Below are 57,671 nucleotides of genomic sequence, written 5' to 3'. Positions count from 1 at the left end.
GTCGACTGGCTCTGGCTCGCCGCCATCTGGATAGCGCGGTCGTCAAAGGTCGCCCCGCTGGACGCCACCGAGCGCTGCGCCGTGGCGAGACATTTCGCCAGGATTTCCTGCTCCTTGCGCAGCGCCTCCGTCAAATGCCCCAGAATCGCCGAAAACCGCCTCGCCGACGGCGTGAGACTGTCGACATCGTGATCATTCAACTGCTCGCCGACCTGGCAGTACGGCCCCGATCGGCTCGCGTTGCCGACATACCGATAGACCCCGTCCCACAGTCCGCCGCCCCAGTAACCCGACGTCGCCTTCTTGTAAGTCGAAAAGAAGGCACTTTCCAGGCGAGACAGCGCGCCACAGTCCAATCCCAACTGCGCCTTCGCGTTGGCGATCTGCCGAAACTGTCCGACGATTTCCGCGTGCTTTTCGGCAATCGACTTTCCGTAAGTGGCGGCCTCCCGGCCATGCGCGCACTTTGGCTGCGGCCAACTCCCCGCCCCCGGCGCAAATCCGTACCTGTACATTCCCCGAACCTCCTTGAGCGTGCCGATCTCGTCTTTCGATCCAGCCGAACACCGAATGAAATGACAAGGCCATGGTAGTCGTCTGGACGAGAGACCACTTTCGGTTTCAGTCAGCCGAGACTGCGGCAACGACGCTCTCCTGTGGCACGCCCACTTTTCGCAGAAGTCCTCTACAGGAAGGGTGCGAATTTTTCACAATATGATATAGAATCACCCCTATACGAAACTCGGCCCTCCCCCATGAAAGACGAAGGTAGTCAAAGTACGGAGTCGCGCACGTCCATCCAGGTCATCGAGCGCATGATGCGTCTGCTCGATGCCCTTGCCGCCCATGCCGATCCCGTCAGCCTGAAGGAATTGGCGCAGTCCACGGAACTGCATCCGTCCACGGCGCACCGTATCCTGAACGACATGGTCGCCTGCCGCTTTGTCGACCGCTGTGATCCGGGCACGTACCGTCTGGGCATGCGCCTGCTCGAACTCGGCAACCTGGTCAAGGCACGGTTGTCGGTGCGCGATGCCGCCCTCGCGCCGATGCGCGGCCTGCACCGGATGACCGGCCAGACTGTCAACCTGTCGGTGCGCCAGGGCGATGAAATCGTCTATATCGAGCGGGCCTACAGCGAGCGTTCGGGGATGCAGGTGGTGCGCGCCATCGGTGGCCATGCGCCCTTGCACCTGACATCGGTCGGCAAGCTCTTCCTCGCGGCAGACGAAGCCGCGCGCGTGCGCGCGTATGCCACGCGCACCGGCCTGTCGGGACACACCCGCAACAGCATCACAGATCTGCAAAAACTCGAGCGCGAGTTGAGCCACGTGCGCAAGTCCGGCTATGCCCGCGACAACGAGGAACTCGAACTGGGGGTTCGCTGCATTGCGGCGGGCATCTACGACGACAGCGGCAAGCTCGTGGCGGGACTCTCGCTGTCGGCACCCGCCGACCGTTTGCAGGACGCGTGGCTCGCAAATCTGAACGAGACAGCGCTGCAGATTTCCGCGTCGCTCGGCTTTCACGCGCCGAACCCTGCCGTCGGCAGCAACGTGTCGCATGTAGCGACAGCCGAATAGCCCGAGCCGAGATCGCGCTTCGCGAATCCGGTTGCAGAATGCAAAAGGCGCTCCCGAGGGAGCGCCTTTTGTTTGGCAACGGTTTGGGCGACTTACAGCGCGTGTTCGCTATTGGTCGCGACTTGTGCCGTCGGTGCCGTACCCGCCGTGCGTTGCGGCGTGGCGCCGCCCCCTTCGAGCAGCCACTTGCGAACGCGCGTGGCGTCGGCGAAGCGCGAGTACTTGCCGGTCGAATCGAGCAGAATCATGATCACCGGACGGCCATCGACGTTGGCTTGCATCACGAGGCATTGTCCCGCTTCGTTGATGTAGCCCGTCTTCTGCAGACCGATTTCCCAGCCCGGGTGTCCGATCAGGTGATTCGTGCTGACATAGTGCAATTCGCGACGGCCGGTATTGACGTCGTAATTGCTGTCCGTCGAGAAACGGCGAATCATCGGGTATTGATAAGCGGCCTTGACCATCTTCACCAGATCACGTGCGCTCGACACATTCTGGCTCGACAGGCCCGTTGGATCGTTGAAGTGCGTGTCGTTCATACCGAGCTGCTTCGCCTTGCGGTTCATCGCCGCGAGGAACGCCGGACGACCGCCCGGGAAGTAACGCGACAGCGCAGCGGCCGCGCGATTCTCCGACGACATCAGCGCAATGTGCAGCATGTCTTCACGCGACAGACGCGACCCCACCGACAGACGCGACCCCGTACCCTTCTCGTAATCGCGATCTTCGTCCGTCACTTCCATCATGTCCGTCATCGGCACGCCCGCGTCGAGCGACACCATCGCGGTCATCAGCTTCGAGATCGACGCGATCGGCAACACGGCTTGCGAGTTCTTGTCGAACAGCGATTCGCCGGTGCGCTCATCGACGACATAGGCCACCGAGGAACGCAGCGCCAGCGCGTCAGGGGATTCATGCAGACCGAATGCGCGCCCGGCGGACAGCCGATCCTGCGCCTGCGGCGTAAAGTTGACGGTGCGATACGACGTCACGACACGACGTTTGCCGTGTTTGTAGACGACGTGTTTGATGGCGACGCGCTTGGTGGCCGCGTCTTCTTCGACGGCAGCCAGTTTGCGCGCCTTGGCGCCGGTCTTCTCGCGCGAGGCGGTCTTGGCAACGGCACGTTTGGCACCAGAATGGGACGCAGCGACGGATTTCGTCGCCTTGGTGTTGGCACACGCACGCTTCTGGGCGGCCGTCTTGGCCGCCTTGGACGAGCATACGCTCGTCTTACCGGCAGCTTGAACGACGGCGGGGGCACCGGCGGCGAGCGAGATCGCCACGACGGCAGCACCCCAGAGGCGGGAGCGGCACAGACGCGCAAGGGTGGTGATCGCGTACATAGATTGGGGGTAGCGTAAGGTTGACAGGCAACGAGTTTGGAAGAAGTTTAGTAACTTCCCAAAAAATAAGCAATATGAATGACTTAGCTGAAATACTTAATCCGGCATCTGGCAGTTTTGTGCGGCGCAATCCGCCAAACTGCACATTCGCAACAAATTGCCAAATAACGCCAAAATCCGGAGGTAATTCAGCTTAGGAAATGCGCCCACTCATCCAGCGGCGCGCGGTCGGTGACAAGCTGGTTTTCGATGGCCTCCGGATCCGCATACCCCAATGCCATGCCGCACACCACCATTCGGGTCTCGGGCAGGCGCAGTTCCGCCGCAATCACCTGGTGAAACGTGGCGAACGCGGCCTGCGGGCAAGTGTCGAGACCTCGCGCCCGCGCCGCGACCATCACGCTCTGCAGGAACATGCCGTAGTCCAGCCAACTCCCCTGCTCCAGGTGTCGATCGATCGTGAAGATCAGTCCGACCGGTGCGTCGAAGAAACAGAAGTTGCGCGCGTGCTGCCCCTGCATGCGGTCTTTGTCGGCGCGGCCAATACCCAGCAGTCCATACAAATCCCAACCGACCTTGCGCCGCCGCGCCTGGTAAGGTTCCGTCCACTCGCGCGGGTAGTAGGCGTATTCCTCCTGATGCATCAAGCGCTGCGCCGGATCGTTGAACGCCTCCAGCAGGCGCGACGTCAAGGATGTCAGCGCCTGGCCGGTCAATACATACGTTTGCCAAGGCTGAATGTTGCTGCCCGACGGTGCACGCGAGGCCACGCCAAGAATGTCCGCCACCGTTGCCTGCGGCACCGGCGTGGGCAAGTACGCCCGAATCGATCGCCGGCTGCGAATGGCCTCGTCGACATGGGTCACACGCTGCTCGGCGTCATTGCCGATCGTCGGGCGCGGCGCCCCCTCCCCCGTCCCCGGCTGCGCATGCAAGTCGGCTGCCTCGGCGTTCTGCGCCGAGGGCTGTGCGGCGTCCTGGTGCGGGTGTTGGTGTAGGTGTTTCATTAGACTGGCTCACGGCAAACGAAGGGGGAAATGCGTCGCCCGGCTCATGGCGACGACGCGGCCGGCATCGCCCGCCGCTCGATGACAAGCGCAACGCCAAGGGCCGCGACGACCATCCCGGCGGCACTCAGCGGGGACAACGTCTCGCCGAACAGCAACCAGGCCATGACCGCCGTCGTCGGAGGCGTCAGATACATCAGGCTGGATACCTTGGTCGCGGCGCCCTGTCGAATCAGCAGAAACAGCAAGGAGATGGCACCGATCGACAACGCCAGCACCGACCATACCAGCGCGCCGATCATTTGCGCGTTCCAGCGCACTTGCATCGTCTCGAGCATCCACGCGGCGGGCAGCGTTACCGCAAACGCCGCACCGAACTGCACGAGCGTGCCGACACGCAAATCGAAATGGGCGCAAAACCGTTTTTGATAGAGCGTGCCCGCCGTGATCGCGAGCAGGCTCAACACGCACAAGGCCACCGGAACCGCGCCGATGCCGCGAACGCCAACCTTGTTGGCCACCACCAGCCCGACGCCGGCGAATCCGCACAGCAGCCCCAACCATTGCCGGCGCGAGACCGGCTCACCGACCACACGTGCGAAGAGTGCCGTCAACAACGGCTGGATGCCGACGACCAGCGCTGCCAGCCCGGCAGGCGCGCCGTGCTTGATCGCCGCCCAGACGCCGCCGAGGTACACCGCCTGAATCAGCGTGCCGGACACGGCAAGATGCGCAATGAGCGGCCAGTCGATGCGCCCGATCGTGCCGGCCGTTACCGCCCGGCCCTCCACCGCGCGCCGCCTCGGCCATGACATGCCCGTCAACCAGGCGATGGGAAGCATGACCAGCAGCGTGCCGCCGAAGCGCAGCGCAAGAAAGGTTAGCGGCTCGGCATTCGGCATGCCGTATTTGGCGACAATGAAACCGGTGCTCCAGATCAACACGAACCACCACGGCATGGCCGCGCGCCAGATCGCCGCACGTTCGGTGCCGGCCATCTCGCGACCCTGTGGCGCATTCGCGGGCGAAGGTGACACCGTGCGATGCTCGCTCATACGAGCGCACCTTCTGCCGGCGCAGGGTGCCCACGGCGGACCGCCTGCTGGAACTGATCGGCGAGGCGGATCGTCGCAAAATGCGCGGCGACCGTCTGTTCGATGTCGCGGCCGTAGCCGCCTGCCATTGCGATAGCCACCGGCAACCCGCGCTCGGCGCAGGCCGTCAGCACCCGACGGTCGCGCGCGAGCAAGCCGTCATGCGTCAATGCCAGCCGGCCAAGCCGATCATTCGCCAGCGGATCGGCGCCCGCGAGATAAATCGCAAGGGTCGGGGTGAATTGCGCGAAGAGATCGGTCAGTGCGTGGCCGAGCGCGACCAGGTAATCGTCGTCGCCGCAGCCGTCGGGCAATGCCACGTCGAGATCACCGCGCGCCTTGTGAAATGGGTAGTTGTGCTCGCCGTGCAGCGACAGCGTGAACACGCTCGGGTCGTGCTCGAAAATGGCCGCCGTGCCGTTGCCCTGATGCACGTCGAGATCGATGATCGCCACACGCGTGCCCGGGCCGAGGTCGGCCTGCATCGTGCGCGCCGCGACCGCTGCGTCGTTGAACACGCAGAAGCCTTCGCCACGGTCGGCATACGCGTGATGGGTTCCCCCAGCGAGATTCGCAGCCACGCCATCGGTCAGCGCGGCCCGGCAGGCCGCCACCGTCGCCCCCGCCGACCGGCGCGAGCGCTCGACCATTTGCGGTGACCATGGGAATCCGATCGTACGCTGCTCTTTGGGATCCAACTGACCGGCGCTCACTCGCGCCACGTACGCCGGCGAGTGGACGCGACCGAGCATCACGTCGTCCGCGGACAATGCCTCGGCAAGCGCGACGTGCGGCAATTCCCCCGCCACACGCTCGCGCAGACGGGCATACTTTTCCATCGGGAACCGATGCCCCGGTGGCAACGGCAGCACGAAATGATCGCTGTAGAACGCTTGCATCGACGCGAATGGCCGGCAGTGGCGGCACGCAAAAGGGCGTTGAATGACATCGGCACAGGCGCATGGACCACGCGAGCCACGCTCGGTAAGGCAGCGAGCCGTTGACCGCGACGATGTCTCGCCAGTGCCGGAACTCGACGATAGTAACATCGGCGCACGGGGTGCGCCGGGTGCCAAAACGGTGCGGAGCCGCACCAATGAAGCGTTTCCGGACGGTGCCCGCCATTCGCCGCAACGCGGTGTCACACGTCGGCCATGGGATCCCAACCGGTTGATTTTGTAAGCTTTTATTGAATTGTTGCAGCGCACAAAAAAGACTTGACAGCGACAAAAATATCTCTACACTTGCAATTGTGCGATGCACAAAAGAAATCGCACCCCATTTAGAGGCCCCAACCGTGTTTTCACCAAGATAAGGTGAGAACTCATTAGCGAACACGGAGTGGGTCGATACGTTGTGTATGACACCATCATAGGAGAACGCCATGTCGTTTCTGACCCCGAGCAATTCGCCGCCGCCCACAAAGCCAATCTCGAAACCCTTTTTGGCCTGACCAACAAAGCGTTCGAAGGCATGGAAAAGCTCGTTGAGCTGAACCTGCAAGCTGTCAAGGCATCGCTGGCCGAGTCCGCCTCGACCGCACAGAAGGCCTTCGCAGTGAAAGACGCGCAAGAGTTGCTCGCCCTGCAAGCCAACCTCGTCCAGCCCGCCGCCGAAAAGGCGATCGCGTATGGCCGTCACCTGTACGAAATCGCTTCGTCGACGCAAGCCGAAGTAACGAAGGTGGCCGAAGCCCAACTGGCGGAAAGCTCGCAGAACGTGCAAGCCCTGTTCGACAATCTGGCCAAGAACGCCCCGGCCGGTTCGGAGTCTGCCGTTGCACTGGCCAAGTCGGCCATGTCGGCAGCCAGCAGCGCGTTCGACAGCGTGCAGAAGGCCACCAAGCAAGCCGTTGAAATCGCCGAGACGAACTTTGCTGCCGCGAGCAGCGTCGCGACGAAGGCTGCTGCTCAGGCTTCGCGTGCTGCCTCCAGCGCCAAGAAGTAATCGATAGCGTCTCGCGACGCTAGCGTTCGAACCCGGCCTCGTGCCGGGTTTTTCGTTTTGGGGGCGAACGGCGACGTCGCCGCCATAGAAAAAACCGCCATCTCGGAGCGAAATGGCGGTTTTTTGGCGCCCGACCGCGCCCCGAATGCGGCGCGGCGGACGTCGGTCACGTCATGCATGCCCGGCGCGCGCCCCCCGGAATCGTCCGAGGCGCACGCCAGACACCGACGCGCCTTTTTACTTCTTGCGAGCCGGCGGAACGTCGGTGCAAACACCTTCGTAAATCTCCGCTGCCATACCGACCGATTCGGCCAGCGTCGGGTGCGGGTGAATCGTCTTCCCGATATCGACGGCATCCGCGCCCATCTCGACGGCCAGGCAAAGTTCGCCGATCAGATCGCCGGCGTGCGTGCCGACAATGGCACCGCCAACGATGCGATGCGTTTCTTCATCGAACAGCACCTTGGTGAAGCCTTCGTCACGGCCGTTCGCGATCGCGCGACCCGATGCCGCCCACGGGAACACGGCCTTGCCGTACTTCACACCTTCGGCCTTCAACTGGTCTTCCGTCTTGCCGGCCCAAGCCACTTCCGGATCGGTGTAGGCCACCGACGGAATCTGGATGGCGTCGAAATAAGCCTTCTCGCCTGCCGCCGCTTCCGCCGCGACGTGGGCTTCATGCACGGCCTTGTGGGCCAGCATCGGCTGACCGACGATATCGCCGATCGCGAAGATGTGTGGCACGTTGGTCCGCATCTGCTTGTCGACATCGATGAACCCGCGATCGCCCACGGCGACGCCCGCATTCTCGGCGCCGATCTTCTTGCCGTTCGGGCTGCGGCCCACGGCGACCAGCACGAGGTCGTAACGCTGGGGCTCCGCCGGTGCCGCCTCGCCCTCGAACTTCACGTAGATGCCATCGGCCTTGGCCTCGGCACCCACGGTCTTGGTCTTGAGCATGACGCGGCCGAAGCGCTTCGTGTTCATCTTCTCCCAGACCTTGACCAGATCGCGGTCGGCGCCTTGCATCAGGCCGTCGAGCATTTCCACGACATCGATCTCGGTGCCCAGGGCGCTATATACCGTCGCCATTTCCAGACCGATGATGCCGCCGCCGATCACGAGCATCTTCTTCGGCAGTTGACGCAACTCGAGGGCGCCGGTCGAATCGACAATGCGCGGGTCTTCCGGCAGGAACGGCAACTTCACCGCCTGCGAACCCGCGGCGATGATGGCCTGCGCGAACTTTACGGTGCGTTTGCTGCCGTCTTCAGCGACGACTTCGATGTGATTCGGATCGAGGAACGTGCCGACGCCGCGCACGACTTCCACCTTGCGCATCTTGGCCATGCCGGCCAAACCGCCCGTGAGCTTGCCGACCACGCTTTCCTTGTAGGCGCGCAGCTTGTCGAGATCGATCTCGGGCTTCGCGAACGAAATGCCGTGATGACCGAGCGTCTGGGCCTCTTCGAGAACGGCCGCCGTATGGAGCAGCGCCTTCGACGGGATGCAACCGACGTTCAGGCACACGCCGCCGAGGGTCGCATAGCGCTCGATGAGCACGGTCTTGCGGCCCAGGTCGGCACTGCGGAAAGCCGCCGAGTATCCGCCCGGACCGGCGCCCAACACGAGCACGTCGCACTCGGTGTCGGCACCGCCGCTGTGCTTGGCCGCAGCCGGGGCCGGGGTCGGGGCGCTCGGATTTGCCGCAGGCGCGGCGGCGGCAGGCGCTGCCGGCGCGGAGGCGGCCACCGGGGCTTCGGCCTTGGCGGCACCGGCACCGTCCACTTCGACAAGCGCGATCAGCGTGCCTTGACTGGCCTTGTCGCCCACCTTGATCTTCACTTCCTTGACCGTGCCCGACACTTCCGACGGCACTTCCATGGACGCCTTGTCAGACTCAAGCGTAATGAGCGATGCATCCCTGGCGATCTTGTCGCCCGGCTTGATCATCACTTCGATGACATCCACGCCCTCTGCGCCGATGTCCGGTACTTTGACTTCGATGAGACTCATGCGGGGTCTCCCTGTCGCATTTATGACTTGATGGTGGTATCGATCGGAAACGTGTGCACCTGAAACGGGGCGGCGGAACTCTTGTCGAACTCCGCCCCCGCCTTCACGCCCGCTTCGGCGATGGCGCTGGCACTCAGATCCTGGTCATAGAGGGCGTACATGGCGCCGAGCGCGAAATTGCGCCCTGAGCCAATCCCCCAGAACCGATCGAAAACAAACACTTCCCGGTAGGAATAAATCCCGTAGATGCCCGTCGGATTCGCGATCACGCAGGTGATCTGCGACGACTCGTACGGATCGTCTTCCTCTTCCTTGGTGTTGAGGAAATACTCTTCCTTGAGCTTCTGATGGACGCGGCAGAACGTGCGGAACACCTCGTCACGCGAGTGCAGACGGCATTCGTCCGCCATGCCGGAGAGAATGGCGCGCATGACCGGAAAGTGTGCGGTCGTGCCCGCCAGGCCGACATAGGAATCGCCCACGAGAAAAACCTTGCGATTTTCCTCGTACGATTGCGAGAGCCGCGTATCGCCGAACGTCACAAGCGAATCGGCGGCAATCGCGATCTCACCGGCCTTCTTGACGACTACCACGGTGGTCATGATGCCCTCCCCGTCCAGATCCTGAAGCGTTCGCGCGAGCGCCGCCGGGCTTGCGCTTGCGCGCAACCGGCGGCGCCTGCCATTACAGCATCGCGCGACGGAAATCCTGCAACAGTTGCCCCAGGTAGGCGTTAAAGCGTGCCGCCTCGGCGCCGTCGATGACACGGTGATCGTAAGACAGCGACAGCGGCAGCGTCAGTTGCGGCAGAAATTGCTGCTTGCGCTCATCCCACACCGGCTTCTGATACGAACGCGACAGGCCCAGAATGGCCACTTCCGGTGCGTTGATGATCGGCGTGAAGGTCGTGCCGCCGATACCGCCGAGCGACGAGATCGAGAAACACCCGCCTTGCATCTGGTCAGGCTTGAGCTTGCCTTCGCGGGCGAGCTTCGCCAGTTCCGAGGTCTCGCGAGCGATCTCGAACACGCCCTTCTTGTCGGCATCGCGAACGACCGGCACAACCAGACCGTTCGGCGTGTCGGCTGCGAAACCGATGTGGAAGTACTGCTTGAAGACGAGGTTGTCGCCGTCCAGACTTGCGTTGAACGTAGGGAACTTCTTCAGGGCCAGAACGCAGGCCTTGACGACGAAAGCGAGCATCGTGACCTTGACGCCGGCCTTCTCGTTTTCCTTGTTCAATTGCACGCGGAACGCTTCGAGTTCGCCGATATCCGCTTCGTCGTTGTTCGTGACGTGCGGGATCATGACCCAGTTGCGGTGCAGGTTCGCGCCCGAAATCTTCTTGATGCGCGAGAGCGCCTTGGGCTCGATCGGACCGAACTTCGAGAAGTCGATCTTCGGCCACGGCAACAGGTTCAGCTCACCACCACCGGCAGGCGCGGCGCCCGACACGGCAGGGCGATTGCCCGCAAGCACGCTCTTGATGAAGTTACGCACATCGTCAACGACCACGCGGCCCTTCGGGCCGGTCCCCTTCACTTGCGTCACATCCACCCCCAGTTCGCGGGCGAACTTGCGCACCGACGGACTGGCGTGGCTGATCGGCGGATGGTCCGACGCGGCGGCGGGGGTCGCAGGCGCGGCGGTCGGGGCCGGAGCAGGAGCCGGGGCTGCGGGGGCAGCGCTCGGTGCCGCCGGGGCCGGTGCGCTCGCTACGGCAGCGGCAGCGGCCTTCGCCGGTGCGGCGGCAACAGCGCCTTCGAGCACAACGATCAGCGTGCCTTCCGACACCTTGTCGCCGACCTTGACCTTCAATTCCTTGACCACACCAGCCGCGGGGCTAGGCACATCCATCGATGCCTTGTCGGACTCCAGCGTGACGAGCGACTGCTCGGCCGTCACGGTATCGCCCACCTTGACCAGCACATCGATCACGGGCACGTCGTCGTAACCGCCAATATCCGGCACCTTGACGTCGATCTTGCTCGTACCGCCGCTGGCGGCCGGGGTCGCCGGTGCAGCAGCCGCAGCAGGTGCCGCGGCCGGCGCGGCCGCTTGCGGGGCAGCCGCAGGGGCCGGCGCGGGCGCCGCCGCATTCGCTGATGCGCCCGAACCGTTTGCGGTCTCGAGCGTCAGGATGAGGGAACCCTCGGATACTTCATCGCCGACTTTCAGGCTCAGCGCCTTGATGATGCCAGCGGCCGGGCTCGGCACATCCATCGTCGCCTTGTCCGATTCCAGCGTGATCAGGGCCTGCTCGGCATCGATCTTGTCGCCCGCCTTGACCAGCACGTCGATGACGGGCAAGTCCTTGAAGTCACCGATATCGGGGACTTTCACTTCGATCACTTGACTCATTTTCCACAGTCTCCTCGAGGCTGCGCTTGACGTGCGGCGCGCCCCGCCTGCCGCTTGAGGCGGCTGGCGGTCACACGCGCCGCGCGAAGCGGCCTTTAGACGGTCATCGGGTTGGGTTTGTTCGGATCCAGGTTGTACTTGGCAATCGCTTCGGCAACCTTGGTCGCCGGCAGCGTGCCTTCGTCGGCCAATGCCTTGAGGGCAGCGACCGTGACCCAGTTACGATCCACCTCGAAGAAGTGACGCAGCTTCTCGCGCGTATCCGAACGGCCGTAGCCGTCGGTACCGAGCGCCACATAACGACCCCGCACGAAGGGGCGAATCTGATCGGCGTACGTGCGGATGTAGTCGGTCGATGCGATGACCGGACCACGGGTGTCGTTCAGGCACGACTCGACATGCGACAAGCGCGCCGGCTCGGTCGGGTGCAGCAGATTGTGGCGCGCCGCGTCGTTACCTTCGCGAGCCAGTTCCGTGAAGCTCGGGCAGCTCCACAGGTCCGATTCGACGCCCCAATCGTTCTTGAGCATTTCGGCGGCGGCGATCACTTCGTTGAAGATCGTGCCCGAACCCAGCAGTTGCACGCGCGGTGCCTTGCTGTCGTCCGCCCCGCGACGGAACGCGTACATCCCCTTCAGGATGTCGCGCTCCACGCCCTCCGGCATGGCCGGATGCGCGTAGTTTTCGTTCATCACGGTCAGGTAGTAATAGACATCTTCCTGATCCTGCACCATGCGACGCAGGCCGTCCTGAACGATCACGGCGAGTTCGTAAGCGAACGTCGGATCGTACGGCAAGCAGTTCGGAATCGACGACGCCCACAGCAGCGAGTGACCGTCTTCGTGCTGGAGACCTTCGCCGTTCAGGGTCGTACGTCCGGCCGTGCCGCCCACGAGGAAACCGCGAGCGCGCATGTCGCCGGCCGCCCAGGCCAGGTCGCCCACGCGCTGGAAGCCGAACATCGAGTAGAAGATGTAGAAGGGGATCATCGTCTCGCCGTGCGTCGAGTACGACGTTGCGGCCGCGATCCAGTCGCACATGCCACCGGCTTCATTGATGCCTTCCTGCAGAATCTGACCGCTCTCCGATTCCTTGTAGAACATCAATTGATCCTGATCCTGCGGGATGTAGCGCTGGCCGACCTGGCTCCAGATACCAATCTGGCGGAACAGACCTTCCATACCGAAGGTGCGGGATTCGTCCGGCACGATCGGCACGATGCGCTGGCCCAGCGCCTTGTCCTTGAGCAGCACGTTGAGAATCCGCACGAACGCCATCGTCGTCGAAATCTCGCGGCCTTCGGCGGTCGCCTTGAGCAGCGCATCGAATGCAGACAGCGCAGGCACCGGCAACGATGCGGCCTTGGTGCGACGCTGCGGCAGATAGCCGCCCAGCTCCATGCGACGCGCGCGCATGTATTCAAGTTCCTTCGAACCTTCCTCGAACTTCAGGTACGGCACGTCGGCGATCTGGTCATCCGCGATCGGCAGCTTGAACTGGTCGCGGAATTTCTTGAGCGACTCCACCGGCATCTTCTTCTGCTGGTGGGTGATGTTCATGGCCTGACCGGCTTCACCCATGCCGTAGCCCTTGATGGTCTTGGCCAGAATGACCGTCGGCTGACCCTTGTGCTGGGTGGCCGCCTGGTATGCGGCGAAAATCTTGTGCGGATCGTGGCCGCCGCGGTTCAGCGCCCAAATGTCTTCGTCGGACCAGTCGGCGACCATCGCCTTGAGTTCCGGCGTATTGAAGAAGTTCTCGCGCACGTAGGCGCCGTCTTTCGACTTGTAGGTCTGATACTCGCCGTCAACGCACTCCATCATGCGCGTCATCAGCAAACCCTTCTTGTCGCGGGCGAGCAAGGTGTCCCAGCGGCTGCCCCAGATCACCTTGATGACGTTCCAACCGGCACCGCGGAACTCCGATTCGAGTTCCTGGATGATCTTGCCGTTACCGCGCACCGGGCCGTCCAGGCGCTGCAGGTTGCAGTTGATCACGAACACGAGGTTGTCCAGATGCTCGCGACCGGCCATGCCGATGGCGCCGAGCGATTCCGGCTCGTCCGTCTCGCCGTCGCCGAGGAAGGCCCAGACCTTGCGGCCCTCGGTCTTCACGATGTTGCGCGACTCGATGTACTTCATGAAGCGCGCCTGGTAGATCGCCATGATCGGGCCCAGGCCCATCGACACCGTCGGGAACTGCCAGAAGTCAGGCATCAGCCACGGGTGCGGATACGACGACAGACCGCCGCCGTCCACTTCCTGGCGGAAGTTCTCGAGCTGGGGCATTTCCAGACGGCCCAACAGGAAGGCGCGGCTGTACACGCCCGGCGACGAGTGGCCCTGCACGAAGATCAGGTCGCCACCGTGCTTGTCGGACGGCGCATGCCAGAAGTGGTTGAAACCAACGTCATAGAGCGTTGCGGCCGAGGCGAACGACGCGATGTGACCGCCGACGTTCGTGTCCTTGCCGGCGCGCAGCACCATCGCGATCGCATTCCAGCGCGTGTACGAGCGAATCTTGTGCTCGACATCCTGATCGCCGGGGATACGGGCCTGCTGGTCGAGCGGGATGGTGTTGATGTACGGGGTATTCGCCGAGAACGGGTGATGTTCGCCGTTGATGCGGGCGAACTCAATCAGCTTCTCGAGCAGGTAGTGGGCACGCTCTGGGCCCTCGGCCGCCAGCACGCCTTCGAGCGAGGCCAGCCATTCTTGCGTTTCTTGGGGATCGGCGTCCGCGGGGGACACGATCTTGAGGGCTTCTTCAGGTACGGCGGACATGGTGTCTCCTTGTCTGTCGTTAGCGGGTTGGCGTGACGGTCGAATCCCGCTTTATGGACGGGCCCACCGGCTTTTTTACCGGGGCATTGTACGAAGGTTATTCCCGCCTTCGCAAGCGAAATTTCAGATTACGATAGTAAATTTTATAATGCGGAATTCTGCTGCAGTGCACATAAAATCAATAGGTTGCTGGTGCCATCACACCACGATTTTCCAGCGTACCGCTCGGTCTCAAGAGCAAATTGCGCGGCCGTCTTACGCAAAAGCTCGGAGGCTTCCGAAAAGCAAGCAGTCACCGTTGATGGCAGCGGGAAACCGCCCGGCCTGCGCTACAATCTCGCCATGCTTTCGCCCCGCCTTGCCAATTCCGCTCCGCCGTCCCGGTCCGCTGCTACGTCTGCCCGCTCCAACCGCTGGTTGCAGGGGTTCGCGGAGTCGCATTACTACTTGCTGGTCCCGCTCGTCTCCATTGTGATCTTTCTCGTGGTGATGAGTCTGATCCTGTGGAGCCTGAACCGCCGGGAGACGGAGCAGCAGCAGGACACGCTGTATCGGAATGTGGCATGGGCGCAGCAACAGATTCGCCTCAACATGCTGGCCATTCAGGATCAGATCAGCTCGCTTGCGCGCGACACGGCAGCCAAGCCGCAGGACGTTGCGCACTTCCAGAATACGGCGAACGAACTGATGCAAAATCATGCGGACATCGTCTTCATGAATTGGCTCGACGCGTCGCAGCGCCCCAAGTGGGCGGCGCCGGCGGATTCCCCGTTCGCGTCGCGATTGCAGGGCTCGGCGCAGCATCCGATGGAAGACGAATTATTGGTCGCGTTCCGCGCCGCCCGCGATTCACGCCGCTCGGCCTATTCCACCCTGATTTATGACGCCTCGGGCGCAAGCTACATCGTCGTGCAGGTGCCCGTGCTGCGCGAGCGCGAATTTCTAGGCACGATCAGTGCGGTGTATTCGGTGGAGGGCTTGCTGATCCACGAGTTGCCGCAGGAGCTTGGCGACAAGTTCAAGGTGTCGTTCATCGACACTCACAACAACGAGCTGGCAACGACATCGACACGCCCGCCGTTACCGCGCGATGTCTCCTACGAGCTGCTCCTCGATCCCCCGGGCACAGTCTCGCAGTGCGCATCTACTCGTATCCTGCCGTCGGTAATTTCGTCAACAACACGCTGGTGTGGCTGATCGCCGGCTTGTCATGCTTCGTGCTCTGGAGCCTCTGGAGCCTGTGGCGGCATACGCGCCAGCGCTTCGAGGCACAGCAGGCGCTGTTCAACGAGACGTCGTTCCGGCGGGCCATGGAGAACTCCATCGTCATCGGCATGCGTGTGCTCGACCTGCAGGGCCACATTACTTACGTGAACCCCGCGTTCTGCCGGATGACAGGCTGGGACGAGCAGGACCTCATGTACCGGGCGCCGCCCTACCCTTACTGGCCCAAAGACGACATCCACGAAATGCAGCGTCGCATCGACATGACGCTGCGCGGCAAGGCGCCCTCGCACGGCTTCGAAATTCGCGTGCAGCGCAAGGACGGCACGATTTTCTACGCGCGCATGTTCGTCTCGCCGCTCGTGGACGCGCATGGCCGTCAGACCGGCTGGATGTCGTCGCTGACCGATATCAGCGAACCCAAGCGGGCGCGCGAGGAACTCGCCGCCGCCCATGAGCGGTTCACGACGGTGCTGGAGAGCCTCGACGCGTCGGTATCGGTACTCGCCGTCGACAAGGCGGAATTGCTGTTCGCGAATCGCTATTACCGTCAGTTGTTCGGTACGCGCCCGGAAGGCCACCTGGAGTTGTCCGGTGGCGGCGAACTCTCCCCTGCGTCGCTCGATCACATCGATCTGGTCGATGCCTTTGCCGGCCTGCCTGCCGCGTCGCTCACCGACACGGCTGCGCAGACACAGGAAATTTATCTGCCGGCGCACCAGAAATGGTTCGAAGTCCGGCGTCAATATATCCAGTGGGTGGACGGCCACTTGGCACAGTTGCAGGTGGCAACGGACATTACGGCCCGCCGTCATGCGGAGGAGCTGGCCCGTCAGGAAGAAGAACGCCTGCAGTTCACGGGGCGTCTGACGACCATGGGCGAGATGGCTTCGTCGCTTGCCCACGAACTGAACCAGCCGCTCGCGGCCATCAACAACTACTGCATGGGCACGGCGGCCCTGGTGCGCGCCGGGCGCACCTCGCCGGAAACGTTGCTGCCCGCGCTGGAAAAAACGTCACAGCAGGCGGTGCGTGCTGGCATGATCATCAAGCGGATTCGCGCGTTCGTGAAACGTAGCGAACCGAAGCGTCAACCCTCGTCGATCTACGAGATCGTCGCGGATGCCGTGGGCCTCGCCGAGATTGAAGCGCGCAAGCGCCGCATTCGCATTGTGACCGAGCTGCCTGCAGGACTGCCACAGATCAACGTCGACCCGGTGCTGATCGAACAGGTGCTCGTGAATCTGCTCAAGAACGCCGCCGAGGCCATGCACGGCTACACGCCGCCGCCCGGCCAGCGACGCGACCTGAGCGTGCGTCTGCACGTGGAACGGCGAGATAAATCTGTCGAATTCCAGGTGTCGGATCATGGACCTGGGGTGGACGAGGCCACCATCGAACGATTGTTTGAACCTTTCTTTAGTACTAAATCGGACGGCATGGGCATGGGCCTGAATATCTGCCGTTCGATCATCGAATCGCACCACGGCCGTCTGTGGGTAGAAAACAATGACGTCGACGGCGTGCGGAATGGTTGTACTTTTTGTATTCTGTTACCGTTAGAAGGCGATACGACATCCGGATCCGGGGGAGGACTATGACGACACCCAACACCACTATTGAACAAGAAACCGTCTTCGTCGTTGATGACGACGAGGCGGTCCGCGACTCGCTTCGCTGGCTACTCGAGGCCAATGGCTACCACGTACGAGGCTTTGCCAGTGCCGAGGAATTCCTTTCGCACTACAACGGGCATCAGCTTGGCTGCCTGATTCTGGATGTTCGCATGCCGGGCATGAGCGGCCTGGAGCTTCAGGAAAAACTGGTCGAGAACCGGTTCAACATTCCCATCATCTTCGTGACGGGCCATGGCGACGTGCCGATGGCCGTCGACACGATGAAGAAGGGCGCGATGGACTTCATCGAAAAGCCGTTCGACGAAGCGGAATTGCGTGCTCAAGTCGAGCGGATGCTCGCGAAAGCACGGCAAGACGCCACCAGCCAACGCGAGTTGCAAGCCGCCGAGGATCTGCTGTCCAAGCTGACAAGTCGTGAACATCAGGTGCTCGAGCGCATCATCGCCGGCCGCCTGAACAAGCAGATCGCAGACGATCTTGGCATCAGCATCAAGACGGTCGAGGCGCACCGCGCCAACATCATGGAGAAGCTCAACGTCAATACCGTTGCCGACCTGCTCCGCCTGGCACTCTCGAAACGTTCCGGCGGATCGCCTCGCCCCTGACCCCGACCGCCGCCCGCCGCCCGCCGTCCGATTGTCATCGCGCTGGCTGACTGGCGGGAGGGGCCGGAGTGCCGGACCAACGACCGGTAGCGTCTCGACCGGTTGCGTCGGCATGATGTTGCTCGCCAAGGAGATGCGGCGAGCAGCGTCAGCCGTGCAGCGCAGTGGCTCGCCCGCAGCCGCCGCCCCCGCCGCCGCGCCGCCCTCCCCGCGCGTTGCGGCGCGCCGCTATAATACGGTCTTTGCGCCTGTCACCTGCCTGACCGGCGCGGCTGTATCCGGCCCCTCGGGCCAGCCCCCTTCCTTCCTACGATATCCACGCATCATGACCGCCACCCTCATCGACGGCAACGCCCTCGCCAAACGTATTCGCGCCGAAATTGCCACCCGCGCCGCCGTTCTGACCGCCCGCGGCCACCAACCCGGGCTTGCCGTGGTGCTGGTCGGCGAAGATTCGGCCAGTCAGGTCTACGTGCGCAACAAGGTCAAGGCCTGCGAAGACAACGGCCTGTATTCCTCGCTCGACCGCTATCCGGCCGATCTGACGGAAAGCGCCCTGCTTGCCCGCATCGATGAACTCAACCGCGATCCAAAGATCAACGGCATCCTCGTTCAACTGCCCCTGCCTAAGCACATCGACAGCCACAAGGTGCTCGAGGCCATTGCGCCTGAAAAGGACGTTGACGGTTTCCACGTGTCGAATGCGGGCGCCCTGATGACGGGGGCACCACTGTTCCGCCCGTGCACGCCCTATGGCTGCATGAAGATGCTCGAATCCGTCGATTTCCCGCTGCGCGGGGCGGTGGCCGTGGTGATCGGCGCGTCGAACATCGTTGGCAAGCCGATGGCGATGATGCTGCTCCAGGCAGGCGCCACCGTCACGATCTGCAACAGCAAGACGCGAGATCTGGCCGCCCACACCCGCAACGCTGACGTCATTGTCGCGGCCGTGGGCAAGCGCAATATCGTCACGGCCGATATGGTCAAACCGGGTGCGGCAGTGATCGACGTCGGCATGAACCGTGACGACGCAGGCAAGTTGTGCGGCGACGTCGATTTCAACGGCGTCAAGGACGTGGCCGGCTATATCACGCCGGTACCGGGCGGCGTGGGACCCATGACGATCACCATGCTCCTCGTCAATACGCTCGAGGCCGCCGAGCGCGCCCTCGACGCCTGATCGTCAGCACCGCGCGTCAAGCCGGGCGTGCCCGACCTCTCGGTCGGGTGCGCCCTTGTTGCTTTTGGGCCCGTGGTCGAATGGCCGGCGGAAGCCGTTGAATGGCGGCCGGGCGTCGCATTCCAGGAATTCCGCCGCCAACATGCCCAATCGGACCGGTTGAAAAAAACGACTGGAAAATTGCCCGGGATGCCCCCACACTCTTTGTAAGCCCCTCCCCGTGGACAACGAACGCATGAATACGCCACAAACCAACCCTCTGCTCGATATCCAGGGACTTCCCCGTTTCACCGAGATCCGCCCCGAACATGTGACGCCCGCCGTCGACGTGCTCCTGGCGCAAGCGCGTGCGGCTGTGGACAAGGCCGCAGATCCCTCCACGCCGCCGACATGGGCCAACATTCTCGACGCCGTAGAAGACGGCACCGAAGGTTTGGGTCGGGCCTGGGAAATCGTTGGACACCTGAACGCCGTCGCCGACACCCCGGCGCTTCGCGCGGCATACGGCGATAACCTGCCGCGCGTCACCGAATTCTCCGCCAGCGTCGGCCAGAATCTGGCGCTGTTCGAAAAGTACAAGGCCATTGCAGCCGGCCAGGAATTCGCGGATCTCTCTCCGGCGCGCAAGAAGATTCTCGACAACGAGATGCGCGGCTTCCGATTGGGCGGCGCCGAACTTCCTGAAGACCAGAAACCGCGATTCGCCGACATCCAGGAAGCACAGGCGGACCTCGCCAAGCGATTCTCGGATCACGTGCTCGACGCGACCAACAAATTCTCGCTTGTCGTGACCGACGAGCAGGAACTCGCCGGCCTGCCCGACGACGACAAGGCCGCGGCGCGTGCCGCCGCACAGCGCGATGGCCTGGACGGCTGGAAATTCACGCTACATTTCCCCTCGTACTTTCCGGTGCTGCAATATGCCGACAATCGCGCGCTTCGCGAAACGCTGTACCGGGCCAATGTGACCCGGGCTTCCGAACTCGGCCCGCAATTCGGCAACGGCGAGGCGGACTGGGACAACACCGAGATCGTTGTCGAACAACTCGCGCTGCGCCGCGAGGAAGCGCACATGCTCGGCTTCAAGAACTACGCCGAGGTATCGCTCGAGCCCAAAATGGCGGAATCGCCCGCGCAAGTCCTCGAGTTCCTCGAAGACCTCGCCCGCCGCGCGCGTCCGTACGCCGAGCAAGACTGGGCCGAACTGCAAGCGTTTGCCGCCAAGTCGCTGGGCATCGAGAAGCTGCAACCCTGGGACACGACCTACGCATCGGAGAAGCTGCGCCAGCAACGCTACGATTTCTCGGAATCGGAAGTCCGGCAGTATTTTCCACTGCCCAAGGTGCTCGACGGTCTGTTTCGCGTGGCCGGCACGCTGTTCGGCGTGACGATTCGCCCGCAGGACGCCGAAACGTGGCATCCGGACGTTCGCTTCTTCCGCATCGAACGCGATGGCGAACTCGTTGCGCAGTTCTACATGGATCTGTTCGCCCGCGAAGGCAAGCGCGGCGGCGCCTGGATGGACAGTGCCCGCACACGCAAGCGCCTGCGAAACGGCGCGCTGCAAACGCCGGTGGCGTACCTCGTGTGCAACTTCCCTGCTCCCGTCGGCGACAAGCCGGCGTTGCTGCCGCACGACGACGTCATCACGCTGTTCCACGAGTTCGGGCACGGCCTGCATCACATGCTCACACAAGTGGAAGATGCCGGCGTGGCGGGCATCAATGGTGTCGAGTGGGATGCTGTCGAGTTGCCGTCCCAGTTCATGGAGAACTTCTGTTGGGAGTGGGATGTGCTTGAGCACATGACCGCTCATGTGGAGACGGGCGCCCCGCTACCGCGAGCCCTGTTCGACAAGATGCTGGCCGCCCGCAACTTCCAAAGCGGTTTGATGATGCTGCGTCAGTTGGTCTTCTCCGACTTCGACATGCACTTGCATTACGACTTCGATCCGCACGGCAACGAGTCGGTGCTGGCGCTTTCGCAACGCATCAACGATCGATTGCACGTTACGCCTCAGGCGGATTTTTCGCGTTGGCCGAATACTTTCAGCCACATCTTTGCAGGCGGCTACGCGGCCGGATATTACAGCTACAAGTGGGCCGAAGTGCTGTCGGCGGATGTGTATGCGGCGTTCGAAGAGGCGGCGAAGGTCGGCGGCTCGGTTCTCGATACCGCCACCGGCGCCCGCTATCGCGATGAAATTCTCGCGGTGGGCGGCAGTCGCGAAGCGATGGCGTCGTTCATTGCGTTCCGGGGTCGCGCACCGGAAGTCGATGCCTTGCTACGCCACAGCGGCATGTCGGCAAGCTGACGCACCGCATCAAGTCAGCGAGGAATGAACAACGGGCGCCTCTGTGCGCCCGTTGTTCATCGTGATGCAGGATGCGCGCCATCAGTCATCTTCGTCACAGCCGTTCGGTTGCCAAACATATTGGCTCGTTCCCTTATCGAAACAACGAGCCGCCTGGAAGCGAATGGTGCATCCGTTTTCATACGTTCGCACACATGCACCGTCGATGCATCGTGTCTGCATGCGAACCACCTGCCCGGTAGGAATCCGGCATGGTGCGGGCGACGCTGACGCCGCCTGTGGTGTCGGCAAACGCCTCCCCGGGCGCTGACCGCTATCGAACCACACCTGCGCGCTATCGAGCGAACATTGCCCTGCGCGCTGACACACGACGAAGGCGTCCTGAACGGCAGACGTCTGCGTGTCACCCAGCGCGATGCCGATCTCCCCATTGACTGCACGCACGACCGCCCAGTAAGCCGGCCCATTACCGGACATCAACACTTCGCATCGCCCGCCCCGGCGACCGGAAGCCAGTTGGGTTCGGCAACGATCCAGCGCGGCCACCTTGGCCTTTGCCATCGACGTCTGGTCGGTCACCGACACATACCGAATCCCGTCAGCGGTCCGCACCCCGGCCACCGCCGACGCCGCGCCACTCGGCGTGCTGGCGATCGCCAGCACGCTCGCGAGCCCTACTGTGCCAATCAAGGGATAGGAACGCCACCACTGATTCATGACGGGACCGCAGCCGCGGGAATTCCAAAAATCGAGATTCATACGGCATCAGATCACATCGAGCGAACCGACGAAGCCTCAAGCAGAAAGGAAATCAGCCGCCATATGCCCTCGCCGTAAGGCCATTCGATCACGCCGCAATCAAGTGACAACGCACCAACGACGCGCGCTCAAAACAAAACAGGCGGCGCATCTCACGATGTCACCGCCTGTTTGTCGGGGTTCCCCCCCTTGCCGAACGCCGCCTAGCGGCACGTTCAGCCATCCCGTCGTCGCTCAGGTGCCGCGCTTGATCCACGCCGACAAATTGTGCGGACGCAGCGTGTCGTACTCTTCAAACGGCTGGTGAATCCACGGATTCGTCGGCAGGAAATCGACCGCGTAATCGGGCGCCACTTTCGAACACGCCTTGTGCCACAGCACCGCCGAGCGCACGTCGGTCACCTTCGGGAAACGCTCCTTCAGGTGCTTGCCAACGCGCTCGAGCGTCACGCCCGAATCGACCAGGTCGTCGACCAGCAGCACGCGGCCTTCCAGCTCGCCGCGCGTGATGGTGATGAAGTGAGCGATGTCGAGGTCACCGCGAACGGTACCTTCGGCTTCACGATAGGAACTGGTCGCCAGAATCGCGAGCGGCACGTCGTAGATGCGCGCGAGTTGATCGCCCACACGCAAGCCACCCCGGGCCAGGCACAGGATCTTGTCGAACTTCCAGTTCGATTCGTAGACCTTGAGCGCAAGTCGCTCGATGAGCCGATGATACTCGTCCCACGAGACCCAAAGGTTCTTGTCGTCGTTTTGGGGTAGATTCATGGTGTGCTGTGCCAACGCTACGGTGTTTCAGTGCTTGAACGGGTGACGCAACAAGATGGTTTCGTCACGATCCGGGCCGGTCGACACCATGTCGATCGGAATACCGCTCACCTCTTCAATGCGCTTCAGATAGTTCTGCGCCTGAGCCGGCAATTGGTCCCATGCCGTCACACCCACCGTGCTCTGCGACCAGCCGGGGAAGTCTTCGTACACCGGCTCGCATCGGGCTACATCCACCGCACCACGGGGCAGGATGTCGACCGTCTTGTCGCCAATCTTGTAGCCGACGCACAGACGCACCGTGTCGAGACCGTCGAGCACGTCGAGCTTGGTCATGCACAGGCCGGTCACGCCGTTGATCTGAATCGAGCGCTTGAGTGCTGCGGCATCCATCCAGCCGGTACGGCGCGGGCGGCCCGTCACCGAACCGAATTCCTTGCCGACCGTGGCCAGTTGCAGGCCGATCGCTTCCTGACGGGCGGGGTTGTCCGCATCGTAAAGTTCGCTCGGGAACGGCCCCGCTCCCACGCGCGTGCAATAGGCCTTGGTGATGCCCAGCACGTAATGGAGTTGTTGCGGACCGACGCCCGCGCCAGCCGAAGCGGCACCCGCGACGCAATTGCTGCTGGTCACAAACGGATACGTGCCGTGATCGATGTCGAGCAACGTGCCCTGAGCACCTTCGAACAACAGGTTCTGGCCTTCGCGGTTGGCCGCGTAGAGCATCTGCGACACGTCGGCGATCATCGGCTGCAGGCGCGCAGCGTAGCTTTGCATCGTATCGAGCGTTTCCTGGAAGTCAACGGCCTTCGCGCCCAAGTATTGCGTCAGGACGAAGTTGTGATAATCGAGGGTTTCACGCAGACGCTCGGAGAAAGTCTCCGGATCGAAGAGATCCTGCACGCGCAGCGCGCGGCGGCCGACCTTGTCTTCGTAAGCCGGGCCGATGCCGCGACCGGTCGTACCGATCTTACCGGCGCCGCGACGGGCTTCACGCGCCTGATCGATGGCGACGTGATACGGCAGAATCAGCGTACAGGCTTCGGAAATGCGCAAACGGCCGCACACATTCAGGCCCGCGCTTTCCAGCTCCTCGATTTCCTTGAACAGCGCTTCCGGCGAGAGCACCACGCCGTTGCCGATGTAGCAGGTGACGTCTTTGTGCATGATGCCCGAGGGAATCAGGCGCAGAATTGTCTTCTTGCCACCAATGATGAGCGTATGTCCGGCATTGTGGCCACCTTGAAAACGCACCACGCCTTGCGCGTGATCGGTCAGCCAGTCGACGACCTTACCCTTACCTTCGTCGCCCCATTGAGTTCCGATAACGACGACGTTGCGCCCCTGATTCAAAGCATTGCCGGACATAACAATAGTTGGTTTGGTTAAAAACGTATTCTACCCGTGTTGGCGTAGGCTAGTGCCGCTTTTTTCAGCGACGTTCACCGGGGTGTCACAACCCATTGGCCCGCTTTTTCGACAAGGACGCGGTCGCCCGTGAACTCCTCGAAATCCTGATCGTGGCCCGGCAGCATGCGAATAACGACTTCGCCCGCGTTGCGCAGGCTGTCGATCTTCGCACGCAGCCCCGGCACATCGTCGGCCGGCGCCAAAATCGCGTTACTCCGCGCTTCGATCGGAGAAATCGCGGCCAACTCACGCAAATCCAGCGAAAAACCCGTTGCCGGACGGTCTCGACCAAACGCCTGGCCCACTTTGTCGTAACGGCCGCCGCGCGCAATCGCATTGGGGATGCCGTCGACATAGGCCGCGAACATCACGCCGCTGTGGTACTGATAGCCGCGCAAATCGGCCAGATCGATCGACAATACGGCCGGCCCGTCCTTGCTTTGCGCCGCAGCCAGATAGGCCAGATCGTCGAGTGCCGCCCTCACGCCGGGCAGGTCCGGCAACGCCTTGCGGGCACGAGCGAGCGTCTCGGCCGGTTCGCCATACAGCGTGGTCAGCGCCAGCAAGGCATCGCGCAGGCTCGCCGGAAGATCGCGGGTCAACGCCTCGAGCTGCGGCACGTCCTTCGTGGCCAATGCCCCGAACAACTCGCTCTCGACGGCCTCAGCGGCCGGCACGCCTTCGATGAGCGCTTCGAGCACACCGGCGTGGCACAAATCGATACGAATCTGCTTCAGACCGGCAAGCTGGAGACAGTAAAGCAGCAGTTCCTGGATCTCGAGATCGGCTTCGAGCCCGCTGTGCCCAAAGATTTCGGCACCGATCTGGAATGGCTCGCGCGTCGCCAGCAGATTGCGCGGACGCGTAAACAGCACGCTTCCGGCATAACACAGACGCGTCACGCCCTTGCGATTGAGCAAATGGGCATCGATACGGGCAATCTGCGGGGTAATGTCCGCACGCAGGCCCATGGTGCGCCCGGAAAGCTGATCGACGAGCTTGAAAGTGCGCAGATCGAGGTCATGGCCGGTGCCGGTCAGCAGCGACTCGACGTACTCGAGCATCGGCGGCATCACGAGTTCGTAGCCGTAGGTACGGAAACGGTCCAGCATCAGCCGGCGCAGATCTTCGATCTTGCGTGCCTCGGAAGGCAGCACGTCGGCGATATTTTCGGGGAGTAGCCAGTTCGGCATGGGTATTTCGGTATTCAGGCGGCGCGAGAAAGCGCCTTTTAGTGGTCGGCCAGCAGCATCAGAATCAGCCCCAGCGAGACGGCGGCCAAACCGAAAAAGCGAATCTGGCCGGACGGCATTTCCGTTATTTTACGAAAACTTTGCCGCCACCGGTCTGGCGCGACAAACGGAAACATTCCCTCGACGATCAGCATGAGGGCCAAAGCGAGAAGAAGCGTGCTGGTGCTCACAGGGGACTCGGCCAAAATGCCACCGCCCGCGATTGACGCGGGCGGTGGCAGCTACTCGGATGTCAAGGACGCTATTTTCGCGCTTTTCCGGCCGGCGCGCCAGCCGCGCCGCCGGAACCACGCATGAATCGGAAGAAATCGCTGTTCGGATCGGCAATGATCACGTCGCGCTTGTCACGGAAGGTGGCCTTGTACGCTTCGAGGCTCTGATAGAACTGAGCGAACTGCGGATCGCGACCGAACGCCTGCGCGTAGATACCGGCAGCCGTCGCATCGCCCTCCCCCTTGACCTGCTGCGCCTTGGCATAGGCCTCCGCCACGACCACGTCGCGCTGGCGGTCGGCATCGGCGCGAATCTGCTCGGCCTCGGCCGCGCCGGTCGAACGCAATTCGTTCGCCACGCGCTTGCGCTCCGCCGCCATCCGGCTATAGACCGAATCGCTGATACCTGCGGCCAGATCGACCCGGCGCATCCGCACATCGACAATTTCGATGCCGACTTGCGCAGCGTCCTCGCCGACCTTCTGCTTCACCCACTGCATGACCTGATCGCGCTGCGACGACACGACTTCGGTCACGGTGCGCTTGGTGAATGCTTCCTGCAACGCCGAGCGAATCTGCTGCGTCAGACGATCCTGCGCGAGGCGGCTATCCCCCTTGAAGCTGACATAGAACTTGCGCGGATCGACAATACGCCACTTCACGTACGAGTCGACGATCAGGTTCTTCTTCTCGGCCGTGATGAAGCGTTCCGGCTCGGGGTTGTCGATGGTCATGATGCGCTTATCCAGATACAACACGGTCTGGAGCGGCGGCGGCAATTTGAATTTCAGGCCGGGCTGACTATAGACGTCCTTGATCTCGCCCAGCGAGAACACCACGGCATAACGGCGCTGATCCACCACGAACATGGTCGAGGCAAGCACGATCAACAAAACGATCAGCGCGACAATAACGGTTCCAATACGGTTCATGCGCTTATCCCCTTAGCGTGAATCGCGTTCGCGGTTGCGCAGTGCCGCGCGCGATCGATCATGGTCAACATCGCTGCCGTCATCGGCGGCGGGCGAACCCGCGGCCTTCCCCGTGCTGGCGCCCGAGGCCGGTGCCGGGGCCGACGCGTCGCCACGCGAACGCTCCATGATCTTGTCCAACGGCAGATACAACAAACTGTTGTTCTTCGAATCCACCATGATCTTCGTGGTGCGCGAGTAGATCTGCTCCATCGTGTCGAGATACATCCGCTCGCGAATGACGCCCGGCGCCTTCGCATACGCTTCCTGCACCGACTTGAAGCGATCGGCATCGCCCTGCGCCTGCGACACAACGCGCGCCTTGTACCCGGCCGCCTCTTCCGTCAGACGCGACGCCGTGCCCTTGGCGCGCGGAATCACGTCATTAGCGTAGGCCTGCGCCTCATTCTTGGCACGCTCCAGATCCTGACCCGCCTTCACCGCATCGTCGAACGCGGCCTGCACCTGTTCAGGCGGCTGCACGCTTTGCATCGTCACGCTCGTGACCAGGATGCCGGTCTTGTAACCGTCGAGAATGCGTTGAATCGACGTGACGAGTTCATTGGCGATTTCTTCGCGGCCAGCGTAGAGCACGAAATCCATGTTGCTCTTGCCGACAATCTCGCGCACGGCCGTTTGCGCGGCCAGATTCACCGACGATTCGGCATCCACGTTATTGAACAGGAACTCGGTGGCGTCCTTGATGCGGTACTGCACGGCAAAGCGCACGTCGATGATGTTCTCATCGCCGGTGAGCATCGACGAGTCCTTCAGATCGGTGTCGCGAATGGTGTTCGAGCGGCCGATTTCGACCGAACGGATCTGCGACATGTTGACGATCTCGACCGCCTGGAACGGATATGGCAGACGCCATTGGATACCTGACGTCGTGGTGTACTTGTACTTGCCGAATTGAGTGACGACGCCGACCTGCCCTTCCTGGACGATGAAGACGCCCGTTGCCAGCCAGATAAGGAATGCCAGCGCGACGACCACGCCGACGCCGATACCCGAGCCACGCGAGCCCCCGGCGCCGCTATTCGAGCCGCCGTTACCGCTCCCACCGCCCTTGCGGCCGAAGATACGGTTAAGACGCCGATTGAAATCGCGCCACAGTTCATCGAGGTCGGGCGGGCCGTCCTGCTGCGGACCTTGCGGTCCGCGCTGCGGCTCCTTCTGATCCTGCGAATTCGGATTGTTCGAACGATCGGGGCGGTTCGGTTCCTGATTACCGGACGGCGAATCGCCGCCGCCGTCCCGCCCCAGCGCGGGTCGTTCAGGGAGAAGATCAAGCCAACTCGTCGCATCAAAGCTTTTGGAAGCATAGGTAGAAGCGTGGTGACTGAAGCGGTCTTGGCGTTGCGACCGGCACGCCCACTTCGGAGTGCGCATGCTGCCGGTTCGCGCGTGGTTCCCGAATCTGGTGTGCCGATCGGCGGCCTTGACCGGCCTCCGTCTGGTCTCTTGCCAGGTCGTCGCCCTCGTTGGGCCGTGATGCCGGAAATCCCCATGGCAACCCGACCTACATGGTGCAACGTCTCGTGTTATCTGTCTTCTGCGCGCGGCGCATCGTCCCAACGGTCGATGAGCCGGACATCGGGCGCTTCTTGCTGCGATTGTAACCCAGCAGTGCTGGCCACAACCGCCTCGCTGATGGCCTCACGCAGCAGGTCGAGGCCCTGGCCGGTTCGCGCGCTCAAAAAGACTCGCGTGATGCGCCCGGTTTCATCCCGCTCGATCCTCGGTCCCTGTGCGGCCAACTCAGGCACCGCGTCGATCTTGTTCCAGACGAGAATCTGCGGGATGTCCGCGGCATCAATCTCCGCCAAAACGGCGTTGACCTCGGCCATCTGCTCCTGACGCACCTGACTCGAGGCGTCCACCACATGCAACAGCATGTCGGCGTGCACCGTCTCCTCAAGCGTCGCCCGGAATGCCGCCACCAACTGGTGCGGCAACTCGCGGATGAATCCGACAGTATCGGACAGCACGATGTTCCCGGCATCGCCAAGATATAGGCGACGCGACGTGGTATCGAGCGTGGCGAACAGTTGATCCGCGGCGTAAGCGTTGGCTTTCGTCATCGCGTTGAACAGCGTGGATTTGCCCGCGTTCGTATAGCCCACGAGCGAGATCGACATGGTGCCGCTGCGCTTGCGCGCACGTCGCTGCGTGTCGTGCTGGCGCCGGAGCTTCTCGAGCCGGACCGTGAGCGACTTCACTCGCTCGCCGAGCAGACGACGATCGGTTTCCAACTGCGTCTCACCCGGTCCGCGCAGACCGATACCCCCCTTCTGACGTTCCAGGTGAGTCCAGGCGCGCACGAGGCGCGTGGACAAATACTGCAACTGCGCAAGTTCGACCTGCAGCTTGCCCTCATGACTCTTGGCGCGTTGGGCAAAGATATCGAGGATCAAGCTGGTGCGGTCAACCACACGGCACTGCAGCAGATGTTCGAGGTTACGCTGCTGACCGGGGTCAGGGCGTGATTGAAAATCACCAGTTCGACGTCGTACTCGTGGATCGCGGCACGCAGTTCTTCGGCTTTGCCACTACCGATGAACAGCTTCGCGTCCGGGCTACGGCGACGGCCGGTAACGGTCACGACAGGCGTGGCGCCTGCGGATTGCGTCAGAAGGTCGAGTTCTTGGAGACTGGCTTCGAAATCGAGTTTGCCGAAATCGATGCCGACGAGCGCGGCGTTGATGGTCAAGCTACGCGGGGAGTGGGTATTGGGACTGTTGGACAAGAGCGGGCGATGGGGAAGAGAAATTCGCCCGGCCGGAGTGACTCCCGGTCGGGCGAGCCTGAATCAGGACTGCTCGGCTTCCGGATGGAAATTCACCGGACGCGCAGGCACGACCGTCGAAATGGCATGCTTATAAACCATTTGGGTGACCGTGTTGCGCAGCAGGACGACATACTGGTCAAACGACTCGATGTTTCCCTGCAGCTTGATACCGTTGACCAGATAGATCGAGACGGGAACATGCTCCTTACGCAAGGCGTTCAGAAACGGGTCTTGTAGAAGTTGCCCTTTGTTGCTCATATATAACTCCGTTGTATTTTTAGCAAATGACCGTAAGTCAAGGCGTGTGCGCGCTTCCCGCCTTGACTTCCACACTATAGCTGATTTTGCTAGCGTCGCCAGCAAAACCCCGCCCGGGTTTGGCTTTCATTCGCCCTTGGCGTAAGGGTTCGCGCTGTTGCGAAACTCTATGCGTAATGGAGTGCCCTTCAACTTAAAAGTTTCCCGGAAACGATTCTCCAGATAGCGGCGATAGCTGTCGGTCACGCCATCGAGACTATTCCCGTGGATGACGATGATCGGCGGATTCGAGCCCCCTTGGTGCGCGTAGCGCAACTTCGGACGCGAGAACCCGGAACGCCGCGGCTGCTGGTGCTCCACCGCCTCGTTGAGGGCGCGCGTGAGCTTCGGCGTCGGCAACTTGGTCATGGCCGCCGCGTACGCATCGTCCACCGAACGCATCAGCGGGCCAATGCCTGTGGACTTCGTCGCCGAGATAAAGTGAAAATTCGCAAAGCCAAGGAATTTGAGTTTTCGCTCAAGCTCCTGCTTGATCTGGTCGCGCGAATACTCGTCCAGCCCGTCCCACTTGTTCACGCCGACGACCACCGCACGTCCCGACTCGACGATGAAGCCGGCAATGTGCGCGTCCTGATCGGAGATGTCCTGACGGGCATCGAGCATGAGGATCACGACGTTCGCATCGGCAATCGATTGCAGTGTTTTCACAACCGAAAACTTTTCAACCGCTTCGAACACCTTGCCACGACGACGCAGCCCCGCCGTATCGATCAACGTGTAGTTTCGCCCTTGACGCTCGAATTCGATGTGGATCGAATCGCGCGTGGTCCCCGGCATGTCGAACGCGATCACGCGCTCTTCGCCGAGCAGCGTGTTGACCAGTGTCGACTTGCCAACGTTAGGACGCCCGACGATCGCGATCTTCACTCGCCCGTCGTCGCGCGTGCTGTCCTCGTTCTCGTCCTGATTGGCATAGAACGGCGCGATGGCTTCGTCGATGACTTCCTTGACACCGTCGCCGTGTGCCGCCGAGATCGCCAGCGGATCGCCCAGGCCGAGTTCGTAGAAGTCATTCGCGACCGCACTGTACTTCATGCCCTCGGCCTTGTTGACCACGAGCATGATCTTGCGTCCCGTCTTGCGCAGATAGTCCGCGATGATCTGGTCTTGCGGCGTCAGGCCCTGACGCCCGTCCACGATATAGATCACCACGTCGGCCTCGACCACGGCCTGACGCGTCTGCTTGGCCATTTCGTGGAAAATGCCGTCCTTGGCCACGGGTTCGAAGCCACCGGTGTCGATCACCAGGTACGGATGCTCGCCAACGCGCCCCTCGCCATAGTGACGGTCGCGCGTGAGCCCTGGCATGTCGGCGACGAGCGCGTCGCGCGAGCGGGTCAAACGGTTGAATAGCGTCGATTTGCCGACGTTGGGGCGCCCTACGAGCGCGATCACGGGTTTCATGAATAAGCCTAAAAACGAAGACGGCCGGCGCGCTGCCGGCCGTTCCCGGAAAATGCCCGGGTGCTGCCGGTCACCGGTTAATCCGGACGGAAGCCGTAAATGTTGCCGTCGCGCGTTTGCACGACGAGCGTCTGGCCGGCGAGAATCGGCTGTGCGCTGATCGCACCACTGAGCTTGACGCGGGCGAGCAGTTCGCCGTTCTCACGCGACAGGAAATGCAAATAGCCCTGCTTGTCGCCCACCACCACGACGCGGCCGAGCGCCAACGGCGCCGACAAATCGCGGTACTTGAGCTTGTCGTTCTGCCACAGTGTACTGCCATCGGCAGCGTTGAAAGCGTAGACGGCACCGTCCGTGTTGACCGCCGCCACGACGCGCTCGTCTTGCGTCACACCATTCGGCGACGAAAAATCACGCGCCCACAGGCCATTGCCGGTCTGCACGTCGGCGCATCCCACACGACCCTGGAACGTGGCGCCGCACACCTGGCGGCCGAAGACGACCGGCGTGCCCGTGACGTCGTTCACACGCTCCACCTCGGTCACGCCCTTCGGGTACGACAGCGGCGTGACCCAAAGCGGGTTGCCGGTGTTGGCATCGAGCGCCACCAGCTTGCCACCCGGGAAGCCCGTCACGACCGCACGATCGCCCAAAAACGTCATGCCGGTCCCGGTGCGCAGGGTCAGCGTCGACGTCGGCTGCGAGTACGACCAGCGCACAGAACCGGTGGTGGCGTCAAACGCCGTCACCCGGTTGTTGATCGCGCGCACGACGACCAGACCCCGACCGACCAGCGGCGCCGTGAGCACTTCGCTACCGGCATTGGCCTTCCAGGACGCCTTGCCGTCGTGATCGAACGCGATCACGTCGCCCTTGTGCGTCGCGACGACCGTCGTCTCGCCATCGCTGCCCGGACCGGCGGTGATGTTCGTATCCGCCTTGGCCGACCAAGTCGAGGCGCCCGTGTCGGCATCCACGCGCACGATACTGCCGTTGGCGCCCGCCGCAAACACGGCATTGCCCACGGCGACCGGTGCGAAGCTATAGGCGCCGGACTTACCAACGCTCGCCGTCCAGATCTGCTTGACGTTCAGCGCCTGCTTGAACTCCGTGAGCGGCGTCGGCTCATGCGCCGGCTTGCTGCCAAAGAGTCCGCACCCTCCCAGCGTACCCAGCACGGCCAGCATCGTCACGGCGCTGCCCGCGCGCTTGAAAATGCCACGGCGCGTCGAGACGGACTGTGACATGGCCATCGTTTGCGGCATCGATCGACGGAAGTCGTTAAAGATCATCATGTACCCGATTTTGCGTTATGGGAGGGTAATACTTGCCAACGGAATGCCGACGCGCGTCAGGCCCCCAGCGCGTCGAGCTTGAACTGAACGAACTGGCGCATGCCCGAGTCCTGCTTATCGAGCTTGTCGAGTGCCAGCTTGTATGCGGCCCGCGCGTCGGCCATCTTGCTCTGTGCGACGAGCACGTCGCCACGGCGATCAGCAAACAGCCCGGCATACGGCGCCGGCGGATTGTCGAGCAGCTTGAGCGCCTCGTCGTACGCCTTCTCGTCGAGCAGCACACCGGCCAGACGCAGCTTGGCGAGTTGCTTGTACTCGTCGTCTTTCGCGTTCGACACAGCCCATTGCAGTTGCGCCTTCGCAAGCGCCACATCGCCAGCGTCCGCCAGTGACTTGGCTGCCAGCAGCGCCGTCATCTGGGCGTAAGGCGTACCGCTGAACTTGCTTTCCATGTCCGACGCGATACGCGCCACCTTCGCCTTGTCCTTGGCGTCGATTGCGGTTTCCAGCTCGCCGTAAAGCACACCAGCCTCGACAGTCTGCTTGCGGTCGTAATAACGCCACAGGTTCCAGCCACCATAGGCCAGCATGATGACGACCAGCATCCAGACAACGTAATTGCCGTACTGCTTCCACCAGGCCTTTACGTTCTCGATCTGTTCCTGTTCCTCGTGATAGCTGCTCATTCGCCGGGGTTCTCCGTGTCTGGCGTCTTGGGTTAATGAAGCGTCGTATTCGCCGTGCCGTCGTCGGCCAGGCTTTCGTTCACGCTTTCGTCGGCACTGGCGACGATGGCGTCGATCAGGTGCTCCGCGAGGGCCTCGAACGCCACGCTCGTCTGGTTGTTCGCCGGATCGGCGGCACGCAGATGCTTGACCACGACGGTACCCGACGCCACTTCGTTTTCACCGACGATGATGGCGAAGTTCGCGCCGCTCGCATCCGCTCGCTTCATTTGCGACTTGAAGCTGCTGCCCTTGCCGTCCGGGCTGCAATGGAACACGACGTTCAACCCGGCGTCGCGCATGCGCTCGGCCGCGATCAAGGCCGGCGCAACCGCCGCCTCACCCTGGTGCACGACGTAGACGTCGGCCCCTTCGGCCTGCGGCACGAGGTCGTCTTCACGCAACAATTCGAGAATTCGCTCAACGCCCATCGCCCAGCCGCACGCCGGCGTGGCGTCGCCACCCAGTTGCTCGACAAGCGGATCGTAGCGGCCGCCACCGGCGACCGTGCCCTGCGCGCCCAGCTTGTCGGTCACCCATTCAAACACGGTCAGGTTGTAGTAATCCAGACCGCGCACCAGGCGCGGATTGATCGTGAACGGGATGTTGTTCGCCTTGAGCAGCGACTGCACGCCTTCGAAGTGCTTGATCGAGTCCTCGCCGAGGTAATCGATGAGTTTCGGCGCCCCTTCGACCATCGCCTGCATCGCCGGGTTCTTCGTATCGAGCACGCGCAATGGATTCGTGTAGAGACGGCGCTTGCCGTCTTCGTCGAGCAGGTCGACGTGCTTCTCGAGATAGGCAATCAGATCGGCGCGATGACGCGCACGCTCTTCGCCCTGGCCCAGCGAATTGAGTTGCAACTGGATGCCGGTCAGGCCGAGATCGTCCCACAGGCGCTGGCACATCAGGATGATTTCGACGTCCGCATCCGGGCCGGCAAGCCCCAGTGCTTCAACCCCCACCTGGTGGAACTGGCGATAGCGGCCGCGCTGCGGCTTCTCGTGGCGGAACATCGGACCGAAGTACCACAGGCGCTTCGGGCCGCTGTACAGCAAATTGTGTTCGAGCGTGGCGCGAACGGCCGCAGCCGTTCCCTCGGGGCGCATCGTGAGCTGCTCGCCGTTGAGCGAATCGGTGAAGCTGTACATCTCCTTCTCGACGATATCGGTCACTTCGCCAATACCACGCGTGAACAACGACGTGTGCTCGAGGATCGGCGTGCGGATCTGCTGATAGCCGTAGGCGCGCAGCATGGCGCGCACCGATTCCTCGAAAAACTCCCACAAGGCTTCATCCTGCGGGAGGATGTCGTTCATGCCTTTGACCCCGGCCAGTTTGGCGGGGCGCTTCTTCTTTGCGTCAGTCATATTTTCTTGTGTCCTGCCTGCTTAGGCGGTGACCGCTCCTTCGGTCTGAGCGTAGCGGGTCTTCACGTACTCGTCGACGATCTGCTGGAACTCTTCGGCGATACGATCGCCGCGCAGCGTGCGGACCTTTTCGCCATCGACAAAGACCGGCGCGGCCGGCGACTCGCCCGAACCCGGCAAGCTGATGCCGATGTTCGCGTGCTTCGATTCCCCCGGACCATTCACGATGCAGCCCATCACCGCCACGTTCATGGTCTCGACGCCAGGATATTGAGCCTTCCATACCGGCATTTGTTCACGCAGATATGTCTGAATACTGGAAGCGAGTTCCTGGAACACCGTGCTCGTCGTGCGGCCGCAACCCGGGCAGGCGATGACCATCGGCGCGAACGCACGCAGGCCCATCGTCTGCAGGATTTCCTGCGCCACGACAACTTCCGCGGTACGCGCACCGCCCGGCTCGGGCGTGAGCGAGATGCGGATCGTATCGCCGATCCCTTCCTGCAGCAGCACCGACAGCGCCGCCGTCGACGCCACGATACCCTTCGAGCCCATGCCGGCTTCGGTCAATCCCAAATGCAGCGCGTAGTCGCAGCGCTTGGCCAGTTCGCGATACACGGCGATCAGATCCTGCACGGCGCTCACCTTGCACGACAGCAGGATCTTGTCGGCCGACAGACCCACGCGCTGCGCCAACGCCGCCGACTCGAGCGCCGACGTGATGAGCGCTTCGTACATCACGCTTTGCGCGTCCCAGGGTTGGGCGCGCGCAGCGTTCTCGTCCATGATGCGTGCGAGCAACGCCTGGTCCAGGCTGCCCCAGTTCACGCCGATTCGCACCGGCTTGTCGTACTTGATCGCCATTTCGATCATCTGCGAGAACTGCGTATCCCGCTTGGCACCCTGCCCGACGTTCCCCGGATTGATGCGGTACTTCGACAGCGCCTCGGCGCACGCCGGGTAGTCGGCGAGCAGCTTGTGACCGTTGTAATGGAAGTCGCCCACGAGCGGCACGGCCACGCCCATGCGATCGAGCTGATCGCGAATCGCCGGCACGGCGGCGGCCGCTTCCGGCGTGTTCACCGTGATGCGCACCAGTTCCGAACCCGCCTGTGCGAGTTCCTTGACCTGAATGGCCGTGCCGATCGCGTCTGCGGTATCGGTGTTGGTCATCGATTGCACGCGAATCGGCGAGTCTCCACCGACCGTCACGAGCTGGCCGCCCCAGCGGATGGCGACCTTACGCGACTGACGACGAGGTGCCGGACCGCCGATGATCGGCATGCATTCTACAGAAGCCATGATTACCCTCTTTCGGTCTCACTGCAGCGTCAGACGCGCCACATTACCCGCATTGCGGGACTTGATCTCGACCGGTTGACCGTTGAATTCCAGCGATTCGACGCCCGCCACGTTGCCCACAACGATCTTGAGCGGCGCATCGCCCGTAATTTCCTGTGCGGTGCCAGCGCGCATCAGCTGGGAGAACAGCACCTTGCCCCCCTTCGAACGCACTTCGACCCAGCTATCGGATTTCAGCCGCAACGAAATTTTGCCAGTCCCGGGCGCGACCGCGCTGACCACAGATGCCGGCGTGGGTGCCGCCGCCGACGGCGAACTCGCCCCGGCGAGCCCGGCAACCACATGCGTCGGGTCGGCCGCGGCGAGCAGGCCCGGGCCCGCCGCCGTCGTGGCCGAAGCGCTGTCGACCGTGCTTTCCGTATTGCCGATGTTCGCGCTTTCCGCGCCCGGCGGCGTGCCATTGGCGTCGGCAACCACTGGCTGGCTGGCGGGCTCCACACCCTGCGCCGACACAGCGCTGGCCAGCTCGGCCGGCTCGACCGACCCACGGCCCGCCTTGTGGGCGTTGCCGAAGTACCACGCGGCGCCCGCGATCACGACCAGAGCCACCAATGCCCAAGGCCATTTGGCCTGCGACGCGGCGACCGGCGAGCGGAAACGCACCGGGCTCTTCGGGATGCTGGGCTGGCCCACCGGCGCCTGCGGAACATCGACGGCAGCGGCGCGGCCGAAACTGCGCAGCGGCTCGATCATCGGCTCCGGGTCGGCCCCGAGCATACGTGCATAACTGCGCACGACCCCCAGAATAAACGGGATTTCCGGCAGCGCTTCCCACTCGCCGGTTTCCAGACGCTTGAGCTTTTGCACCGAGATTTTCAGGCGCGCCGACACGTCTTCGATCGACATGCCGCGCTTCTCGCGCAATGCGGCCAGTTGCGCCCCCACCTGCGCCCCCAGCTCAGCCCATCCGGCGGCCGCGCCCTGTGACGCGCCCGGGCCCTGAGCCTCGGCTTGCCCGCCGGCTTCCGCCTGATTCTGGTTATCCATCGATACGCCCCCGTTCGTAAGCAGCCGCCCGCAGCGGCTGAGGATATGCTGACCACAATTCCCCGCCATCACCTGCCGTGCGCGCGGCGTAAGGATCTGCTCGGCGCATCAGAAGTTTCTGCAAGGAACTGAAGGAATCGCGCAGGACACAAAACGCGCCCTGCGCAAGGAATGCTGTCGTGCGAGACAGATCCGACGAGCGACATGGCACGCGCGGGGCCGACGGCCCTCGCCACGGTCCGCGCTCGCCCATGCGCAACGTCATACGGTACGCACCTCGACCGCGATTTTCCCGAATTTACCGCGCTGTGCAAGTCGCGTGCGATCCTGCACCTCGCCGGCGAGTTGACCGCAAGCGGCGTCGATATCGTCGCCGCGCGTCTTTCGTACGGTCGTCACGAGGCCCGCGTCGAGCAGAATTTGCGCAAAGCGCTTGATCTGCGGATCCTTCGAGCGCAACAGCCCGGACTCGGGAAACGGATTGAACGGGATCAGATTGAATTTGCACGGCACGTCGCGCGTCAGTGCGACCAGCTCGCGCGCATGCGCCTCGGTGTCGTTCACACCGTCGAGCATGCAGTACTCGAACGTGATGAAATCGCGTGGCGCCACTTCCAGGTAACGCTCGCACGCGCCCATCAGCTCGCGTAACGGATATTTCTTGTTGAGCGGCACGAGGACATCGCGCAGCGCGTCGTTCGGCGCATGCAGCGACACCGCCAGCGCCACGGGCAACTCCTGGCCCAGCCGATCCATCATCGGCACGACACCCGAGGTCGACAGCGTGACACGGCGCCGCGACAACCCATAGGCGTTGTCATCGAGCATCAGGCGCATCGCCCCCACAACATTCTCGAAGTTGAGCAGCGGCTCGCCCATGCCCATCATCACCACGTTGGTGATAACACGCTCGTTCTTGCCCTCGCGTCCGAGGTCGCGGCGCAATGCGAATTCGGCCATCCACAACTGACCAATGATTTCGCCGAGCGACAGATTGCGAGAGAAACCCTGCTTGCCGGTCGAACAAAACCGGCAATTGACAGCGCAGCCCGCCTGCGAAGAGACGCAGAGCGTGCCGCGCGTTTCCTCGGGGATGTAGACCGTCTCGACGGCATCGCCGTTGCCCACGTCCAGCAGCCATTTGCGCGTGCCGTCAGCCGACAGGTGGTCGGTGATGACATCGGGCGACGCGATCGTCGCGCGTGTGTGCAACTTCTCGCGCAGCGACTTGGCCAGATCGGTCATGCCGTCGAAATCGGCGGCGCCCATCTGGTGGATCCAACGCTGGAGCTGGCGGGCACGGAACGGCTTCTCGCCGAGCGAGCCGCAATAGGCGGCCAGACCGTCCGGATCGTAATCAAGCAGATTCGTGAGGTTGGTCATGACCTTGGTCCTTCAACATCCCTTCGGTAACTTCCTGCCATGGAGCGGCTAGACGCGACTTAGCGCGCGTAGACGTTCATGCCCGGGAAGAAGAACGACACTTCCACGGCAGCCGTTTCAGCGGCGTCCGAGCCATGCACGGCGTTGGCGTCGATGCTGTCGGCGAAGTCGGCGCGGATCGTGCCCTTCTCAGCCTTCTTCGGGTCGGTTGCACCCATCAGATCGCGATGCTTCGCCACGGCGTTCTCGCCTTCCAGAACCTGGATCATCACCGGGCCCGAGACCATGAAATCGACCAGATCCTTGAAGAACGGACGTTCCTTGTGCACGGCGTAGAATTGCTCGGCTTCGGCGCGCGACAGATGCACCAGCTTGGCAGCAGCGATCTTCAGGCCCGCGTTCTCGAAGCGGCTATAGATCTGGCCGATCACGTTCTTGGCAACGGCATCGGGCTTGATAATCGACAAAGTGCGTTCGACTGCCATGAAAAACTCCAAAAAATTAAGCAGTTATACAACCAACATGAACCCGTGATTGTAGCACGAAGGCTGTTATGATGGGGATGGAACCTACAGTGCGCATACCGCTCAAACGCAGGACGGCCGGGACGATCCGGCTTGTCGTGAAGTCAGGATCATCGCGGGATTCCGACACCCTCCCTACATAGGAGGGTTGGACAACGACGCGGCGGATTGAAATTCGGGCATTCGCCCTGACATTTTGAGAAGCGTCCGAGCGCTTTCCCCGCCATCTTTCGGTATCCTGTGACTTCGACGACGAGCCAGACGAATGGCTGCGGGGGATCGACCGGCGACAAAAGCCGGTTGTCGTAAGCGTCAAGAGGCGCTTGCCGGCCCCGCCGGCGGGCACAATGACCACGGAGAACACAAGATATGAACCAGGATTTCCAACGTTTCGGCTACGGCGGGATGCGCGACGTCACGACCGTACAGATGCGCAACAAGGTGCTGCGCAATACGTACTGGCTGCTCGCGTTGTCGATGCTGCCGACGATTGCGGGGGCCTGGCTGGGCGTGAACTATGGCTTCGCGCTGTTCGCGGGCAGCCCGATGGTCAGCATGATCGCGTTCCTCGCGATCGCATTCGGCTTCATGTTCGCCATTGAGCGCTTCAAGAACAGCGGCGTGGGGGTGGCGTTGCTGCTGGGCTTTACGTTCTTCATGGGATTGATGCTCACACGGTTGCTGAGCTTCGTGCTGGGATTCTCGAACGGCGCATCGCTCATCATGATGGCGTTCGGTGGCACCGCCGTGATTTTCGGCGTCATGGCAACGGTCGCCACTGTCAGCAAGCGTGACTTCAGCGGGCTGGGCAAGTGGCTGTTCATGGGCGTGCTCGTGATCCTGCTGGCCTCGGTCGCCAATATCTGGCTGCAACTGCCGGCGCTGATGCTGACGGTCTCGGTGATCGCCATCGCCATCTTCTCTGCGTACATCCTGTTCGATGTGCAGCGTGTCGTGAATGGGGGCGAGACGAACTACGTCACCGCGACGCTGGCCATTTACCTTGACCTGTACAACATTTTCACCAATCTGCTGGCCATTCTCGGCGTGCTCGGCGGCAATCGCAACTGACACGACCGGCGGGTGGTGCGGCGGGCAACTCCGCACCACGCCATGGAAGCGAAAAAGCCAGTCCTTCAGGACTGGCTTTTTCTTTGTGTAACGGGATTTTGCGATGTGTGGCCCACCCGATGCGCTAGTGGGCCGGGGCGCTCAGCCCCGCACTTCGCCCGCCCGGCGCCATCGGCCGCTGCGGCGCCGCGGCCGCCGCAACCAATGGCCAACGCCAACCATCACGTCCGATCAGGCCTCGTCGTGAATCACGCCGTCGCCACCGGTAGCACCGGCAATCGCTTCAACGCCCTCAATGCCCTGAATGCCCTCGACGCCCTGATCGGCGGAAGCATCCGACGCCGACACCCGCACCGTCGGCACCCACGGCTGGCCGATGCTCTCATGCTCGAACACGGCCATCGACTCGACGTGCGACGTGTGTGGGAACATGTTCACCACCCCGGCCAGCGTCAGGCGATAGCCCGCCTCATGCACTAGCACGCCCGCGTCACGCGCCAGCGTTGCCGGACTGCAGGAAACGTAGACGATGCGCTTGGGCAGGCCGTCGTAGCCCTGCTGCGCCAATTCGGCGAGCGCCTTCGATACCGCCAGCGCCCCTTCGCGCGGCGGATCGATCAGGTAGCGGTCAAACGCACCCAAGGCGCGAATATCCTCCGGTGTGATGTCGAACAGGTTCCGGCACGCGAATTCGGTCCGTTCGGCCACGCCATTACGTTGCGCGTTCGCGAGCGCGCGCTCCGTGAGCGCGGTGCTGCCCTCGATCCCCATGACGGTGCCGGCGCGACGCGCCAGTGGCAACGTGAAGTTCCCCAGGCCGCAGAACAGATCGAGCACACGCTCATGCGACGCTGGCGCCAGCAAGCGCAACGCGCGATGCACGAGCACACGGTTGATCTGATGGTTGACCTGCGTGAAGTCCGTCGGCTTGAACGGCATCCGGATCTGATATTCCGGCAGGGTGTAATGCAATTCCGGGTCCAGCGGGTAGAACGGCACCGCTGTGTCCGGCCCCTTCGGTTGAACCCAGAACTGCACGTGATTTGCCTCAGCGAAGGCGCGCAGAAGGTCTTCGTCCGCTGGCGTGAGGGGCTCGAGAATACGCAACACGAGCGCCGTCACCTCGGCGCCGATCGCCAGTTCGATCTGCGGCAGACGTTCCCGAATGGACAGCGACTCGACCAGGCGCCGCAACGGCACGAGCATGTCCGAAACGTGGCGGGGCAGCACTTCGCACGAGTCCATGTCGGCCACGTAGCTGCTCCTGCGCTCATGGAATCCGATGAGCACGCCCCCCTTTTTCGGGACGTACCGCACCGTCAGACGCGCGCGGAAACGATAGCCCCAGTCCGGCCCCTGGATGGGCCGAAGGATGGCTTCGGCCTTCACCTTGCCCAGACGCGCCAGATTGTCCTCGAGCACACGCTGCTTGATAGCGATTTGTGCACGCGGTTCGAGATGCTGCATCGAGCACCCACCGCACTTGCCGAAGTGCGGACACTGCGGCTTGGCGCGCATCGGGCTGGCGCGCAGCACATCAACGGCTTCGGCCTGCTCGAATTTGGGTTTGCGACGATAGCTGAGATAGGTGACGCGTTCGCCCGGCAGCGCGCCTTCGACAAAGATCACCTTGCCGGGCTTGTAGTCCGGTGTACCCGGCTCGCCCTCGGGCGCGGTGCGGCCGACGCCGCGCGCTTCCATGTCGAGCGATTCAATATCGATAATGCCGGGCTCGGCAGCCGGCCGGCCGCGTGAGGAATTTCGGGAGGAGCGGGTCACGTGGTTGTTCTCGTGTGCGACAGCAAACCGAACATTTTAATCGATTCGCTCGCCACTGACGTACGCTCGTTCGCGCAGCGCCGACATTCCCCCCGTCACAAACTCAGGCGATCACGCCCAGGCGGCGAGATATTCCTTCCAGTGCGGCGCCGCCTCCTCTTCGAGCGAGCGTCTCACGAATTCGATCTCCTGCGCGTACTCGGCCTGACGCAAGCCGCCCCGCATCAACTGAAAGCGGCAATAGACGAGATACGTGTTCACCACGTCCGTCTCGCAGTAATTGCGAATCTCCTCAAGCTTGCCCGCGCGGAACGCTTCCCAAACCTTGCCGCCGTCCATGCCAAGCTTGCCGGGAAACCCGCACAGCTTGGCCAGGTCGTCGAGCGGCGCGTTTGCACGGCCCTGATACATCGCCAGAAGATCCATCAAATCCAGATGACGTTGGTGATATCGGCTGATGTAGTTGTTCCACTTGAACTCGCGATCGTCCTCACCCATGTCCCAATAGCGCGGCGCGGCAATGCCGTGAATCATCGCGCGGTAATGCAACACGGGCAGGTCGAAGCCGCCGCCATTCCACGACACGAGTTGCGGCGCGTACTTCTCGATCGTGCGGTAGAAGCCGGAGACGAGTGCCTCCTCGCCATCGTCGAGCGTACCGAGGGATTTCACACGAAAACCGTCGCGATCGCGAAACACGCACGAGATTGCCGCAACGCGCTGCAAGTGCAACGGCAGGAAGTCGTGCCCCACCTTTTCACGGCGGGCGGCAAAGGCGGCGTCGGCCACGGCATCGTCGGACAGCCCGGCGTACGCCGGCTCGAGCTTGCGCAGGCCGTCAACGTCGGGGATCGTTTCAATATCGAAGACGAGGACAGGAGATGACATGGTCAGAATGTGAAGTGAAATTCAGTGCGCGCCGCCGCATCACGGCAACGTCATGGCATTCGCCCCCCGACGGCGCGGGCGGCGGATGGCGGCGGTCGTCGAGGTCGACACCAATCAGAGCACGGCGTCCTTGCGCACCCCGTTGGATGCGAAATAGCGCTTGAGCTTGACGAGCGCCTCTTGCTGGATCTGTCGCACGCGCTCGCGCGTCAGCCCCATTTCGTCGGCCAGTTCTTCCAGCGTGGCAGGTTCCACACGGTTGAGTCCGAACCGTCGCTCGATGACGTAGCGATGCTTGGTGGACAGGCGCGAGAGCCAAAGGCGCATGAGGTCTTCCAGCTCGCGATGCTGCACCTCCTGCTCCGGGGCCGCACTGTGATCATCCGAGAGCAAATCGAGCAAGCTACTGCCCGGATCGATTTCCAGCGGCGCGTCGAGCGACGCTACATGCTCGTTGAGCGCGAGGATGTCGATCACCTCTTCGGGCGTTTTGCCGGTCAAATCGGCAATGTCTTCGATACTTGCGTCGCGCTGCTCGCCACCATCGACATACGCCGCACTCTTTTCAAGATGACGCTTCGCGCGCAGCACCTGGTTGAGTTCGCGAATCACATGCACCGGCAAGCGCACGGTGCGCGCCTGATTCATGATGGCGCGCTCGATGCTCTGGCGAATCCACCACGTGGCATAGGTGGAAAAACGAAACCCGCGCCCCGGGTCGAACTTTTCAATCGCATGCATCAAGCCGAGATTACCCTCCTCGATCAGATCGAGCAGTGGCACACCGCGATTGAGATAGCCCTTGGCAATGCTCACAACGAGACGCAAATTGCGCTCGATCATGACCTGACGGGCCGCAAACTCGCCAGCCTGGGCACGCGTGGAGTAATCGAATTCTTCCGCGGGCGTGAGCAGCGGTTTGACGCTGATACGGTTGAGATAGTGCTGGACGGTATCCGCCGTGAGTTCGGCCTGCAGCACCGTGCCGAAGTCCTCGGCCTCGGGCTTGCGCTTGCGGGCGGCGGTACCGGCTTCGGCCGCGTCGGACGACGACACGTCGTCGTCCTCCGCCGCCTCGCGCTCGTCGAAAGCGTCGTCCACGTCCTCGTCCTGCCGGGATTGCCGATCGTCGACTTCCTGATCGGGCTCCGGGGCAGCGAGGTCTTCCTCTTGCGAAGTGCGACGCTTTCTCTTGAGCATTCGACCCTGCCTAGTTTATTGAGGCGGCAAATACTTCATCGGATCTACAGGCTTGCCGTCGCGACGCACCTCGAAATGCAGCATGACACGATCCGCATCCGAGTTACCCATTTCGGCAATTTTCTGACCCCGCGTGACGGAGTCGCCTTCCTTGACCAACAGTGTGCGGTTGTGCGCATACGCCGTCAAGAAGGTAGCGTCGTGTTTGATGATGACGAGGTTGCCATAACCGCGCAGGCCGGCCCCTGAATACACGACCTTGCCCGCTCCCGCCGCATAGACAGGCTCTCCGACGGTCCCGCCAATGTTCAGGCCCTTGTTCTTCGAATCGTCGAAGCGGCCAACGACATTGCCCTTGGCCGGCCACGACAATTGCAACTCGCCACTCGACACAGCGGACGGTGCGGACGGCGCGGCCGTCGCCGACGCGCTGGCCGGCGGCGTCACGACCGCCGGTGGCACCGAGGCCACATTGTTGCTGGCGAGCGGCGCCGGCAACGGCGTGCCGGTATCCCCGGCGGGTGGCTTCACACGCAAGACCTGGCCAACCTCGATCTGATCCGCGTTCTGGATATTGTTCCAGCGCGCGATATCGCGATAGTTCTGACCGTTCTCCAGCGCGATGCGATAGAGGCGATCGCCGGGCTTTACGCGGTAATACCCCGCCGGCACCGGCGTGTTGTCGATGACAGGCGCTGCGCCTGGCGCACTACCGTCGGTCGCCACACCGCCTACGGTACGGTCGACGACCGGCGCCCCGACTTGTCGCGATGCGCACGCTGCCAGCATGCTCAGCAACAGGACGCTGGCGACGCGTTGTTGGAAACCCGCTCGCAAATTCACTCAAATCCTCCGCAGAATAAGGCCCGTCGGGCTTAGATGATGCCCGATTTTAAGGGGACGAATAACACCCTATCAAGCTGGGTCTCGCGCCACTGGCGCGTACCGGTGCGCTCGATGAGGGTCAAAATCTGTTGCTCACCGCCCACTGGCGCGATGAGGCGTGCGCCAACGGCGAGTTGATCGATCAGCGCGTCCGGGATTTCCAGTCCGGCAGCGGCAATCACAATGCCGTCGAACGGCGCGACCGCCGGCAGCCCTAGCCGCCCGTCTCCGTAATGCAGGCGAATATTCGGCACCCGCAGCGGTCGCAAGTTGGCCTTGGCACGCTCATGGAGCGGACGCACGCGTTCGATCGAGTACACGTCGCGCGCCACACACGACAGGACCGCCGCCTGGTAGCCGCATCCCGTGCCGATTTCCAGCACCTTCTCCAGCGGACGCCCGCCAGCAAGCAGCAGCTCGATCATGCGCCCGACGACCGATGGCTTGGAAATCGTCTGCCCGTGACCGATCGGCAGCGCCGCGTCTTCATAGGCCTGATTGGCGAGCGCCGCGTCGACAAATCCGTGACGCGGCACCGTGGCCAGCGCCGCCAGCACCCCGGGTGTTTGACGCCGGATGCGGCTACGCGTTCAGCCATCCGCGCGCGCACCCGCTCGGAGGTCAGTCCGATGCCATCCGGCGAATTCCCGAGCGCCGAGGCGCTCGCGCGTCCCGTGCCACCCGCCGAAACCTTCGTTGCCGTCACCCCACGCACCGCGCCCCTGGCACCGACGGCCGCGCCCGGCTGGGCATGCCCCGTCCCCGTTGTTTTGACGGTGGGCCGCGGCGCACCTTTCGCAGCATGCGGCGCGGGCTGCGCGTGGGGGGCGGACGCGGGTCGCGCAAGTCCTTTCGGTACGACCGCGTGCGGCGTCTGTGCGCCGCCGGGACGCGCCGACGCGCCGGCCATTGGCGTCGCGGCAGCCCGCAGGCCGCCGTGTGTATTCGGAGAAAGCGTGCCACCAGTCGGCGTCTTTCCGTTCCCTTGACTTGCGGGCGCCGCGGCGCGCGTCATCGCGGCAGGCGGCGCGCCGGCGGGACTGGCCCGCGACGCCTTGTCGAGCACCGGCGCCTGACGTTGCCGACGGCTCATCACATCGGCCAAGGGAAGAGGAAAACGCTTTGGCGGTGTCGTCATCGTTGGGTCACCCCTGCGCTGGCCAGCCAGTCGTGCACGACGCCAAGTCGTGCGGTATGCGTGAGATCCAGTTGCAAGGGAGTGACCGAGACGTAATCGTGCGCCACGGCATGAAAATCGGTGCCTTCGCTGCTGTCGCGCGCGTCGCCAGCCGGCCCGATCCAGTAAATCGTTTCGCCGCGCGGATTCTCCTGACGGATCACCGGCTGCGATTGATGCCGCTTCCCAAGTCGCGTCGCCACTGCGCCCTTAAGGCGGTCGTACGGCGAATTGGGGATATTGACGTTCAACAGGAAGGGCGCGCCCAGCGGGCGCTCCATATACCGCTCGACGACCTCGCGCGCCACGCGCGCCGCGCTATCGAGGTGATCCCAGCCTTTATGGACTTGCGAGAAGGCGAACGAGGGAATCCCGAACAGAAACCCTTCGGTGGCCGCCGCCACCGTGCCGGAGTAGAGCGTGTCTTCGCCCATGTTCTGGCCGTTGTTGATGCCGGACACAACGATATCGGGCCTTTCTTCGAGCAGCCCGGTCAGCGCGATGTGCACGCAGTCGGTCGGGGTGCCGTTGATGAACGTGAAACCGTTGCCGCCCTTGAACACCGACAGCGGCCGTTGCAGGGTCAGAGAATTGGACGCACCACTACAGTTCTGTTCGGGCGCCACTACGGTAATGTCGCCAAGCGGTGCCAGCGCTTCGTAAAGCGCGGCCAGGCCAGGCGCCTGATACCCATCGTCGTTGCTGAGCAGGATTCGCATGCGGCAATTGTAACCGAGGAAAGGTGCCCGGATATGACGCCGTCACAGCATCACGCCTGTCGTTGCGGCGATTCGGAGGCAACACAACGGCCACCGATCTGCCACAAATTTGCCGCCATGCCGTCACGACCGCCGGCGACATCGGCGTCGCCAGCGGCCATACCTCACATCTTCTCGGTCTCGCCGGCCTGCGGCTGCCACACGAGCAAACGCCGTTCGACCACACCCACAAGCCCGTCGAGCACGAGGGCAAACGCCGTCAGGATCAATACGCCGGCAATCACGGCGTTGATGTCAAACGTGCCTTCCGCTTGCAGAATCAGGTAGCCCACGCCGCGCGCCGACCCCAGATACTCCCCGACGACTGCACCGACGAACGCGAGTCCGACCGAATTATGCAGGCTGGAGAACACCCAACTGGTGGCGCTCGGCAGATACACGCGACGCAGCAACTGGCGCTGATTCGCGCCCAGCATGCGGGCATTCGCCAGCACGACCGGACTGACTTCCTTTACGCCTTGGTACACGTTGAAGAACACGATGAAGAACACCAGCGTGACGCCCAGCGCGACTTTCGACCAGATGCCAAGCCCGAACCACACGCCGAAGATCGGCGCGAGAATCACGCGAGGCATCGAGTTGGCCGCCTTGATGTACGGATCGAACAGCGCACCGGCGCTCGGCGAGAGCGCCAGCCACAGTCCCACCGCCAGCCCGAACACCGTGCCGATGACAAAGGCGAGCACGGTCTCGAGCAGCGTGACGCCGAGATGCAGATAGATCTCCCCGCCGGCGAACCACTGCCAGATCTGGAGCAATACCTTCTGCGGCTCGCCAAAGAAGAAAGCCGCCTTGTCGGGGCTGTCGAAGTAGAACGCGGGGAGCAGCGTCGGGCTCGTCAGGACGTACCAGACGAGAAAAGCCACCACCAGCAGCAGCCATTGCCACAACCGCAAGTGCCGCATGATCGAACGATTACGCATGACGAACGAATTCCGGGAATATCAGACGAGCGATCAGACAAGCCAATCGAACCCACCAAAGCCATCCAGCAAATCGACCCCATCCAGCCAGTCGAGCCAGTCCAGCCATTGCATCCAGCCGCACCCGCCGAACAGAAAGTCGGTGATTTGCCACATGACGTGTCAGACTGCCTTCAACTGTTGCGCATAGCCCTTGAGCACTTCCTCTCGCAGCACGTCCCAGATCTGGGCGTGCAGCTCGGTGAAGCGCGAATGCGTGCGGATTTCCGCCACATCGCGCGGACGCGGCAGATCGATGCGGAACTCCCCGATCGGATGCGTGCCCGGCCCTGCCGAGAGCACCACGACACGGTCCGATAGCGCTATCGCCTCGTCCAGATCGTGCGTGATGAACAGCACCGCCCGGCGCTTGGCCGCCCACAGATCGAGCAACTCGTTTTCCATGAGCTGACGCGTCTGGATGTCAAGCGCCGAGAACGGCTCGTCCATCAGAATGATGTCCGGATCGAGAATCAGCGTCTGCGCCATGGCCACGCGCTTGCGCATGCCGCCCGAGAGCTGGTGCGGGTAGCGATCGCCGAACCCGCCCAGCCCCACGCGCTTGAGCCACTCGTGTCCGCGCGCCTTCGCTTCATCGGCCGATACGCCACGGAACTCCAGCCCCGCGGTCACGTTGTCGATGGCGTTGCGCCAGGGCATCAGCGCTTCGGCCTGGAACATATAGCCGGCGCGCGAATTGATGCCCTTGAGCGCCTCGCCGAACACCTTGACGGTGCCGGACGACGGCACCAGCAGCCCGGCAGCGACGTTGAGCAACGTCGACTTGCCGCAACCGGTGGGGCCGACGACCGAGACAAACTCGCCCGGCGCAATGTCGAGCGACGTGTCGGCCACGGCCGTGTATCGCTTCGCGCGATCGTCTCGCGCGACGAACGTACACGTAATGCTGTCGAAACTCAGAGCCGGCGCTGTCATCATTTGTACTTGGCGTCGGCCTTCTTCGTGAATTCGTTCGTGAACGTCTTCGCCAGATCGATCGGCTTGCCCTTGACGGACTCGTCGAACGCCTGCAACGTACGCAGCGCCGTGGCCGGGCCGTCAGCGGGAATCAGGCCGTCCGGGGACATAGCCTCTTTCACGCGGCCCCAGGCATCGAGGTACAAGGCGCGGTCGCCCAACAGATAGGCGTCGGGTACCGTCTTGATGATGTCCGCCGGCCCAGCCGTCTGAAGCCAGCGCAACGCACGAACCATGGCATTGGTCAGCGCCTGCGTCGTATTCGGATTCTTCTGAATAAACGATTCGTTCGTGTACAGGCACCCCGCCGGCATATGGCCGCCGAACACCGACACCGTCTCCTTGAGCGTACGCGTGTCCGAGATCACGCGGATCTCCTTGTCGCGCTCGAGCATGGTGATCACCGGATCGAGGTTGACGATGGCGTCGATATTGCCCGAGCGAATCGCGGCGAGCGCACCGGACGACGCGCCGACACCAACGAACGCCACCTCGTTGGGCTTGACGCCGCCCTTGGCCAGCACGAAGTTCGCCATGATGTTGGTGGACGAGCCCGGCGCCGTCACGCCGATCTTCTTGCCACGAAGGTCGGCCAGCGACTTGTAATTCGGCATGGTCTTGTTCGACACGCCGAAGACGATCTGCGGGGCGCGCCCCTGCAGCACGAAGGCGCGGATGAACTGGTTTTTCGCCTGCAACAGGATCGTATGTTCGTAAGCGCCCGACACCACGTCGGCGCTACCGCCCACGAGGGCTTGCAACGCCTTCGAGCCACCGGCGAAATCCGAGATTTCGACGTCGAGACCTTCGTCCTTGAAGTAATTCAGGCGTTCGGCAATCGTGAGCGGCAGGTAATAGAACAGGTTCTTGCCGCCGACGGCGATCGCGACCTTGGTCTTCTCGAGTTTGCCTTGCGCGAAGCTCGGGCGAATGCCTGCGCCGATCAAGCCGGCTGCGGCCAGCGTCGTGACGAACTGACGTCTTTGCATGAGGTTTGTCTCCGTGGTTGCAGCGTTTTTTCTTGGTGTAACGTGCTTATTCGCGAGCCGCGGACAGTGCCGCGCCCCGCGGTCTAGCGCGAGATCGGCTCAGCTCAAATGACGCCGTTCTCGCGCAGTGCCTTGATTCGTTCGGCATCATAACCTAGTTGCCCGAGCACCTCTTCGGTGTGCTCGCCAAGTGCCGGGCCGAGCCATTGCGTCTGCCCCGGCGTTTGCGAAAGCTTGGGCGTGACGTTCGGCAGATCGATGGGCGTGCCGTCCGGGAACGTGTGACGCTGAATCATCTCGCGCGCGATGAACTGCGGATCCTTGAACATGTCGGCCACGGTATAGATACGGCTTGCCGGCACGTCGGCCCCTTGCAGGACCGCCAGGGCATCATCGATCGGACGCGCGCGCGTCCATTGGCCGATGGCGTCGTCGATTTCCTGCGTGCGCGGCACGCGGCCGTCGTTGTGCGCCAGGGCGGGATCGTCCGCCAGATCGGGCCGGCCGATGGCGCGCATCAGCCGCTTGAAGATCGGATCGCTGTTGCCGCCCACCACGATCATGCCGTCGGCGCACGGATAGGTGTTCGAGGGCACGATCCCCGGCAGCGACGCGCCCGTGCGCTCGCGCACCATGCCGGCCACACTGTACTCGGGCACCACGCTCTCCATGAGGTTGAAAACGGCCTCGTAAAGGGCGACGTCGACCACCTGCCCCCGCCCGCCGTTCACATTGCGGTGATGCAACGCCATCATCGCGCCAATCACGCCGTGCAGCGCCGCGATGGAGTCGCCAATGGAAATGCCGATGCGCGGCGGTGGCAGGTCCGGATACCCGGTGATATGGCGCAGTCCGCCCATCGACTCGGCAATCGCACCGAAGCCGGGCCGGTCACGGTACGGCCCAGTCTGCCCGTAGCCCGACAGGCGCACCATCACGAGCCCCGGATTGTCGGCCGAGAGTTGCTCGTACCCCAATCCGAATCGCTCAAGCAGCCCGGGACGGAAATTCTCGACCACGATGTCGGCCTGCGCGGCGAGCTTGCGCACGATCTCCTGCCCCTCGGCAGACTTGAGGTTGATCGTCACCGACTTCTTGTTACGGGCCTGCACGGCCCACCAGAGCGACGTGCCGCCCGCGTCGGGGTGCAGCTTGCGCCACTTGCGCAACGGATCGCCGTGCTGCGGATCCTCGATCTTGATGACTTCGGCGCCGAACTCCCCCAGCATGCGCGCGGCAAACGGACCCGCGATGAGTGTGCCGAGTTCGAGCACCTTTACGCCGGCGAGCGCACCGCGCGCCGGCAGACCGGCGGCGCCCCCCCCTGCGACGAGGTGGCTTCGGAAGACGGGCCGGCGGCGGATGCCGTAGACGCCGGGGCGGGACCTTGCGGCAATGCAGACTCGAACGGCTTGGACGACTTGGACAACGCGTGGACTCCTGTGCCTCGTCGACGGGCATCGCCGTCGACTTCGAGGCGCCGCCGTCAGCGGCGCCTGTCGCAATGGGTGGCAAACGAAGCTCGTATAGTAATTCGACAGTCCGCGATCGGCCAACCATCGCGCAGCGATTCCCGGAAAGTTCCGGGTTGAATGGTCGCGAAATCCGATCGGGCAACCCGGGGTCGCTCGTCAGGTCTCGAACAGATGACGCGCCCCGCGCTGCGCCGCGATGTAGATCGCCTCGCCACGATTGCGGGCGCCGAGCCGCCGATACAGGGCAGACACGTGGGTCTTGGCGGTTCCCTCGGAGATCGCCAGTTGCTGGCAGATCGTTTTGATGGATAAACCGCGCGATAGGAGTGCCAGAATTTCGTACTGCCGCGCGGAGATACCGAGCAGCGCCGACTCGGCCAGTTGCGTCGCCTTGTCGCCGCCCATCGGGAACACCGGCAGACGCGAGAGCGGCAGCGCTTCGCCCAGTGCCTCCTGGCGCCAAAGCACGAGCAATGCCGAGATGGCCTCGTCGGGAACGAATCGACCGCCCGAGAACGCCAGATCGAAGACCGCACGCGTGCGCGCGACCGAACTCGGCCATGGCAGACATGCCGCCGCGCCAGCCTGCAGCCAGCGAATGATTTCATCGGGAAAACCCGCATCTCCGATAACGAGCACCGGGACAGGCGGCGCACAGTCGGCGGCAGTCGCACACAGACCATCGATGTCTGGCGTACGGGCCACCGACTCGGCAAGCACAAGCGCGCGACGCGACGGCAACTCGCGCAACCAGAGCCAGTCCTGCGCCGCCACCTCGTCGACGTGACGCAAAACCGGCGGCGTCGCGTTCGCGTCGGTCTGCAGTGCGACCTGCAGGCCGCTCAGCCAACTGGCAGCCTCACCCACGACCAGCACACGCATGGTTTCCCCCGTCGTTCCGGTCAGCCCCCCCGGGCCGCCGCCCCGCTTGTTATCAAGCCCGATGCGTTCATGAGTTACCCCCCCCCGTCGCATGTTCGACACATGCCCAGGCGGCCACGAAAACCGAAGAAACCCTCCAGCCTTCGTCATGAGGCAAACATCAGGCGTCACCTCGCTTGTAGCGCAATCTACGCACGAAACCCGCATGGCAGCTGTTCCTGAACTCACGAACGCCGCTCCATGTGGCCTCTGCGCGACAAACCGCAATCTGCGTAAGTTATTTACTCAATTTTCTAACATTCCGCTATTACTTTTTTCCCTTCCTTTTCTCGAATCGCGCCATAAAATACAACGTGTGCTGAGAGGACAGTCGTTGGAGGCCGGGGGCATGCCATGAACCAAAAGATCAGCGTCAAGATGACGTGCGTTGCTATGGGTTGTCTGGTGGCGGCGTGCTTTGCCATCTCCGCGCAAGCTCAGTCCGCCGATATGCGTGGCGTTCCGGTCGCGGTCAGCGACGCCTTGCTCGCCAGCACGCGTGCGGCGAACCTGCAGCACAGCATTGTCGCCAACGTTCCGGGCATCGCGCCCGTCGCCATTGCACCGGGCCACGCCGTGGCGGCAACGGCTAACAATGTGCGGCTCTGGGACGAAGTCGTCCCTCCCGCGCCACTGCCAAAACCCACGCAGGCATCGATTTCCGTGCCGGATGGGCCGCGCATGATCGCTGCGATTTCGCACGTTTCACCCCCTGCTCTGGCCGCTGGAATGCAGCCGACCCGTCTGTCCGTCAACGCAGGGGTTAGCCGTATGCCACCCCGCCCGTCGCGCTAACCGAGGGTCGCTTCGCGCCGCGCCCGTCGCTATTCCGTACGCCTTCCTTGACCCTGATTCCATGCGCGTCGCCGGTACCGGCGACGCGCAAACCCCGTTCCTGCTGTCTTCTTGCACACCTGTGCGGTGCCCCCGTCGTCAGAACGTGTACGGGAAGCGCAAACCGATCACATAGTTCGGCGCATCCGGCGACATCCCCGCATTGACGTAACCGTTGACCGTCCAGTGCTTGTTGATCGCATAGTTGATGCCGAAATTGAGCGACGCCGCGTTCGTCGAGCTGCCCGCCACCGTGGTGTAGGCGCCGCCTGGGCTGGCCGTCTTCGTCGCGCGCGAGATCGCCGTCGAGTACGAGATCGACAGCGCCGTCTTGTCGTTGAGCGCCAATGCCATGCCCGCGCCCACCTGAATGATGTCGCCGAGCTTGACCTTCGCGGGTTGCGTCGTGCCTTCGACAGCAGACACGTCGTCAAACGTGCGGGCCACGTTGTAGGTGTACGCCACGTTCGCGAACAAGACGATCGGATCGTAGGTGCGCAGGAACGACAGGCCGGCCGTGAACGCCCAGATGCCGTTCCCCGTCGGCAGCCGCGACGGCGTCGTCAGGTTGTTATTGGTCGGATCGGGCGTGCCGAGCTTGATGCCAAACGGTGACGTACCGGTCGGCGCGGTCACGCGAAACGAGGCCACGATATCGGGCCAGTTCGCGTTCTCCTTGACGAGCTGGTAGTACAGGGACGCATTCACGTCGCCGATGTTCGCCGAGTTCTTGCTGATGTCGCTCACCGACGATGCCGCGCCGCCCACCCCACCCGAGATGAAGTCCGAGTTGCGGTAGAGATACGGCACGTCAAACGCCACGCTCAACCGGTCATTGATCCCGTAGCGCGTGTTGACGTCGAACGTCCAGACGTTGGCCTTGGTCTCGCCAAGATTGAGCTGACCGAGAAAGATGGCATCGAGGGCGAGAAAGCCGCTCAGTACGAGTTGACGCCGGTCGTAGTAGCTGTAGCTGATCCCCGTATCGATGGTCAGCTTGTGGTCAAACAGCGGCGCGTGCTGGGCCTGCACAACCGCCTCTTCGGCCGGCGTGCGCTGCGAATCGCTCGTGCTCTTTTGCATCTGCTGGGTCTCGCCGATCGGCGTGGCCGACGAGGGCCCCGACGCGCCGGCGGCGCCGCCGCCCGGCGTGCCCGCCGAACCGGCGGCCGATCCGTCACCGGGCGAGACCTGCGCGATCTGCGCAGTATCCCAAGCGGTCAGACCGCGTCCGCGTTGCGCCATCTCGATATCCGTGAGGCGCTGCTTGAGAGAAGAAATTTCCCGCTGCTGCCGGTCGACCATGTCCATCAACATTTGCAGACGGTCGTCCGGCGATGGGTTCGTATGCTCCTGAGCCTGGGCCGATAGCGTGAAAAGCAGTACCCCCAACGGAATAGCGGCAACGGGAAAAAAGCGATGAGTGTTCATGATCCCCCCGGGTAAAGGTGCGGACAGGCGTCCGCGCGCAATCCAACAAACACGTATTGCCAACAACGGTTGTCCTTGCTGCTCGACTGCGGGGTGATGCGTGCGAAACCCATTCCGATTCCGGTGGACGTGCAATGCCCGGGCTCTGCCGACATCACCTTCTTGTTCACCGCAAGCGACCTGCGGCGACGCCCCACTTCTCGTTATCTTGGCGTCCGGCCAAGGGTTGCAACGTTGCCGGACACGGTTACCGGCGTCACCCTGCGCATCCATGGCAGCGCGGCGCCGTCACTTCACTTGCTCCTGCCTTACCCTTCACTTGCGCGTCACGTCGTCGACCTGGCTTGACGATCCTCGACCGTCATCGGCGGATCGCGGCGATGTTTGCCAACGCGCTCTGAATGCCGGCCTGATGCAGGGCGGCCGACGTAAGCGGACTCGTCTGCAGATTCAGTTGCATCGTGTTCATGACCTGCTGGGCGTTACCCGCCACCTGCACGACCTGCATGATCTGGTTCATCGCAGCACCGGCCCCGCCGCCCACGCTCTGGCCGAGATTGCCGTTCGGCGTATTCAACGTGATCTGCATGCCGGCCGACGAAATGGCCACGCTGGCGTTCAAATTGCCCACCGTGGTCTGCGAACTGTTCGCGCCCTGCCCGCCGACCGGCACCAGCGACGCGATCGTTACCCCAGGACCGAACTGAATGATGGCTTTGTTCAGGGCGTTGTTCGCATCGCCGGCCACCTGGGTGATCTGGGCGACGCCGTTGATCAGTACGCTTGCCGCGCCCGACACTGACTGCGTAAGCGGTCCGGTCGCGTTGACCAGACCGGGGATAATGCCGGTCGCGGCACCGGTCTGCACCTGGAGGCCGCCGCCGTTTTGATTCACACCCAGCACGCCGGTGGCCATCAGGCTCGCACCGGTCGGCATCTGCCATTGCGACTGCATGACGAGCTGAAAGCCCGTGATCATGTTCTGTTGTGCGTACTTGCCGGTCGCGTGCGCGAGCACTTCATCGCTCACAGGCGTCCAGCTCTCGGGCACCACGCTCGATGCGAATGCCGGCACGGCACTTGCAAGCAGCGGGATTGCCAGCATCGGGACAAATCGGTTCATGATGGTCTGATCTCAAAACAGATCCGCCCGGATGATGCCGAAGTCCACCATCGGGGTCGGAGATGTCCCGGTCGCCAAGGCGCTGTCGCGCAACTTGACTGCCAGGGATTCGTTTCCTTTGAGCAGCGGTGAATCCTCCAAAAACGGCTTGCCGACGACCGCCAACACCAAGCCGTTCCATTGCTTGGCAAAATCGGCCTGCTCGATAATGCGATTGCCTAGCGCCGGATCGGACACGAACACCCGTCCGTCCTTCGCTGCCTTGATGACCACAAAGTGTTGATAGCCGTTGACGTCGATCAACGCGATGACCGGGATGCGCAAGTCGTAAAGCGCGTTCACGTCAACTTTGAATCCTCGCCCCTCGAGTCCCAGCGTCTCCACGAATTTCTTCATGTCGAGCATCGAGAAGCCATTCTTGATGACCGTTTCCGGGTTGGAGAACGCCATCATTCGCTGGATCATTTCCGGCTCGGGTATGTCGATCCCGTAGCCGTATCGCAGCAGCGTTGCCAAGGCTGCGGATCCACAGCTGAAGTCGTATTCCTGCTGGACCAGATTCACGTAGTGCATCGACTTGAACGAGCGCATCTTCTTGACCGCCGGTACACCCGTCGAAGATTCGAGGTTCACCGATGCATACTGCGCGTGCCCGGCCACGCTTGCGCACGCCAGAGCGCAAACAGTAGCGATCCTCACTGCGGCACGACGCGCATCATTCATGTCACACCTCATGAAAAAACCGGTCCGGGAATCCCCGGACCGGTTCGGTACTTCACTTGATTGCCGAGACAGCGAGGCTGTTGCTCTGCACGTTGCCGATGCCCGAAGCCACGTTCACACCGATGTTGCCGCTGGCGTACGCGAGTGCGCCGTTACCCAGCGAAGCATTGGCGATGAAGTCGCCCGAAGCGTGCATCGAGGCCATTTGGTCGGTTTGCGCCGTCGAGTTGGCCGCACCGCCCGAGTACCAGCCGTGCCCGCTTTGCGAGACGGCGGCGGCCAGGCCGTTCTGCTGCACGTTGCCCACACCTGCGGCCACGTTCACACCCACATTGCCAGTCGCACCGGCGAGGGCGTTATCCCCCACGCTCGAAGTGACATAGAACTGCGAGATGCTGGCCGAACCCCGCGACGACTGGTTCGCGAACACCTGTGCCGAGGCATATACCGGCTGGGCATTGAGCGAAGCGATCGCGACGTTGTTGGCCTGCGCGTTGTCGGCACCTGCCGCCACGTTCACACCGATGTTGCCGTTGGCGTTAGCCAATGCGCCGTGGCCCAGCGTGGCACCCATCGTCTGGTACTGCGCCGTGTTGATGTGATACGTGATCGAGCCGTGGACCCACGTGGTCGACTTCATGTACGTGTCGGAGAAACCCCACAGTGCGCCTGCGGCGATCGATTCGCTATGGACCGAAGCCTGACCATAGTTGAACAAGCCGTGGAACCCTGCGTCGAAGCTCTTCTGCGTGTTCAGGAAGCCTGCCGCGAGGAAGCCAGCGGCCTCCTGCTCTTGCTGATGGTAGGCGTAGCCGCCCCACACCGCGCCCTGGCCAGCGCCAAAGTTGCCGAAGATGTAGCCGCCATACACGCCGCCTCCGCCCGGCAGCCAGAAATGACCGCCACCGATAGCGCCTCCGCCACCGGCAATATTGGAGTATTCATATCCACCACCGGCAACGAAACCACCTGAGCCGGAGTGGGACTCACCCGCGATATAGCCGGCACCGGCCTGGAAGGACTGGCTGGTGTTCAGGTGACCATTGGCCTCGGCGTTCACCCACTTTGTCGTGTTGTCATACGACGTCGTGGTCGAACCGGCGAGCAGATACGCGCTACCCTGGTTCGAGACCGTCGTGGTCTTGGAATGCACGCCGTACGTCACGTCGCCCGTCACGTAGCTGCCAAGCAGCGGCCCCGTGAGATGCACGTGATGCGCGTCGACACTCTGATTGCTTTGCACGACAGCGTTGCCGGTGTTGTCCACCGTGACGCAGCCGCGAATGCCGACCAGACCGAAAATGCCGACCAGGTTCAGAACGTTGGTTTCGTTGCCGATGAACGAGAAGCTGTATTGCTGGTGATGAGACGGGTACGCCATGGCGGAACCCGTTGCTACCAGCAGTGCGGCCGCTGCAATTGCTTTCGTTTTCATGACCATCTCCTTGACGAGAGAGTTACCCAGTTAAAAAGATGTGCCCGCCGGGGACGGAGCACAAAAACATTTGCGGTTACATTGCCTATCCCAGCCGACTGGTTCACTTGGACCACACCGTTCGCACCGCGGAAGGCGTCACCGGAAATCGACGCCGTGCGGAACAGATCGTTGAGGTTGTCGTGCCCAGCCGGGCCACCCTTAGCGATCGCAGCGGATAGTGCCGTATCCGATACGCTCGCCACTCCAGCCGCATCGCCCGTCACAATGACCGTGGCGTTGCGTTGAAGATTGCCGGCACCGCTCGACTGGTTGACTTGCGTCAGCCCCGAGGTGCCCGAAAATGCGTTGCCTTGAATTGCGGCGCTGGCCGCGCCGGTCGTCGTGGT

At 62.8% G+C, this 57,671-nt stretch carries 48 protein-coding genes and 3 pseudogenes (2 of these 51 cut by a window edge); 8 read left to right on the top strand and 43 right to left on the bottom strand.

Annotation, left to right across the window (positions count from 1 at the left end):
• Positions 1-644, bottom strand: partial view of a hypothetical protein gene (locus tag DRB87_RS09195; RefSeq protein WP_206100079.1) — the beginning only. It extends 1,165 nt beyond the left edge of the window; 644 of the gene's 1,809 nt are visible here — the first part of the coding sequence; its start codon is at positions 642-644; its stop codon lies beyond the left edge, outside the window.
• Positions 645-755: 111 nt separating this feature from the next.
• On the opposite strand from DRB87_RS09195, the gene DRB87_RS09190 reads away from it, so the two are divergent.
• On the top strand, positions 756-1,583 hold the full coding sequence (locus DRB87_RS09190; RefSeq protein WP_130025671.1) for an IclR family transcriptional regulator: 828 nt from the start codon (positions 756-758) through the stop codon (positions 1,581-1,583).
• A 92-nt stretch (positions 1,584-1,675) separates the two neighbouring features.
• Here the strand turns inward: DRB87_RS09190 and pbpG are convergent, their stop codons facing one another.
• The 4 genes from pbpG to DRB87_RS09170 all read right to left on the bottom strand — a co-directional run bounded on the left by pbpG (position 1,676) and on the right by DRB87_RS09170 (position 5,929).
• A complete protein-coding gene (gene pbpG / locus DRB87_RS09185) occupies positions 1,676-2,929 on the bottom strand; it encodes a D-alanyl-D-alanine endopeptidase (protein ID WP_130025670.1) in 1,254 nt (417 codons plus the stop codon).
• A 188-nt stretch (positions 2,930-3,117) separates the two neighbouring features.
• On the bottom strand, positions 3,118-3,936 hold the full coding sequence (locus tag DRB87_RS09180) for a nitroreductase (protein ID WP_240756239.1): 819 nt from the start codon (positions 3,934-3,936) through the stop codon (positions 3,118-3,120).
• Between the two features lie 44 nt (positions 3,937-3,980).
• Entirely contained in the window at positions 3,981-4,934 is a 954-nt protein-coding gene (locus DRB87_RS09175; RefSeq protein ID WP_130027803.1) for a DMT family transporter, read from the bottom strand.
• Positions 4,935-4,987: 53 nt separating this feature from the next.
• Positions 4,988-5,929 (bottom strand): histone deacetylase, encoded by a 942-nt coding sequence (locus DRB87_RS09170; RefSeq protein WP_130025669.1) that lies wholly within the window; start codon positions 5,927-5,929, stop codon positions 4,988-4,990.
• Positions 5,930-6,386: 457 nt separating this feature from the next.
• Between DRB87_RS09170 and DRB87_RS09165 the strand changes: the two genes are divergently transcribed.
• Complete coding sequence (locus DRB87_RS09165; protein WP_305037080.1) at positions 6,387-6,977, top strand: phasin family protein; 591 nt, start codon at positions 6,387-6,389, stop codon at positions 6,975-6,977.
• A gap of 237 nt (positions 6,978-7,214) precedes the next feature.
• Here the strand turns inward: DRB87_RS09165 and lpdA are convergent, their stop codons facing one another.
• The 4 genes from lpdA to aceE all read right to left on the bottom strand — a co-directional run bounded on the left by lpdA (position 7,215) and on the right by aceE (position 14,137).
• Positions 7,215-8,993: a dihydrolipoyl dehydrogenase gene (gene lpdA / locus DRB87_RS09160; RefSeq protein ID WP_130025668.1), complete on the bottom strand. Its 1,779-nt coding sequence runs from the start codon at positions 8,991-8,993 to the stop codon at positions 7,215-7,217.
• Positions 8,994-9,013: 20 nt separating this feature from the next.
• Positions 9,014-9,595 (bottom strand): MFS transporter, encoded by a 582-nt coding sequence (locus DRB87_RS09155; RefSeq protein WP_026131554.1) that lies wholly within the window; start codon positions 9,593-9,595, stop codon positions 9,014-9,016.
• A gap of 82 nt (positions 9,596-9,677) precedes the next feature.
• Positions 9,678-11,354 (bottom strand): dihydrolipoyllysine-residue acetyltransferase, encoded by a 1,677-nt coding sequence (aceF, locus tag DRB87_RS09150; RefSeq protein ID WP_130025667.1) that lies wholly within the window; start codon positions 11,352-11,354, stop codon positions 9,678-9,680.
• Between the two features lie 95 nt (positions 11,355-11,449).
• Entirely contained in the window at positions 11,450-14,137 is a 2,688-nt protein-coding gene (aceE, locus tag DRB87_RS09145) for a pyruvate dehydrogenase (acetyl-transferring), homodimeric type (RefSeq protein WP_130025666.1), read from the bottom strand.
• Positions 14,138-14,479: 342 nt separating this feature from the next.
• Between aceE and DRB87_RS09140 the strand changes: the two are divergent.
• The 4 genes and pseudogenes from DRB87_RS09140 (at position 14,480) to DRB87_RS09125 (ending at position 21,097) form a co-directional block, all read left to right on the top strand.
• A pseudogene (locus DRB87_RS09140) lies at positions 14,480-16,962 on the top strand (PAS domain S-box protein).
• Entirely contained in the window at positions 16,959-17,603 is a 645-nt protein-coding gene (locus tag DRB87_RS09135) for a response regulator transcription factor (protein WP_130025665.1), read from the top strand. Before DRB87_RS09140 ends, DRB87_RS09135 begins: the two are co-directional and overlap by 4 nt.
• Positions 17,604-17,928: 325 nt before the next feature.
• Positions 17,929-18,783 (top strand): bifunctional methylenetetrahydrofolate dehydrogenase/methenyltetrahydrofolate cyclohydrolase FolD, encoded by an 855-nt coding sequence (folD, locus tag DRB87_RS09130; protein ID WP_130025664.1) that lies wholly within the window; start codon positions 17,929-17,931, stop codon positions 18,781-18,783.
• 235 nt (positions 18,784-19,018) lie between these two features.
• The gene (locus tag DRB87_RS09125; protein WP_130025663.1) at positions 19,019-21,097 is read left to right on the top strand and encodes a M3 family metallopeptidase; all 2,079 of its coding nucleotides are present in this window, start codon (positions 19,019-19,021) and stop codon (positions 21,095-21,097) included.
• 81 nt (positions 21,098-21,178) lie between these two features.
• Here the strand turns inward: DRB87_RS09125 and DRB87_RS09120 are convergent, their stop codons facing one another.
• From DRB87_RS09120 to ndk, 17 genes and pseudogenes are all read right to left on the bottom strand, one after another.
• Complete coding sequence (locus DRB87_RS09120; RefSeq protein ID WP_165385266.1) at positions 21,179-21,787, bottom strand: DUF4189 domain-containing protein; 609 nt, start codon at positions 21,785-21,787, stop codon at positions 21,179-21,181.
• A gap of 303 nt (positions 21,788-22,090) precedes the next feature.
• Positions 22,091-22,627, bottom strand: a complete 537-nt coding sequence (locus DRB87_RS09115; RefSeq protein ID WP_017231571.1) for a phosphoribosyltransferase — start codon at positions 22,625-22,627, stop codon at positions 22,091-22,093.
• 27 nt (positions 22,628-22,654) lie between these two features.
• Positions 22,655-23,995, bottom strand: a complete 1,341-nt coding sequence (locus DRB87_RS09110; protein WP_130025661.1) for an adenylosuccinate synthase — start codon at positions 23,993-23,995, stop codon at positions 22,655-22,657.
• A 74-nt stretch (positions 23,996-24,069) separates the two neighbouring features.
• On the bottom strand, positions 24,070-25,230 hold the full coding sequence (locus tag DRB87_RS09105; protein ID WP_130025660.1) for an ATP phosphoribosyltransferase regulatory subunit: 1,161 nt from the start codon (positions 25,228-25,230) through the stop codon (positions 24,070-24,072).
• 38 nt (positions 25,231-25,268) lie between these two features.
• Positions 25,269-25,424: a DUF2065 domain-containing protein gene (locus DRB87_RS09100; RefSeq protein ID WP_150553354.1), complete on the bottom strand. Its 156-nt coding sequence runs from the start codon at positions 25,422-25,424 to the stop codon at positions 25,269-25,271.
• Between the two features lie 107 nt (positions 25,425-25,531).
• Entirely contained in the window at positions 25,532-26,434 is a 903-nt protein-coding gene (gene hflC, locus DRB87_RS09095; protein WP_017231567.1) for a protease modulator HflC, read from the bottom strand.
• A 12-nt stretch (positions 26,435-26,446) separates the two neighbouring features.
• A complete protein-coding gene (gene hflK / locus DRB87_RS09090; protein WP_240756238.1) occupies positions 26,447-28,051 on the bottom strand; it encodes an FtsH protease activity modulator HflK in 1,605 nt (534 codons plus the stop codon).
• Positions 28,018-29,186, bottom strand: a pseudogene (gene hflX / locus DRB87_RS09085) (GTPase HflX). Before hflX ends, hflK begins: the two are co-directional and overlap by 34 nt.
• Positions 29,187-29,285: 99 nt before the next feature.
• Positions 29,286-29,522: an RNA chaperone Hfq gene (gene hfq / locus DRB87_RS09080; RefSeq protein ID WP_010807283.1), complete on the bottom strand. Its 237-nt coding sequence runs from the start codon at positions 29,520-29,522 to the stop codon at positions 29,286-29,288.
• Between the two features lie 126 nt (positions 29,523-29,648).
• Positions 29,649-30,986 carry a ribosome biogenesis GTPase Der gene (gene der, locus DRB87_RS09075; RefSeq protein ID WP_017231564.1) on the bottom strand — a complete coding sequence of 446 codons (1,338 nt, stop codon included), beginning with the start codon at positions 30,984-30,986 and terminating at the stop codon, positions 29,649-29,651.
• Positions 30,987-31,063: 77 nt separating this feature from the next.
• The gene (gene bamB / locus DRB87_RS09070; RefSeq protein WP_165385420.1) at positions 31,064-32,239 is read right to left on the bottom strand and encodes an outer membrane protein assembly factor BamB; all 1,176 of its coding nucleotides are present in this window, start codon (positions 32,237-32,239) and stop codon (positions 31,064-31,066) included.
• A 98-nt stretch (positions 32,240-32,337) separates the two neighbouring features.
• Positions 32,338-32,967, bottom strand: coding sequence for a tetratricopeptide repeat protein (locus tag DRB87_RS09065; RefSeq protein WP_017231562.1), 630 nt, complete (start codon positions 32,965-32,967; stop codon positions 32,338-32,340).
• Between the two features lie 32 nt (positions 32,968-32,999).
• Entirely contained in the window at positions 33,000-34,376 is a 1,377-nt protein-coding gene (hisS, locus tag DRB87_RS09060; RefSeq protein ID WP_130025657.1) for a histidine--tRNA ligase, read from the bottom strand.
• A gap of 21 nt (positions 34,377-34,397) precedes the next feature.
• Positions 34,398-35,678 carry a flavodoxin-dependent (E)-4-hydroxy-3-methylbut-2-enyl-diphosphate synthase gene (gene ispG / locus DRB87_RS09055; RefSeq protein ID WP_039829649.1) on the bottom strand — a complete coding sequence of 427 codons (1,281 nt, stop codon included), beginning with the start codon at positions 35,676-35,678 and terminating at the stop codon, positions 34,398-34,400.
• 18 nt (positions 35,679-35,696) lie between these two features.
• Positions 35,697-36,725: a RodZ domain-containing protein gene (locus DRB87_RS09050; RefSeq protein WP_165385265.1), complete on the bottom strand. Its 1,029-nt coding sequence runs from the start codon at positions 36,723-36,725 to the stop codon at positions 35,697-35,699.
• Between the two features lie 261 nt (positions 36,726-36,986).
• Entirely contained in the window at positions 36,987-38,108 is a 1,122-nt protein-coding gene (gene rlmN / locus DRB87_RS09045) for a 23S rRNA (adenine(2503)-C(2))-methyltransferase RlmN (RefSeq protein WP_130025655.1), read from the bottom strand.
• A gap of 59 nt (positions 38,109-38,167) precedes the next feature.
• Complete coding sequence (ndk, locus tag DRB87_RS09040) at positions 38,168-38,593, bottom strand: nucleoside-diphosphate kinase (RefSeq protein ID WP_017231638.1); 426 nt, start codon at positions 38,591-38,593, stop codon at positions 38,168-38,170.
• 444 nt (positions 38,594-39,037) lie between these two features.
• Between ndk and DRB87_RS09035 the strand changes: the two genes are divergently transcribed.
• The gene (locus DRB87_RS09035) at positions 39,038-39,703 is read left to right on the top strand and encodes a Bax inhibitor-1/YccA family protein (protein ID WP_369751541.1); all 666 of its coding nucleotides are present in this window, start codon (positions 39,038-39,040) and stop codon (positions 39,701-39,703) included.
• Between the two features lie 231 nt (positions 39,704-39,934).
• Here DRB87_RS09035 and rlmD read toward each other — a convergent pair whose 3' ends face one another.
• The 12 genes and pseudogenes from rlmD to DRB87_RS23485 form a co-directional block, all read right to left on the bottom strand.
• Entirely contained in the window at positions 39,935-41,482 is a 1,548-nt protein-coding gene (gene rlmD / locus DRB87_RS09030; protein WP_370363783.1) for a 23S rRNA (uracil(1939)-C(5))-methyltransferase RlmD, read from the bottom strand.
• A 111-nt stretch (positions 41,483-41,593) separates the two neighbouring features.
• On the bottom strand, positions 41,594-42,370 hold the full coding sequence (locus tag DRB87_RS09025; protein WP_130025654.1) for a 3'-5' exonuclease: 777 nt from the start codon (positions 42,368-42,370) through the stop codon (positions 41,594-41,596).
• A gap of 114 nt (positions 42,371-42,484) precedes the next feature.
• Entirely contained in the window at positions 42,485-43,570 is a 1,086-nt protein-coding gene (gene rpoS / locus DRB87_RS09020) for an RNA polymerase sigma factor RpoS (RefSeq protein ID WP_130025653.1), read from the bottom strand.
• Positions 43,571-43,585: 15 nt separating this feature from the next.
• Positions 43,586-44,359 (bottom strand): peptidoglycan DD-metalloendopeptidase family protein, encoded by a 774-nt coding sequence (locus DRB87_RS09015; RefSeq protein WP_240756292.1) that lies wholly within the window; start codon positions 44,357-44,359, stop codon positions 43,586-43,588.
• Positions 44,360-44,445: 86 nt separating this feature from the next.
• Positions 44,446-45,593, bottom strand: a pseudogene (locus DRB87_RS09010) (protein-L-isoaspartate(D-aspartate) O-methyltransferase).
• Positions 45,590-46,351 (bottom strand): 5'/3'-nucleotidase SurE, encoded by a 762-nt coding sequence (surE, locus tag DRB87_RS09005; protein WP_130025651.1) that lies wholly within the window; start codon positions 46,349-46,351, stop codon positions 45,590-45,592. Before surE ends, DRB87_RS09010 begins: the two are co-directional and overlap by 4 nt.
• Before the next feature lie 164 nt (positions 46,352-46,515).
• Positions 46,516-47,334: an ABC transporter permease gene (locus tag DRB87_RS09000; RefSeq protein WP_017231422.1), complete on the bottom strand. Its 819-nt coding sequence runs from the start codon at positions 47,332-47,334 to the stop codon at positions 46,516-46,518.
• 33 nt (positions 47,335-47,367) lie between these two features.
• On the bottom strand, positions 47,368-47,490 hold the full coding sequence (locus DRB87_RS23925) for a hypothetical protein (RefSeq protein ID WP_255501469.1): 123 nt from the start codon (positions 47,488-47,490) through the stop codon (positions 47,368-47,370).
• 6 nt (positions 47,491-47,496) lie between these two features.
• Positions 47,497-48,309 carry an ABC transporter ATP-binding protein gene (locus tag DRB87_RS08995; RefSeq protein WP_130027800.1) on the bottom strand — a complete coding sequence of 271 codons (813 nt, stop codon included), beginning with the start codon at positions 48,307-48,309 and terminating at the stop codon, positions 47,497-47,499.
• Positions 48,309-49,340 carry an ABC transporter substrate-binding protein gene (locus DRB87_RS08990; protein ID WP_017231419.1) on the bottom strand — a complete coding sequence of 344 codons (1,032 nt, stop codon included), beginning with the start codon at positions 49,338-49,340 and terminating at the stop codon, positions 48,309-48,311. The genes DRB87_RS08995 and DRB87_RS08990 overlap by 1 nt, the downstream gene beginning before the upstream one ends.
• 104 nt (positions 49,341-49,444) lie before the next feature.
• Positions 49,445-50,647, bottom strand: coding sequence for a CaiB/BaiF CoA-transferase family protein (locus DRB87_RS08985; RefSeq protein ID WP_130027799.1), 1,203 nt, complete (start codon positions 50,645-50,647; stop codon positions 49,445-49,447).
• Between the two features lie 324 nt (positions 50,648-50,971).
• Positions 50,972-51,697, bottom strand: coding sequence for a response regulator transcription factor (locus tag DRB87_RS23485; protein WP_240756237.1), 726 nt, complete (start codon positions 51,695-51,697; stop codon positions 50,972-50,974).
• A gap of 393 nt (positions 51,698-52,090) precedes the next feature.
• Between DRB87_RS23485 and DRB87_RS08975 the strand changes: the two genes are divergently transcribed.
• Complete coding sequence (locus tag DRB87_RS08975) at positions 52,091-52,531, top strand: hypothetical protein (protein WP_130025650.1); 441 nt, start codon at positions 52,091-52,093, stop codon at positions 52,529-52,531.
• A gap of 138 nt (positions 52,532-52,669) precedes the next feature.
• Here DRB87_RS08975 and DRB87_RS08970 read toward each other — a convergent pair whose 3' ends face one another.
• From DRB87_RS08970 to DRB87_RS08950, 5 genes are all read right to left on the bottom strand, one after another.
• Positions 52,670-54,001 carry a hypothetical protein gene (locus DRB87_RS08970; protein WP_130025649.1) on the bottom strand — a complete coding sequence of 444 codons (1,332 nt, stop codon included), beginning with the start codon at positions 53,999-54,001 and terminating at the stop codon, positions 52,670-52,672.
• A 361-nt stretch (positions 54,002-54,362) separates the two neighbouring features.
• The gene (locus DRB87_RS08965) at positions 54,363-55,124 is read right to left on the bottom strand and encodes a hypothetical protein (protein ID WP_130025648.1); all 762 of its coding nucleotides are present in this window, start codon (positions 55,122-55,124) and stop codon (positions 54,363-54,365) included.
• A 12-nt stretch (positions 55,125-55,136) separates the two neighbouring features.
• On the bottom strand, positions 55,137-55,847 hold the full coding sequence (locus DRB87_RS08960; protein ID WP_240756236.1) for a C39 family peptidase: 711 nt from the start codon (positions 55,845-55,847) through the stop codon (positions 55,137-55,139).
• A gap of 52 nt (positions 55,848-55,899) precedes the next feature.
• Positions 55,900-57,282, bottom strand: coding sequence for a hypothetical protein (locus DRB87_RS08955; protein ID WP_130025647.1), 1,383 nt, complete (start codon positions 57,280-57,282; stop codon positions 55,900-55,902).
• On the bottom strand, positions 57,279-57,671 hold the 3' portion of the coding sequence (locus DRB87_RS08950) for a hypothetical protein (RefSeq protein WP_130025646.1). The gene runs 291 nt beyond the window's last position; 393 of the gene's 684 nt are visible here — the last part of the coding sequence; its start codon lies off the right edge, out of view; the stop codon is at positions 57,279-57,281. The genes DRB87_RS08955 and DRB87_RS08950 overlap by 4 nt, the downstream gene beginning before the upstream one ends.

The organism is Pandoraea sp. XY-2, from assembly GCF_004193915.1.
GTDB lineage: Bacteria > Pseudomonadota > Gammaproteobacteria > Burkholderiales > Burkholderiaceae > Pandoraea > Pandoraea cepalis.
This window is presented reverse-complemented; position numbering and strand designations above follow the sequence as displayed.

What these genes read in the sequence shown, in the direction of transcription:
- ndk (WP_017231638.1), bottom strand. Translation starts at nt 38,593, where the DNA reads ATGGCAGTCGAACGCACTTTGTCGATTATCAAGCCCGATGCCGTTGCC.
- DRB87_RS08975 (WP_130025650.1), top strand. Translation starts at nt 52,091, where the DNA reads ATGAACCAAAAGATCAGCGTCAAGATGACGTGCGTTGCTATGGGTTGT.
- DRB87_RS23485 (WP_240756237.1), bottom strand. Translation starts at nt 51,697, where the DNA reads ATGCGTGTGCTGGTCGTGGGTGAGGCTGCCAGTTGGCTGAGCGGCCTG.
- DRB87_RS08990 (WP_017231419.1), bottom strand. Translation starts at nt 49,340, where the DNA reads ATGCAAAGACGTCAGTTCGTCACGACGCTGGCCGCAGCCGGCTTGATC.
- ispG (WP_039829649.1), bottom strand. Translation starts at nt 35,678, where the DNA reads ATGGCTTCTGTAGAATGCATGCCGATCATCGGCGGTCCGGCACCTCGT.
- DRB87_RS08960 (WP_240756236.1), bottom strand. Translation starts at nt 55,847, where the DNA reads ATGAATGATGCGCGTCGTGCCGCAGTGAGGATCGCTACTGTTTGCGCT.
- DRB87_RS09135 (WP_130025665.1), top strand. Translation starts at nt 16,959, where the DNA reads ATGACGACACCCAACACCACTATTGAACAAGAAACCGTCTTCGTCGTT.
- folD (WP_130025664.1), top strand. Translation starts at nt 17,929, where the DNA reads ATGACCGCCACCCTCATCGACGGCAACGCCCTCGCCAAACGTATTCGC.
- der (WP_017231564.1), bottom strand. Translation starts at nt 30,986, where the DNA reads ATGAAACCCGTGATCGCGCTCGTAGGGCGCCCCAACGTCGGCAAATCG.
- DRB87_RS09050 (WP_165385265.1), bottom strand. Translation starts at nt 36,725, where the DNA reads ATGGATAACCAGAATCAGGCGGAAGCCGGCGGGCAAGCCGAGGCTCAG.
- hfq (WP_010807283.1), bottom strand. Translation starts at nt 29,522, where the DNA reads ATGAGCAACAAAGGGCAACTTCTACAAGACCCGTTTCTGAACGCCTTG.
- DRB87_RS09175 (WP_130027803.1), bottom strand. Translation starts at nt 4,934, where the DNA reads ATGGCCGGCACCGAACGTGCGGCGATCTGGCGCGCGGCCATGCCGTGG.
- DRB87_RS09000 (WP_017231422.1), bottom strand. Translation starts at nt 47,334, where the DNA reads ATGCGTAATCGTTCGATCATGCGGCACTTGCGGTTGTGGCAATGGCTG.
- DRB87_RS09155 (WP_026131554.1), bottom strand. Translation starts at nt 9,595, where the DNA reads ATGACCACCGTGGTAGTCGTCAAGAAGGCCGGTGAGATCGCGATTGCC.
- DRB87_RS09015 (WP_240756292.1), bottom strand. Translation starts at nt 44,359, where the DNA reads ATGCTGGCAGCGTGCGCATCGCGACAAGTCGGGGCGCCGGTCGTCGAC.
- DRB87_RS09190 (WP_130025671.1), top strand. Translation starts at nt 756, where the DNA reads ATGAAAGACGAAGGTAGTCAAAGTACGGAGTCGCGCACGTCCATCCAG.
- hisS (WP_130025657.1), bottom strand. Translation starts at nt 34,376, where the DNA reads ATGACTGACGCAAAGAAGAAGCGCCCCGCCAAACTGGCCGGGGTCAAA.
- DRB87_RS09100 (WP_150553354.1), bottom strand. Translation starts at nt 25,424, where the DNA reads ATGCTGATCGTCGAGGGAATGTTTCCGTTTGTCGCGCCAGACCGGTGG.
- DRB87_RS08995 (WP_130027800.1), bottom strand. Translation starts at nt 48,309, where the DNA reads ATGACAGCGCCGGCTCTGAGTTTCGACAGCATTACGTGTACGTTCGTC.
- DRB87_RS09115 (WP_017231571.1), bottom strand. Translation starts at nt 22,627, where the DNA reads ATGAATCTACCCCAAAACGACGACAAGAACCTTTGGGTCTCGTGGGAC.
- DRB87_RS08955 (WP_130025647.1), bottom strand. Translation starts at nt 57,282, where the DNA reads ATGAAAACGAAAGCAATTGCAGCGGCCGCACTGCTGGTAGCAACGGGT.
- DRB87_RS09110 (WP_130025661.1), bottom strand. Translation starts at nt 23,995, where the DNA reads ATGTCCGGCAATGCTTTGAATCAGGGGCGCAACGTCGTCGTTATCGGA.
- DRB87_RS09180 (WP_240756239.1), bottom strand. Translation starts at nt 3,936, where the DNA reads ATGAAACACCTACACCAACACCCGCACCAGGACGCCGCACAGCCCTCG.
- aceE (WP_130025666.1), bottom strand. Translation starts at nt 14,137, where the DNA reads ATGTCCGCCGTACCTGAAGAAGCCCTCAAGATCGTGTCCCCCGCGGAC.
- DRB87_RS09170 (WP_130025669.1), bottom strand. Translation starts at nt 5,929, where the DNA reads ATGCAAGCGTTCTACAGCGATCATTTCGTGCTGCCGTTGCCACCGGGG.
- DRB87_RS09025 (WP_130025654.1), bottom strand. Translation starts at nt 42,370, where the DNA reads ATGTCATCTCCTGTCCTCGTCTTCGATATTGAAACGATCCCCGACGTT.
- DRB87_RS08970 (WP_130025649.1), bottom strand. Translation starts at nt 54,001, where the DNA reads ATGAACACTCATCGCTTTTTTCCCGTTGCCGCTATTCCGTTGGGGGTA.
- DRB87_RS09065 (WP_017231562.1), bottom strand. Translation starts at nt 32,967, where the DNA reads ATGAGCAGCTATCACGAGGAACAGGAACAGATCGAGAACGTAAAGGCC.
- aceF (WP_130025667.1), bottom strand. Translation starts at nt 11,354, where the DNA reads ATGAGTCAAGTGATCGAAGTGAAAGTCCCCGATATCGGTGACTTCAAG.
- DRB87_RS09125 (WP_130025663.1), top strand. Translation starts at nt 19,019, where the DNA reads ATGAATACGCCACAAACCAACCCTCTGCTCGATATCCAGGGACTTCCC.
- DRB87_RS23925 (WP_255501469.1), bottom strand. Translation starts at nt 47,490, where the DNA reads ATGTGGCAAATCACCGACTTTCTGTTCGGCGGGTGCGGCTGGATGCAA.
- pbpG (WP_130025670.1), bottom strand. Translation starts at nt 2,929, where the DNA reads ATGTACGCGATCACCACCCTTGCGCGTCTGTGCCGCTCCCGCCTCTGG.
- rpoS (WP_130025653.1), bottom strand. Translation starts at nt 43,570, where the DNA reads ATGCTCAAGAGAAAGCGTCGCACTTCGCAAGAGGAAGACCTCGCTGCC.
- hflC (WP_017231567.1), bottom strand. Translation starts at nt 26,434, where the DNA reads ATGAACCGTATTGGAACCGTTATTGTCGCGCTGATCGTTTTGTTGATC.
- DRB87_RS09035 (WP_369751541.1), top strand. Translation starts at nt 39,038, where the DNA reads ATGCGCGACGTCACGACCGTACAGATGCGCAACAAGGTGCTGCGCAAT.
- bamB (WP_165385420.1), bottom strand. Translation starts at nt 32,239, where the DNA reads ATGGCCATGTCACAGTCCGTCTCGACGCGCCGTGGCATTTTCAAGCGC.
- surE (WP_130025651.1), bottom strand. Translation starts at nt 46,351, where the DNA reads ATGCGAATCCTGCTCAGCAACGACGATGGGTATCAGGCGCCTGGCCTG.
- DRB87_RS08965 (WP_130025648.1), bottom strand. Translation starts at nt 55,124, where the DNA reads ATGAACCGATTTGTCCCGATGCTGGCAATCCCGCTGCTTGCAAGTGCC.
- DRB87_RS09105 (WP_130025660.1), bottom strand. Translation starts at nt 25,230, where the DNA reads ATGCCGAACTGGCTACTCCCCGAAAATATCGCCGACGTGCTGCCTTCC.
- lpdA (WP_130025668.1), bottom strand. Translation starts at nt 8,993, where the DNA reads ATGAGTCTCATCGAAGTCAAAGTACCGGACATCGGCGCAGAGGGCGTG.
- rlmN (WP_130025655.1), bottom strand. Translation starts at nt 38,108, where the DNA reads ATGACCAACCTCACGAATCTGCTTGATTACGATCCGGACGGTCTGGCC.